The 56,957-nt window shown below is 53.9% G+C and carries 54 protein-coding genes and 1 pseudogene (2 of these 55 only partly in view); 33 read left to right on the forward strand and 22 right to left on the reverse strand.

Features of this window, described 5'->3' with window-relative positions:
* On the forward strand, positions 1 to 557 hold the 3' portion of the coding sequence (gene ppk2, locus ACMZ66_RS06215) for a polyphosphate kinase 2 (protein WP_416935474.1). The gene continues 460 nt to the left of window position 1, outside the view; 557 of the gene's 1,017 nt are visible here — the last part of the coding sequence; its start codon lies off the left edge, out of view; the stop codon is at positions 555 to 557.
* Positions 558 to 679: 122 nt separating this feature from the next.
* A complete protein-coding gene (locus tag ACMZ66_RS06220; protein ID WP_416935476.1) occupies positions 680 to 1,549 on the forward strand; it encodes an NAD(P)-dependent oxidoreductase in 870 nt (289 codons plus the stop codon).
* 85 nt (positions 1,550 to 1,634) lie between these two features.
* Here the strand turns inward: ACMZ66_RS06220 and ACMZ66_RS06225 are convergent, their stop codons facing one another.
* On the reverse strand, positions 1,635 to 3,131 hold the full coding sequence (locus tag ACMZ66_RS06225) for a S41 family peptidase (protein ID WP_416935478.1): 1,497 nt from the start codon (positions 3,129 to 3,131) through the stop codon (positions 1,635 to 1,637).
* A 359-nt stretch (positions 3,132 to 3,490) separates the two neighbouring features.
* Between ACMZ66_RS06225 and ACMZ66_RS06230 the strand changes: the two genes are divergently transcribed.
* The 7 genes from ACMZ66_RS06230 (at position 3,491) to rsmA (ending at position 13,078) form a co-directional block, all read left to right on the forward strand.
* Entirely contained in the window at positions 3,491 to 5,251 is a 1,761-nt protein-coding gene (locus ACMZ66_RS06230; protein WP_416935480.1) for an acyl-CoA dehydrogenase, read from the forward strand.
* Between the two features lie 230 nt (positions 5,252 to 5,481).
* Positions 5,482 to 6,579 carry an LPS export ABC transporter permease LptF gene (lptF, locus tag ACMZ66_RS06235; protein WP_416935634.1) on the forward strand — a complete coding sequence of 366 codons (1,098 nt, stop codon included), beginning with the start codon at positions 5,482 to 5,484 and terminating at the stop codon, positions 6,577 to 6,579.
* Positions 6,576 to 7,679 (forward strand): LPS export ABC transporter permease LptG, encoded by a 1,104-nt coding sequence (gene lptG, locus ACMZ66_RS06240; RefSeq protein WP_416935482.1) that lies wholly within the window; start codon positions 6,576 to 6,578, stop codon positions 7,677 to 7,679. The genes lptF and lptG overlap by 4 nt, the downstream gene beginning before the upstream one ends.
* 3 nt (positions 7,680 to 7,682) lie before the next feature.
* Complete coding sequence (locus ACMZ66_RS06245) at positions 7,683 to 9,875, forward strand: LPS-assembly protein LptD (protein WP_416935484.1); 2,193 nt, start codon at positions 7,683 to 7,685, stop codon at positions 9,873 to 9,875.
* 6 nt (positions 9,876 to 9,881) lie between these two features.
* Positions 9,882 to 11,162, forward strand: coding sequence for a peptidylprolyl isomerase (locus ACMZ66_RS06250; protein ID WP_416935486.1), 1,281 nt, complete (start codon positions 9,882 to 9,884; stop codon positions 11,160 to 11,162).
* A 24-nt stretch (positions 11,163 to 11,186) separates the two neighbouring features.
* A complete protein-coding gene (pdxA, locus tag ACMZ66_RS06255; RefSeq protein ID WP_416935488.1) occupies positions 11,187 to 12,203 on the forward strand; it encodes a 4-hydroxythreonine-4-phosphate dehydrogenase PdxA in 1,017 nt (338 codons plus the stop codon).
* A 5-nt stretch (positions 12,204 to 12,208) separates the two neighbouring features.
* Positions 12,209 to 13,078: a 16S rRNA (adenine(1518)-N(6)/adenine(1519)-N(6))-dimethyltransferase RsmA gene (gene rsmA, locus ACMZ66_RS06260; RefSeq protein ID WP_416935490.1), complete on the forward strand. Its 870-nt coding sequence runs from the start codon at positions 12,209 to 12,211 to the stop codon at positions 13,076 to 13,078.
* Positions 13,079 to 13,102: 24 nt separating this feature from the next.
* On the opposite strand, the gene gmk is transcribed toward rsmA, so the two are convergent.
* Complete coding sequence (gene gmk, locus ACMZ66_RS06265; RefSeq protein WP_416935492.1) at positions 13,103 to 13,735, reverse strand: guanylate kinase; 633 nt, start codon at positions 13,733 to 13,735, stop codon at positions 13,103 to 13,105.
* Positions 13,736 to 13,758: 23 nt separating this feature from the next.
* Positions 13,759 to 14,643, reverse strand: a complete 885-nt coding sequence (locus ACMZ66_RS06270) for a YicC/YloC family endoribonuclease (RefSeq protein WP_416935494.1) — start codon at positions 14,641 to 14,643, stop codon at positions 13,759 to 13,761.
* Between the two features lie 194 nt (positions 14,644 to 14,837).
* On the opposite strand from ACMZ66_RS06270, the gene ACMZ66_RS06275 reads away from it, so the two are divergent.
* Positions 14,838 to 15,626: an SDR family NAD(P)-dependent oxidoreductase gene (locus ACMZ66_RS06275; protein WP_416935496.1), complete on the forward strand. Its 789-nt coding sequence runs from the start codon at positions 14,838 to 14,840 to the stop codon at positions 15,624 to 15,626.
* Between the two features lie 95 nt (positions 15,627 to 15,721).
* Here ACMZ66_RS06275 and mltG read toward each other — a convergent pair whose 3' ends face one another.
* The 5 genes from mltG to fabD all read right to left on the reverse strand — a co-directional run bounded on the left by mltG (position 15,722) and on the right by fabD (position 20,208).
* A complete protein-coding gene (gene mltG / locus ACMZ66_RS06280) occupies positions 15,722 to 16,696 on the reverse strand; it encodes an endolytic transglycosylase MltG (RefSeq protein ID WP_416935498.1) in 975 nt (324 codons plus the stop codon).
* A 33-nt stretch (positions 16,697 to 16,729) separates the two neighbouring features.
* Entirely contained in the window at positions 16,730 to 17,989 is a 1,260-nt protein-coding gene (gene fabF, locus ACMZ66_RS06285) for a beta-ketoacyl-ACP synthase II (RefSeq protein ID WP_416935500.1), read from the reverse strand.
* A gap of 87 nt (positions 17,990 to 18,076) precedes the next feature.
* Positions 18,077 to 18,313 (reverse strand): acyl carrier protein, encoded by a 237-nt coding sequence (locus ACMZ66_RS06290; protein ID WP_007090351.1) that lies wholly within the window; start codon positions 18,311 to 18,313, stop codon positions 18,077 to 18,079.
* Between the two features lie 169 nt (positions 18,314 to 18,482).
* The gene (gene fabG / locus ACMZ66_RS06295; RefSeq protein ID WP_416935503.1) at positions 18,483 to 19,223 is read right to left on the reverse strand and encodes a 3-oxoacyl-[acyl-carrier-protein] reductase; all 741 of its coding nucleotides are present in this window, start codon (positions 19,221 to 19,223) and stop codon (positions 18,483 to 18,485) included.
* A gap of 43 nt (positions 19,224 to 19,266) precedes the next feature.
* The gene (fabD, locus tag ACMZ66_RS06300) at positions 19,267 to 20,208 is read right to left on the reverse strand and encodes an ACP S-malonyltransferase (RefSeq protein WP_416935505.1); all 942 of its coding nucleotides are present in this window, start codon (positions 20,206 to 20,208) and stop codon (positions 19,267 to 19,269) included.
* A gap of 707 nt (positions 20,209 to 20,915) precedes the next feature.
* Here fabD and rpsF point away from each other — a divergent pair.
* From rpsF to ACMZ66_RS06365, 13 genes and pseudogenes are all read left to right on the forward strand, one after another.
* Entirely contained in the window at positions 20,916 to 21,293 is a 378-nt protein-coding gene (rpsF, locus tag ACMZ66_RS06305; protein WP_416935507.1) for a 30S ribosomal protein S6, read from the forward strand.
* Between the two features lie 22 nt (positions 21,294 to 21,315).
* Positions 21,316 to 21,549, forward strand: coding sequence for a 30S ribosomal protein S18 (rpsR, locus tag ACMZ66_RS06310; protein WP_008890543.1), 234 nt, complete (start codon positions 21,316 to 21,318; stop codon positions 21,547 to 21,549).
* Between the two features lie 44 nt (positions 21,550 to 21,593).
* A complete protein-coding gene (locus ACMZ66_RS06315) occupies positions 21,594 to 22,535 on the forward strand; it encodes a DUF2232 domain-containing protein (RefSeq protein WP_416935509.1) in 942 nt (313 codons plus the stop codon).
* The gene (gene rplI / locus ACMZ66_RS06320; protein WP_416935511.1) at positions 22,535 to 23,137 is read left to right on the forward strand and encodes a 50S ribosomal protein L9; all 603 of its coding nucleotides are present in this window, start codon (positions 22,535 to 22,537) and stop codon (positions 23,135 to 23,137) included. Before ACMZ66_RS06315 ends, rplI begins: the two co-directional genes overlap by 1 nt.
* A gap of 208 nt (positions 23,138 to 23,345) precedes the next feature.
* A complete protein-coding gene (locus ACMZ66_RS06325; protein WP_416935513.1) occupies positions 23,346 to 24,884 on the forward strand; it encodes a replicative DNA helicase in 1,539 nt (512 codons plus the stop codon).
* 49 nt (positions 24,885 to 24,933) lie between these two features.
* Positions 24,934 to 26,055 carry an alanine racemase gene (alr, locus tag ACMZ66_RS06330; RefSeq protein ID WP_416935515.1) on the forward strand — a complete coding sequence of 374 codons (1,122 nt, stop codon included), beginning with the start codon at positions 24,934 to 24,936 and terminating at the stop codon, positions 26,053 to 26,055.
* A 57-nt stretch (positions 26,056 to 26,112) separates the two neighbouring features.
* Positions 26,113 to 26,886, forward strand: a complete 774-nt coding sequence (locus ACMZ66_RS06335; protein ID WP_416935517.1) for an MlaE family ABC transporter permease — start codon at positions 26,113 to 26,115, stop codon at positions 26,884 to 26,886.
* Between the two features lie 17 nt (positions 26,887 to 26,903).
* The gene (locus ACMZ66_RS06340) at positions 26,904 to 27,680 is read left to right on the forward strand and encodes an ABC transporter ATP-binding protein (RefSeq protein ID WP_416935519.1); all 777 of its coding nucleotides are present in this window, start codon (positions 26,904 to 26,906) and stop codon (positions 27,678 to 27,680) included.
* Positions 27,681 to 27,737: 57 nt separating this feature from the next.
* Positions 27,738 to 29,150, forward strand: a pseudogene (gene radA, locus ACMZ66_RS06345) (DNA repair protein RadA).
* 59 nt (positions 29,151 to 29,209) lie between these two features.
* Complete coding sequence (locus ACMZ66_RS06350) at positions 29,210 to 29,896, forward strand: CvpA family protein (protein WP_416935521.1); 687 nt, start codon at positions 29,210 to 29,212, stop codon at positions 29,894 to 29,896.
* 64 nt (positions 29,897 to 29,960) lie between these two features.
* A complete protein-coding gene (purF, locus tag ACMZ66_RS06355; protein ID WP_416935523.1) occupies positions 29,961 to 31,421 on the forward strand; it encodes an amidophosphoribosyltransferase in 1,461 nt (486 codons plus the stop codon).
* The gene (locus ACMZ66_RS06360) at positions 31,418 to 32,131 is read left to right on the forward strand and encodes an SDR family NAD(P)-dependent oxidoreductase (RefSeq protein WP_416935525.1); all 714 of its coding nucleotides are present in this window, start codon (positions 31,418 to 31,420) and stop codon (positions 32,129 to 32,131) included. Before purF ends, ACMZ66_RS06360 begins: the two co-directional genes overlap by 4 nt.
* 201 nt (positions 32,132 to 32,332) lie before the next feature.
* Positions 32,333 to 32,806 carry a c-type cytochrome gene (locus ACMZ66_RS06365; RefSeq protein ID WP_416935527.1) on the forward strand — a complete coding sequence of 158 codons (474 nt, stop codon included), beginning with the start codon at positions 32,333 to 32,335 and terminating at the stop codon, positions 32,804 to 32,806.
* A gap of 3 nt (positions 32,807 to 32,809) precedes the next feature.
* Here the strand turns inward: ACMZ66_RS06365 and ACMZ66_RS06370 are convergent, their stop codons facing one another.
* The 4 genes from ACMZ66_RS06370 to ACMZ66_RS06385 form a co-directional block, all read right to left on the reverse strand.
* The gene (locus ACMZ66_RS06370) at positions 32,810 to 34,486 is read right to left on the reverse strand and encodes a diguanylate cyclase (RefSeq protein ID WP_416935529.1); all 1,677 of its coding nucleotides are present in this window, start codon (positions 34,484 to 34,486) and stop codon (positions 32,810 to 32,812) included.
* A 202-nt stretch (positions 34,487 to 34,688) separates the two neighbouring features.
* Entirely contained in the window at positions 34,689 to 36,212 is a 1,524-nt protein-coding gene (gene der / locus ACMZ66_RS06375; protein WP_416935531.1) for a ribosome biogenesis GTPase Der, read from the reverse strand.
* A gap of 111 nt (positions 36,213 to 36,323) precedes the next feature.
* On the reverse strand, positions 36,324 to 37,658 hold the full coding sequence (locus ACMZ66_RS06380; RefSeq protein WP_416935533.1) for a PQQ-binding-like beta-propeller repeat protein: 1,335 nt from the start codon (positions 37,656 to 37,658) through the stop codon (positions 36,324 to 36,326).
* Positions 37,659 to 37,726: 68 nt separating this feature from the next.
* On the reverse strand, positions 37,727 to 38,377 hold the full coding sequence (locus ACMZ66_RS06385; RefSeq protein WP_416935535.1) for a tetratricopeptide repeat protein: 651 nt from the start codon (positions 38,375 to 38,377) through the stop codon (positions 37,727 to 37,729).
* Between the two features lie 529 nt (positions 38,378 to 38,906).
* On the opposite strand from ACMZ66_RS06385, the gene ACMZ66_RS06390 reads away from it, so the two are divergent.
* The 3 genes from ACMZ66_RS06390 to ACMZ66_RS06400 all read left to right on the forward strand — a co-directional run bounded on the left by ACMZ66_RS06390 (position 38,907) and on the right by ACMZ66_RS06400 (position 40,595).
* Positions 38,907 to 39,332 carry a hypothetical protein gene (locus ACMZ66_RS06390; RefSeq protein WP_416935537.1) on the forward strand — a complete coding sequence of 142 codons (426 nt, stop codon included), beginning with the start codon at positions 38,907 to 38,909 and terminating at the stop codon, positions 39,330 to 39,332.
* A gap of 145 nt (positions 39,333 to 39,477) precedes the next feature.
* Entirely contained in the window at positions 39,478 to 39,834 is a 357-nt protein-coding gene (locus ACMZ66_RS06395) for a DUF2794 domain-containing protein (protein ID WP_416935539.1), read from the forward strand.
* An 11-nt stretch (positions 39,835 to 39,845) separates the two neighbouring features.
* A complete protein-coding gene (locus ACMZ66_RS06400) occupies positions 39,846 to 40,595 on the forward strand; it encodes a tetratricopeptide repeat protein (RefSeq protein WP_416935541.1) in 750 nt (249 codons plus the stop codon).
* 88 nt (positions 40,596 to 40,683) lie between these two features.
* On the opposite strand, the gene ACMZ66_RS06405 is transcribed toward ACMZ66_RS06400, so the two are convergent.
* Positions 40,684 to 41,469, reverse strand: a complete 786-nt coding sequence (locus tag ACMZ66_RS06405) for an alpha/beta fold hydrolase (RefSeq protein ID WP_416935543.1) — start codon at positions 41,467 to 41,469, stop codon at positions 40,684 to 40,686.
* 204 nt (positions 41,470 to 41,673) lie between these two features.
* Between ACMZ66_RS06405 and ACMZ66_RS06410 the strand changes: the two genes are divergently transcribed.
* Positions 41,674 to 42,129 carry a MarR family winged helix-turn-helix transcriptional regulator gene (locus ACMZ66_RS06410; RefSeq protein ID WP_416935545.1) on the forward strand — a complete coding sequence of 152 codons (456 nt, stop codon included), beginning with the start codon at positions 41,674 to 41,676 and terminating at the stop codon, positions 42,127 to 42,129.
* Between the two features lie 26 nt (positions 42,130 to 42,155).
* Here ACMZ66_RS06410 and ACMZ66_RS06415 read toward each other — a convergent pair whose 3' ends face one another.
* Both ACMZ66_RS06415 and ACMZ66_RS06420 read right to left on the reverse strand, forming a co-directional pair.
* Positions 42,156 to 42,935 (reverse strand): SDR family oxidoreductase, encoded by a 780-nt coding sequence (locus ACMZ66_RS06415; RefSeq protein ID WP_416935547.1) that lies wholly within the window; start codon positions 42,933 to 42,935, stop codon positions 42,156 to 42,158.
* Complete coding sequence (locus ACMZ66_RS06420; RefSeq protein ID WP_416935549.1) at positions 42,935 to 43,255, reverse strand: nuclear transport factor 2 family protein; 321 nt, start codon at positions 43,253 to 43,255, stop codon at positions 42,935 to 42,937. The genes ACMZ66_RS06415 and ACMZ66_RS06420 overlap by 1 nt, the downstream gene beginning before the upstream one ends.
* Before the next feature lie 102 nt (positions 43,256 to 43,357).
* On the opposite strand from ACMZ66_RS06420, the gene ACMZ66_RS06425 reads away from it, so the two are divergent.
* Entirely contained in the window at positions 43,358 to 44,293 is a 936-nt protein-coding gene (locus tag ACMZ66_RS06425) for a LysR family transcriptional regulator (protein ID WP_416935551.1), read from the forward strand.
* Between the two features lie 15 nt (positions 44,294 to 44,308).
* Here the strand turns inward: ACMZ66_RS06425 and fliN are convergent, their stop codons facing one another.
* A complete protein-coding gene (gene fliN, locus ACMZ66_RS06430; RefSeq protein ID WP_416935553.1) occupies positions 44,309 to 44,611 on the reverse strand; it encodes a flagellar motor switch protein FliN in 303 nt (100 codons plus the stop codon).
* A 239-nt stretch (positions 44,612 to 44,850) separates the two neighbouring features.
* Here fliN and ACMZ66_RS06435 point away from each other — a divergent pair, with 239 nt between their 5' ends.
* Positions 44,851 to 45,963, forward strand: a complete 1,113-nt coding sequence (locus ACMZ66_RS06435; protein ID WP_416935555.1) for a PLP-dependent cysteine synthase family protein — start codon at positions 44,851 to 44,853, stop codon at positions 45,961 to 45,963.
* Positions 45,964 to 46,072: 109 nt separating this feature from the next.
* Here the strand turns inward: ACMZ66_RS06435 and ACMZ66_RS06440 are convergent, their stop codons facing one another.
* Positions 46,073 to 46,576, reverse strand: coding sequence for an Hsp20/alpha crystallin family protein (locus ACMZ66_RS06440; protein WP_416935557.1), 504 nt, complete (start codon positions 46,574 to 46,576; stop codon positions 46,073 to 46,075).
* A 312-nt stretch (positions 46,577 to 46,888) separates the two neighbouring features.
* Between ACMZ66_RS06440 and ACMZ66_RS06445 the strand changes: the two genes are divergently transcribed.
* The 3 genes from ACMZ66_RS06445 to ACMZ66_RS06455 all read left to right on the forward strand — a co-directional run bounded on the left by ACMZ66_RS06445 (position 46,889) and on the right by ACMZ66_RS06455 (position 51,111).
* Entirely contained in the window at positions 46,889 to 47,983 is a 1,095-nt protein-coding gene (locus ACMZ66_RS06445) for an NADH:flavin oxidoreductase/NADH oxidase (RefSeq protein ID WP_416935559.1), read from the forward strand.
* 170 nt (positions 47,984 to 48,153) lie between these two features.
* Positions 48,154 to 49,149 (forward strand): TRAP transporter substrate-binding protein DctP, encoded by a 996-nt coding sequence (gene dctP, locus ACMZ66_RS06450; RefSeq protein WP_416935561.1) that lies wholly within the window; start codon positions 48,154 to 48,156, stop codon positions 49,147 to 49,149.
* A 3-nt stretch (positions 49,150 to 49,152) separates the two neighbouring features.
* Positions 49,153 to 51,111 carry a GGDEF domain-containing protein gene (locus ACMZ66_RS06455; RefSeq protein ID WP_416935563.1) on the forward strand — a complete coding sequence of 653 codons (1,959 nt, stop codon included), beginning with the start codon at positions 49,153 to 49,155 and terminating at the stop codon, positions 51,109 to 51,111.
* A 119-nt stretch (positions 51,112 to 51,230) separates the two neighbouring features.
* Here ACMZ66_RS06455 and groL read toward each other — a convergent pair whose 3' ends face one another.
* The 3 genes from groL to ACMZ66_RS06470 form a co-directional block, all read right to left on the reverse strand.
* On the reverse strand, positions 51,231 to 52,886 hold the full coding sequence (gene groL, locus ACMZ66_RS06460; protein ID WP_416935565.1) for a chaperonin GroEL: 1,656 nt from the start codon (positions 52,884 to 52,886) through the stop codon (positions 51,231 to 51,233).
* Between the two features lie 61 nt (positions 52,887 to 52,947).
* A complete protein-coding gene (groES, locus tag ACMZ66_RS06465) occupies positions 52,948 to 53,235 on the reverse strand; it encodes a co-chaperone GroES (protein ID WP_181846458.1) in 288 nt (95 codons plus the stop codon).
* Positions 53,236 to 53,535: 300 nt separating this feature from the next.
* On the reverse strand, positions 53,536 to 55,008 hold the full coding sequence (locus ACMZ66_RS06470) for a hypothetical protein (RefSeq protein WP_416935568.1): 1,473 nt from the start codon (positions 55,006 to 55,008) through the stop codon (positions 53,536 to 53,538).
* Between the two features lie 129 nt (positions 55,009 to 55,137).
* On the opposite strand from ACMZ66_RS06470, the gene rfbC reads away from it, so the two are divergent.
* On the forward strand, positions 55,138 to 55,695 hold the full coding sequence (gene rfbC / locus ACMZ66_RS06475; protein WP_416935636.1) for a dTDP-4-dehydrorhamnose 3,5-epimerase: 558 nt from the start codon (positions 55,138 to 55,140) through the stop codon (positions 55,693 to 55,695).
* Positions 55,696 to 55,700: 5 nt separating this feature from the next.
* Here the strand turns inward: rfbC and rfbA are convergent, their stop codons facing one another.
* Together rfbA and rfbD are read right to left on the reverse strand one after the other, a co-directional pair.
* Positions 55,701 to 56,582 (reverse strand): glucose-1-phosphate thymidylyltransferase RfbA, encoded by an 882-nt coding sequence (gene rfbA / locus ACMZ66_RS06480; protein ID WP_416935570.1) that lies wholly within the window; start codon positions 56,580 to 56,582, stop codon positions 55,701 to 55,703.
* Positions 56,575 to 56,957 carry the end of a dTDP-4-dehydrorhamnose reductase gene (rfbD, locus tag ACMZ66_RS06485; RefSeq protein ID WP_416935572.1) on the reverse strand. Its footprint extends 529 nt past the window's final position, so the window shows 383 of its 912 coding nt (coding positions 530-912); its start codon lies off the right edge, out of view; the stop codon is at positions 56,575 to 56,577. The genes rfbA and rfbD overlap by 8 nt, the downstream gene beginning before the upstream one ends.

Here is a 56,957-nt window from a genome sequence, read left to right on the forward strand (position 1 = left end):
CCCTTGGCAAACCCAATGACCGCGAACTCACACAATGGTATTTCCAACGTTATGTCGAACATCTGCCAAGTGGCGGCGAAATCGCCCTGTTTGACCGATCCTGGTACAACCGGGCGATGGTCGAACGGGTGATGGGATTTTGCAGCATGTTTGACGTCAGCGAATTCCTGCAATCGGTCCCGGAACTCGAACGCATGTTGATCCGATCCGGCATTCACATGACCAAGTTCTATTTCTCGGTCAGCAAAAAGGAACAGGCGCGCCGCTTCAAGCAACGCCAGTCAGACCCGCTCAAACAATGGAAACTGAGCCCGGTTGATCTGGCATCCCAGAACCTTTGGGACTCCTATACCGAAGCCAAACGCGACATGTTCTTCCACACATCAACGACTGACAGCCCATGGGTGATCGTAAAATCCGATGACAAGAAGCGGGCGCGCATCAATGCGATGCGGTTCTATCTGTCACAGTTTGATTATCCCGGGAAACGTCCGGAAATTCTGATCTATGACCGGCGGATTATTCACAGTGTGGCCGAGGAACTCGACGAAGATTAAACCATCCAAAATCCTGTGGTCTTCCAGATCGTGAAAACATTGTCGCGGTAACATTTGCGTTCATTGACATTGGTGCGCTTGCCACCTTTACTGGCAAACATCAGTATTTGGGAGGCAATCCAATGGCAAAATGTGCATTTATCGGTCTTGGCGTAATGGGCTATCCGATGGCGGGGCACCTGCAAAAGGCAGGGCATGACGTCACGGTCTATAACCGTACCAGCGCCAAGGCAGACAAATGGGTTTCCGAATTCGGCGGATCATCCGCACCGACCCCGGCAGAAGCAGCCAAGGGTGCAGAATTCGTCTTTTCCTGTGTCGGCAATGACGACGACCTTCGCAGCGTAATGCTGGGCGATGGCGGCATGTTTGCCGGCATGGACAAGGGTGCGGTCCTGATCGACAACACCACCGCTTCCGCAGACGTTGCGCGCGAACTTTACGCCGCCGCCAAGGATCAGGGCGTTCATTTCATCGACGCACCGGTTTCCGGTGGTCAGGCGGGTGCTGAAAACGGCGTTCTGACCGTCATGTGTGGTGGCGATCAGGATGCATTTGATCGCGCGGCACCGGTTATTGATGCCTTTGCCCGTTCCTGCAAATTGATGGGCGAAAGTGGTGCCGGTCAGTTGACCAAGATGGTCAACCAGATTTGCATCGCCGGTCTGGTTCAGGGCCTTTCCGAAGGTGTCAATTTCGGCGTGAAGGCCGGCCTTGATATGGAAAAGGTTCTTGATGTGATATCCAAGGGTGCTGCTGGTAGCTGGCAGATGGAAAACCGCGGCAGCACCATGGTCCAGAACAAGTTCGACTTTGGCTTTGCTGTTGACTGGATGCGCAAGGACTTGGGCATTTGCCTTGAAGAATCCAAACGTAATGGCGCGCGTCTGCCGGTCACCTCGCTTGTCGATCAGTTCTATGCCCAGGTGCAGGAACGTGGCGGTAAACGCTGGGATACGTCTAGCCTGATTGATCTGCTTGCCCGCCCGTAACAGGCCAAAGCAAGACCAACACAAAAGCAAAGCGCGGCCCGATTTGGGCCGCGCTTTATTTGTTCATATCGGATCTTTGGTGGTCTTACAGACCCGCACGCAGAAGCGGCTCCACCTGATTGCGATAGGTTGCCAACGGTCCTTTGTCAAAATATCCAACGGCACATTCCAGAACCGAATCACGGAACGCTTCGCCACCTTCCTCGACATTCTCTTCAAAATTATCGCGGTTGGATTTTCCAAGGCGTTCGATCGCGATATCCTGCTCGCAACTCGTCGCATCGATCTTTGCCAGTGACTGGCGCGGATCACGACGACGCGATGGCAAGGCGTGCTCAAGATCAATTTCGCGCTCGAACTCTTCAGCATCAGCACGGGTAACTTCGATATCGGGGATCACGCCATGACCCTGAACGATATGATTTTCCGGGGTGGTGTAATACCCCGTGGTGATCTTCAAACCACCGCCCGATGTCAGCGGCATAATGCGCTGCATCGATCCTTTGCCAAACGAACGCTCGCCAATGATGACGCCACGACCATTTTCACGAAGGGCCGCCGCCATCAGCTCCGCCCCAGATGCCGACCCGCGATCCAGAAGGATTGCCATCGGCACCTGATCAAAGAAGTCAGAACGATCGGCTTCATAGCTGCGCAATTTCCGCTCGCCACGCCCTTCGGTGGCAACGATCAATCCGTCACTCAGGAACTGATCGGCAATGTCCGCCGCACTATCAAGCAACCCGCCCGGATTACGGCGCAGATCGACAATGATGCCCCGCGGGCTTGCGATTTTTTCTTCAAGCTCGGCCAGATATTCCTGCGCCTGATCAAGTGTCGTCGCGTCAAAGCGCGACACACGGATATAACCGATATCCTGATCAATGATGCTTGCGGTGACAGACGGGACCTCGATCCGTGCACGTTTGACCGTGACGTCAAAGCTGTCCTGAATACGCTGAATGGTCAGCGTCACCGGATCACCGACACGTCCGCGCATGCGACGCACGGCCTCTGATATCGGTTCCCCCTCCATCTGATAGCCATCGATATGGGTGATGCGATCATCGGGCCTAAGCCCCGCGCGTGCAGCCGGCGTATCATCAATTGGCGAAACAATTCGAATGCGTTTGTCATCATCAAGGGCGATGACGATCCCGACCCCGGCGAAGCTGCCTTCAGTGCTTTCCTGCAACCGACGGAACATATCATCGGTCATATAGGCGCTATGCGGGTCAAGATTATGCAGACTGTCATCCAAAGCAGCACCGACGATGCCAACAGGTGACGTATCATCGGTTTCAAGCTCACCCAAAGCAGCAATGCTGCTATCGATGAAGGTCATCCGATCGATTTTTTCAACATAGGTTTCTGAAAGAACCTGAAGCGCCTCGACATATAATTTGTCGGCATGAGCAAATTGCTCATCGCTCGCGCCAGCGCTAACACTGTCGCGGTAGGCTTCCAGAAATCTGCGTTCCTCATCGCTTGGCCAGGCGGGCCCGGCACAGGCGACCAGCCTTGTTCCGGCAAACGAAATCAGCACCGCAAACAAAACCGGCAATATTCCCTTACGCAGCAATAGCCTACTCCCGTCCTTTTACTTCACTTCACCGACTGACAATCGGGTTACGCATCTGCCAAGTCTAGCCTGCCTTTTTGCGATTGGCGACCCCCGGACTGGGACTACGCACCAAATCGTGATGGCGCCCGTCCCGTTCTGGCATAGCTTCACATATCGGAAGCTTTTTGCCGTTTTGCCAGTGGCACGCCAGATCTGCACCGTTACAACCAATGTCCAATCGTCAAAATGGCGCTGCAATGCGAAACAGACTCGATATTGATGCAATGCACCGTTATGCTGGGGCTTAACAATCAAAGTTGGCAAAAAGCCGACTAATCCGAGCGGGCGGCTCACAATTCAGGGAGACGTCTTTTTTCATGAGCGATTTTACGCCACCCATTTCCGATTTCCGGTTCCTGATCCACAATGTGATCGGGCTTGATACCGTTGCAAACCTTCCGGCGTTTTCCGAAACCACCGAAGACCTCGTTGACGCGATCCTTGAAGAAGCTGGCAAACTGGCAAGCTCAGTTCTCGCACCGCTTAATCGCATTGGTGATCAGGAAGGATCAAAGCTTCTCGATGACGGAACGGTTCGCACGCCAACCGGCTGGAAAGAAGCCTATGCGCAGTTCTGCGAAGGTGGCTGGCAGGGGATTTCAGCGCCTGAAAGCGAAGGCGGCATGGGATTGCCGATCCTTCTCGGTGCTGCTGTTGCCGAGATGTGGCATTCATCCAACATGGCCTTTGCGCTCTGCCCCATGCTAACTGCAGGCGCGATTGAGGCTTTGGTGGCGCATGGTTCAGACGAACAGCGTGCTCTTTATCTGTCGCGCATGGTTACCGGCGAATGGACCGGCACCATGAACCTGACCGAACCGCAAGCAGGGTCCGATCTTTCAAAGGTGCGCTCGCAAGCCATTCCGCAAGATGATTGCACCTACAAGATTTCAGGCCAGAAGATTTTCATCACCTATGGCGATCATGAGATGACGGAAAATATTGTCCATCTCGTTTTGGCGCGCACACCAGACGCCCCTGCCGGGGTCAAAGGCATTTCGCTATTTATCGTTCCGAAATATTTGGTTTCAGAAGCTGGCGAAATTGGTGCACGCAATGACGTGACGTGTGTCTCGCTTGAACACAAACTTGGCATTCATGCCAGCCCGACCGCTGTTTTGTCCTTTGGCGATAAGGGTGGCGCGACCGGCTATCTGGTTGGCGAAGAAGGCAAAGGTTTGGCCTATATGTTCACCATGATGAACAATGCCCGCCTTGCCGTTGGTCAACAGGGTGTTGCAATTTCTGAACGCGCCTATCAGCAGGCAATTGATTATGCCCAAACCCGCAAACAGGGTCGCGATCCCAAGACCGGCGAAGATGCCCCGATCATCATGCATGGTGATGTGCAGCGCATGTTGATGCGGATCCGCTCCACGACCGAGGCGGCGCGTGCGCTGTCGCTTTACGCGGCGGTCCAACTCGATCTTGCCCATCACCTTGAAGATGACGCAGCACGCGCAGCCGCACAGGCCCGTGCTGACCTTCTGATCCCGTTGGTAAAAGGCTGGTCGACCGACCTTGGCGTTGAAAACGCATCACTTGGCGTTCAGGTGCATGGCGGCATGGGCTTCATCGAGGAAACCGGTGCGACCCAGCACCTCCGCGACGCCCGGATCGCACCGATTTACGAAGGCACAAACGGCATTCAGGCGCTTGATTTCATAGGCCGCAAGGTTCTTCGCGATCAGGCAGAATCACTTACCGCGCTTTTAGGTGACATCAAAGAGACGATCGAGCTTGCACAAAGCAGCCCTGTGCAAGCAGCCGCCAATCACTTGCAAACCGCCGTCACAGAACTCGAAAGTAGTACACAAATCGTACTTGAACGCTGCGCCGCCAATGCGGACATGGCTCAGGTTTTGGCCACGCCGTATCTGCGCCAGGCAGCCTTGTGCATTTCGGGCTGGCTAATGCTGCGTTCAATGCTGGCAGCCGCTGATGGGGCCGTTGCAAATGACCTGCGGGATGCAAAGACCCAAAGCTGTGGCTTCTTCTTTGCACAGGTGCTACCGGAATCAGGTTTTATGGCCGCACAAATCAGAAACTGCGACAGTGTCGAGCTCCACGCCATTTAGCCACTATTTTGACAAACTCTTTGCCGAGTTTGGGGTCGCGCCATCGTTATCACAGGATGACGATGGCGTTGACCGTTCTACCCCACCTGTGCAAAGCCCCCAAACGACCCTGCCCGCATGCGCCAACATTCGGAAATTCCCTGCGGTTTCACGGAATGGTGCGATAATTTCCTGTTTCGGTTTTTGATTGCTTCTCTATAATCCGCCCGATGAATCGCTTAACCCGATATATGCTAAAACAGCAGCTGATTATGATGGTCTTCGTGACGCTGGGGCTTCTCTGCGTCATCTGGCTATCGCAAAGCTTGCGTTTTGTGGAAATGATCGTGAACCGGGGTCTTTCGATCTCGGTGTTTTTGCAGCTGACATCGCTTCTGCTGCCCAGTTTCCTGACGATCATTATCCCGATTTCATTATTTTTTGTTATTGTCTTTACCTACAACAAACTCATCCAGGATCGCGAATTGATCGTGATGCGGTCGGCGGGCCTCAGCCAATGGGCGCTAGCAAAACCGGCATTAATGGTTGCTTTGCTATCGACCGCTGCCTGCTATTTTTTGACCCTATTTTACCTGCCTTACAGCTACGAACAGTTCAAAGAACTGCAATTCTCCATCCGCAATGATTTCTCTTCCGTGCTTTTGCAGGAAGGAAGTTTCACCGATCTTGACGGATTGACCGTGTATGTCCGCGAAGTCGGGCGGGATAATGAGCTGCTTGGTATCCTCGTTCATGATTCACGTAATCCCGATGCCCAAACAACCATGATGGCAAAGCACGGTGCGTTGCTTCGTACTGATGAAGGCCCTCGCATTGTATTGCTTGATGGCAACAGGCAGGAAGTGAACGCAGAAGACGGTACGATGTCGATCCTGTATTTTGATCGATATGCGGTTGATATTGCTCACAGCTCCGAAGAATCCGGCCTTCGCTATCAGGAGGCGCGTGAGCGCAGCGTATATAACCTGCTCACCGGAACGCCGCCAGATATTGCCCAGCACGATATGGGTGCTTTCCGCGCAGAGGGACATGATCGACTGATATCCCCTCTAAATGCCATCGCCTTTGCAAGTATTGCTCTGGCAGTGCTTGTCTCCAGCAGCTTCTCACGTCGTGGTCAAAATGGACGCCTTCTGCTGGCGATTGGCGCCATGGTTCTATGTCAAGCGACCAGTATCGCAATGAAGAACCTGGCAGCAAAGAACCCTGCCCTTGTTCCTCTGATGTATGCCAATGCCTTCATCCCAATCTTACTCGGGTTGTATTGGACGTTCAAAGGACCGCAGATCAAGGCCAAACGTGCGACGGCTGAAGAGGCAGAGGCATGAGAATTTCACCGCTTCTGACATGGTATTTCGGCAAGCACGTTTTGCTCTCGATATTGGCAATCCTGGCCCTTCTAATTGGACTAATCATGATCGGCGATACGATCGAACTTCTGCGTCGTGCGGGCGGAAAGCCCGATGCGACCGTCAGCATCGTAGTTCAAATGGCTATGAGCCGTATTCCTTTTATGACAGAAAAGGTACTGCCGTTTGCCGTCCTGTTTGGTTCGATGTTCTCTTTCTGGAAACTCACCGGCAATCAGGAACTGGTTGTGACACGCGCGGCAGGCGTTTCAGCTTGGCAATTCCTTCTTCCACCAATCCTGTGCGCCTTGATCCTGGGCAGCATACAGGTCGCGGCACTTAATCCACTTTCGTCTATTCTACTGCAACGCTACGAAATGCTCGAAGCACGCTATTTGCAAAACAATGTCAGCGTGATGAACCTTTCATCCAGCGGACTTTGGCTGCGTCAGGGAACTCAAGATGGACAGGCTGTGATCTACGCACGTGCAGTGCGCAGCCAGCAAGGCGATCAAATAGATCTGCGCAACGTCACAATCTTTCGGTTTGAAGATGCCGACGACTTCGCAACACGTATCGACGCAGCACGTGCCGTTTTGGAGCCGGGAACCTGGCGTTTCTATAACGCCTGGACTTTCACGCCCGGCCAAGCCAGTAAGTTTTCAGACGAACTGATGCTGCCGACCAACCTTACGGCGCGTAAAATTCAAGACAGCTTTGCCTCGCCCGAAACCATGTCATTCTGGGATCTAAAGCCGTTTATCAACCTTCTAGAGCGGGCTGGGTTTAACGCAACGCGACACAAAATACACTTCCACAGCTTGCTTTCCAGACCTTTACTGTTGTGCGCGATGGTTCTGATTGCTGCCGCCTTCTGTCTTAAATTCTCTCGACGCAGGCGGGCATCCCTTGTTATCGGTGGTGGTGTTGCGACCGGGTTTATTCTGTATTTCTGCACCGATGTGATTTCAGCACTTGGTGTTTCCGGCGGGATACCGCCCGTTTTATCGGCATGGGCGCCGGCTGGTATCTCATTGTTGTTGGGGATTTCAACTTTGCTACATCTTGAGGATGGCTAGTCTATGACCAAGGCGGGGGGAATGATAAAAAGACTGGCGACTAGCACGATCCTGAGCTGCGGTATGCTTCTGACAGCAGCCGGATGGGACAGTTCATCGGCGCTTTCTCAATCAGCAACCGACCAGCAGCAGAAAGAAGAAGCGCCTGCAATCCTGTTTAGCGCTGATGAGGTTGATTACAACCGCGAACTTGAAACTGTTACAGCACGCGGCAATGTCGAGATTTCACGCGAAGGCCGCATTCTCCTTGCTGACACTGTAAGCTACGACCGCACCCAAGATGTTCTGACAGCTTCGGGAAATGTGAGCATAACTGAACCGACTGGCGAAGTGACCTTTGCGAGTTATGTGGAGCTCACGGGTGACTTCAAAAACGGCATCGTCAAAGACATCTACGTATTACTTGACGAGAATACCCGAATTGCCGGTACTGGTGCCCGCCGCAGTGCAGGTAACTTTACCGAGATCGCGAAAGCTGTCTATTCCCCGTGCAAAGTCTGTGAAGAGGATGATGGCGAAGCGGGTACGCCGCTTTGGCGTATTCGCGCAGCACGCGTTCTCCACGACGCAAGCAACAAGACCGTTGAATACGAAGATGCGCGGCTAGAAGTCGCTGGTGTGCCAATCCTGTACACGCCTTATTTCCAGCACCCCGACCCCACTGTTAAGCGTCAGTCTGGATTACTGGCACCGTCATTTGGCAGCACAAGCTATGTCGGCTCCTACTTCAGTCAGCCTTATTATTGGGCAATCGACAAAAGTAAGGATATGACTTTCACGCCGACCTACACACTTGATGAAGGCCCGGTGCTATCCACCGAGTATCGCCAAAGATTTGATCCGGGCGAGATGGAAGTCTTCGGCAGTGTCACGCAGGACAGCAATGACGATTGGCAGGGTCACATCGACGCCGAAGGACGGTTCGATATCAACAAAACGTGGCGTTGGGGTTTTGATGCTGAGCAAGCAAGTGAAAAGACCTATCTTTCTCGGTATGGCTTTGAATCTCCTTCAGAATTAACCTCTAACCTGTTCACTGAGGGTTTCCGCGGGGCAAGCTATACAAGAGTAGATGGCTATTATTTCCAAGGCCTGAAGTCTGATGATGATAGAGATACAACGCCGATAGTATTGCCTCATATGCAGTTCCATGGTCAGTCAGCTCCCGGAAAACATGGTGCTTATACCACTTTGGATTTGGATGGTCTTTCACTGACGCGAGATGAAGGTACAAATTCCCACCGATTATCTGCGAAGGCAGGCTGGGAACTTCCCCATGTTGGTACATTGGGGGATGTAACCAAACTGAGCCTCTCCATCCGCAGCGACAATTACATGGTATCTGACGTCGAGCGCGAGGGTAAAAGTAACTATAGCGGCTATACTGGCCGTCTATTGCCACTCGCAGCAATCGACTGGCAGATGCCTTTTGTCAACAATCAGGGCACCTACCAGCAAGTGATTACGCCAATTGCAATGGCCGCATGGTCACCCAACGGCGGCAATCCTGACGAAATCTCGAACGAAGATTCCCAATCCTTTGAGTTTGATGACATCAACCTATTCTCGCATGACCGATTTGGTGGACTGGACCGTGCAGAAGATGGGTTCCGTGCAAGCTATGGCCTTGAGTGGGGCATTTATGGTCCGCAAGGCGGCTATACAAGCGCGATGTTTGGTCAGAGCTATCGAGCCAATGAAAACGATACTTTTTCCTCCGGTTCGGGCTTGGATGAACATATGTCTGACTATGTCGGCCGCGTTACCGTTTCTCCTAATCAGTTCGTCGACTTGACTTATCGATATCGTCTCGACAACGAAGATTTGTCCGCACGACGCAACCAAGTGACACTTACCGCTGGTTCGATGGATACGTTGCGTATCAACACGACATATGTTCACTTCACCGATGACGCTGGTAGCGAAGAGTTCAACGAGCGTGAAGAGTTCTATTTCAGAGCTGAACGTCAATTCAGCCAGTATTGGTCCGGCATGGGTTATGGCCGCTACGATGTAGATGCCTCAGACCCCTTGGAATATGGCATTGGTTTTGTGTATGAAGATGAGTGCTTTATTTTTGATGGGCGCGTGCGCCGTACGTTCTATCAGGATCAGGACCTGGGTGAATCTGACGAGTTCCTGTTCCGCCTGGTCTTCAAGACCTTGGGCGAGTTTGCTTCTGCAGCCGGATTGTAAGAAAAGATGATTTCAAAACTTTCGATTTCCAAATTCGCCAACACCTTTGCTGTTATCGGTGCAGCTGCATTAATTGCGTTCTCATCTCCGGTGCGGGCACAGTCCCCGGTGGGTGTTGCAGCTGTCGTCAATGATGATCCGATTTCGATCATTGATCTGGTTGAGCGCATCAAGCTGGTTGCCGTGTCATCGAACATCCGTATGACACCGGAAAAAAGTAACGAGATGGCGCCACAGATCCTGCAACAGCTGATCAATGAGAAGCTGCAGATGCAGGAGGCCGAGCGTCGTGGCGTTGAAGTCACCGACGAAGATATTGCACGCGGCAAGTCGATGATCGAGCAAGGTGCAGGTCTGCCAGATGGAGCGCTTGACCCGTTCCTGGCCCAGCGCCAGATCGCGGCAGGCACCATCGAAAATCAGATCCGTCCGCAGGTCGCTTGGCAGAAGCTTCTGGGCACCATGCGCCGAGAGGTTCAGATTTCTGAAACCGAAATCGATGAGAACCTTGAACGTATCGTCAACAACCAGGGTAAACCGCGTAACCGTGTTCAGGAAATCTTCCTTCCGGTCGATAACCCGCAAGACAGCACACGCGTCTATCAGAACTCGCTGGAAATCCTTAATGCCTTAAACCAGGGCGCAGAGTTTGGCGGTCTTGCACAGCAATTCTCGGCCAGTGCGAGTGCGGCGAACGGTGGCGATCTTGGTTGGCTTTATGCCGGTGAGCTTGCTGGCGAATTGCAACAAGCCGTTAATCAGCTCGAACCGGGCCAAACAAGCCAACCGATCCAGACCATTCGGGGCTATCACATCCTGAAACTGCTTGATCGCCGGGTTGGTGATGCGGGTGCGATCACCGATGTCCGTCTGGATCTGTATCAACTGTTCGTGCCGATTACGCCTGATATGCCGAAGGATCTCGTGGATTCCAAAGTCGCCGTCCTGCAAAACACCCAGCAAAACGCCAATAGCTGTGATGCTATGGCAGCTGTCGCCGTTGATCTTGGATCGGATATGAGCGGTGAGATGAAAGGCATTTCGCCAAGCGAGCTTTCCGGCCCGATCAGTCAGGCGGTGAACAACCTTCCGGCTGGCAAACCCTCAAACATCATCCGAGTTGATGGCGGTGCGCTGATGGTCATGATCTGCAACAAGACGGAAGAAAGCAACTTGCCAAGCCGTCAGGACATCGAAAACCGTCTTCTGATGGAACGCCTTGATATTCTTGCGCGCCGTAAGCTGCGCGAACTTCGTCGTCAGGCCTTTATCGATATCCGCATCTAATCCGGACAAATGGACGGACAAAACATGACCAAGATCGCGCCCCTTGCGCTAACCATAGGCGAGCCCGGCGGCATTGGCCCGGAGCTGACGCTTAAGGCTTGGTTACGCCGTCACGAGGACGGTCTTGCACCATTTTGCGTGATCGCCCCGCTTGGCATTGTCGAGCAAGCCATCAAGCGTTCTGATGCACAGGTACCGTTCAAGGTCATTTCCGACATCTCTGAAACAGCAACGGTGTTTGATACCGCCCTGCCCGTTTTGGTGATTGATGAACCAACTGCGGATGCTGTTCCCGGCTTTGCATCGGCCGACACGGCCAATGTCGTTCTTGAAAGCATCACGCGCGCAGTTGAACTATCGAAGTCAGGTGCGGCAAGTGCTGTCGTCACCAACCCGATCCAGAAAAGTGCACTTTATGATGCCGGGTTCAAACATCCCGGCCATACAGAGTTTCTGGCCGAGCTTGCCGGTCCCGATACCGTCCCCGTAATGATGCTGGCCAATGCCAAGCTGCGCGTTGTGCCGCTGACCATTCATATCGCACTAAGCGACGTGCCCAAGCAATTGACCGCAGACTTGATCATCAAACGATGCCGGATTACAGCTGCGTCCTTGCAGAAGGATTTCGGAATTTCCAATCCGCGTCTGGCGATTGCTGGCCTGAACCCGCATGCGGGTGAAGACGGTGCGATGGGGTCCGAGGAACAAACCATCATGGCCCCGGCAATTGAAGCACTGCGTGCAGAGGGTTTGAATGTCATCGGCCCACTTCCGGCAGACACCATGTTCCACGAAGAAGCACGTGCCAATTACGATGTTGCCCTTTGTCCCTACCATGATCAGGCCCTGATCCCGGTTAAGACGCTGGACTTCCATGGTGGTGTAAATGTCACCCTTGGATTGCCATTTATCAGAACGTCACCGGATCACGGAACTGCCCTTAATATCGCTGGCAAAGGCATCGCACGTCCCGATAGCCTCATCGCCGCCCTTAAGATGGCAGCAGAAATGGCCACCAAACGCCTTGCGACAGGAGCCTGATCCACGTGTCAGAAGACAACGCCAATACCGGCAAACTTGCCAACGATGGCCTTCCGCCCCTGCGTGAAGTCATCGCCACTCATGGCCTGTCTGCGCAAAAGAAATTCGGTCAGAACTTCCTGTTTGATCTGAACCTGACGGGCCGTATTGCCCGCGCTGCTGCCCCACTTGAAGATGCCACCGTGATCGAAATCGGTCCGGGTCCTGGTGGTTTGACCCGTGCGTTGCTGTTTCATGGTGCAAAGAACCTGACGGTGATAGAGCGTGATCCGCGCTGCCAACCGGTGTTGGAGCAGATCAGCAACCATTATCCAGATGCATTGCACGTGATTGATGGCGACGCGCTGGATGTCGATGTCACAACCCTTGGCCCTGCCCCGCGCAAGATTGTCGCCAACCTGCCCTATAACGTTGGGACACAACTGTTGCTGGGCTGGTTGATGCAGATCGATCAATTCGCCAGCCTGACCCTGATGTTCCAAAAAGAAGTGGCCGAGCGCGTTGTCGCAGGGCCCAAAAGCAAGGCCTATGGCCGCTTATCCGTCCTGTGCCAGTATCTGTGTGATTGCGACATCCTGTTTGATGTCCATCGCAGCGCCTTTACCCCACCGCCCAAGGTAACTTCGGCAGTGGTTCAATTGCGGCCAAAGGCAGATCGCGGAACCGACATCAATCTGACGAGCCTTGCCAAAATCACCCAGGCCGCCTTTGGCCAGCGCCGCAAGATGCTGCGCGCGAGCCTTAAGACATTGAACATCAATGTTGGGGAACTGCTTGAAAAGGCCGGGATCACGGAAACGGCCCGGGCCGAAGAACTCAGCGTGGCGGATTTTGTCCGCCTGACACAGGTTCATGATGAAATGGCCGCTTCGTAAAGCGGCCATTTTCTTGATCGGAGATCAATCTGTCAGAAGCTTTTTGACAAAGCTTGGCAAACCGGTTTGACGACCACGCTTGATCCGCTCGGCACCAATAATGTGCTGAACATCGGCGATGCAACGATCCAGATCATCATTGATCAGAACGTAATCAAACTCTTCCCAATGGCTGATTTCTGCACCGGCCTTTGCCATGCGTTTCATAATCACATCATCGGCATCCTGACCACGGTCTCGCAGACGGCGTTCCAGTTCACCCGATGATGGCGGCAGGATAAAGACTGACACAACATCGGCCCCGCCCTTGTCACGCAGCTGACGCGCACCTTGCCAATCAATATCAAACAGAACGTCATGCCCGTCCGAAAGCGCCTTTTCGACTGGCGCAATCGGGGTTCCGTAGTAATTGCCAAACACTTCTGCCCATTCGAGAAGCTCGTCATCGGCGATCATATGTTTGAAATCATCGACCGACTTGAAGAAGTAATGCTTGCCCTCTTCCTCGCCCGGTCGGGCTGAGCGCGTAGTTGCCGATACGGATAACGAGATTTTGTCATCGTTTTCAAGCAACTGGCGGGTAATGGTTGTTTTACCGGCACCAGAAGGCGCACAGAAAACCAGCATCACACCACGGCGGTTATGTGGATCAGTCATGGTCACGTTCCTTCCCTGCCCGCTTATTCGACGTTCTGGACCTGCTCACGGAGCTGATCAATGATCACTTTAAGCTCCATGCCGCAATTGGTCAGCTCGATGTCATTGGCTTTTGAGCACAGCGTATTGGCTTCGCGATTAAATTCCTGACACAGGAAATCAAGCTTACGGCCGATCGAGCCACCCTTGGTCAGCATATCGCGCGCTGCTGTGATATGGGCTTTCAGGCGATCGATTTCTTCACGGATATCTGCCTTGGTCGCCAAAAGGGCTGCTTCCTGATGCAAACGTTCTGGTTCGAACTTGCCCGCATCCATCAACTCTTCGATCTGGCGTTTCAGGCGTTCCTTGATCGCATCGCCACGCGCTGATGCGCAGTTTTCAGCACGCTTCACGGTCGCTTCGATATTATCGACGTGGCCGCGCAGCATCGCGTCAAGCTTTTCGCCTTCTTCAGCACGGTGTGCGGCCATCTGATCAATCGCTTCGTTCAGGCTGGCAAGAACGGCTGCATCGCGTGCTTCGCGGGTGTCTTCATCTTCTTGCGGCTCATGGGTTTCAAGAACACCACGTACATTCATCAGATCGGCAATTGTACCGGCCGACAGGCTACTCGTGTTATCAAACTCTTCGGCCAAGGCAACAAGTTCAGCCAGCAATTCGCGGTTCACCGTGTAGGAGCCGGTTTCAGCAGAACGGGCGATGTTAAGCGTCACGCCCATATTACCGCGCTTGAAACGTTTGGAGACCGCATCACGCACCTTGGCTTCAAGGCGTTCGAACCCGCCATTCAGGCGCACACGCACATCAAGGCCCTTGCCATTGACGCTGCGCAGCTCCCAGGTCCAGCCAAAGCCATCGGCTGCACCATCGGTGCGTGCAAAGCCGGTCATGCTTGAAACGGTCATATCTTTATCCAGTCTGATTTCATGTTTCGGCGTTTATAACGGTTGGCCCCTTTCACGCCAAGGGCCAACACTGATAGCTTATTGCATATCAACAATATGGTATCTGTCAGCTTTGTTTCATAATGCTGCCCTATTGCTGCAGCATGGTCCGCCAAAATCCGACAACCCGACTTCAGAACCGCATAAGAGCAACAATGTCCTTTCAGTATCACGCCATCCTGATCACCGGTGCCAGTTCCGGCATTGGCGCCGCTTTGGCCCGCCATTTCGCGCGGACCGGCGTTACCCTGTTTATCAGTGGCCGGGATGAAACCCGCCTGCGTCTGGTGGAAAATGACTGCCGCGCTGCGGGTGCCAATGTTTATGCCGATGTGCTCGATGTGAATTCGCGTGATACCATGTCGGCCTATGTCACCCATTGCGATGAAATCTCCCCACTTAGCCTTGTGGTCGCCAATGCCGGTATTTCGGCTGGAACAGGTGGCCGGGGTGAAAGCCCCGAACAGGTTCGCGATATCTTTGCCACCAATGTTGCAGGCGTTTTAAACACCATTGATCCGGCAATTGATGCCATGCGGGTGCGCGGGCGCGGTCAGGTCGCCCTGGTGGCCTCACAGGCGTCCTGGCGCGGTTTACCCTCTGCCCCGGCCTATTGCGCCAGCAAGGCCGCTGTGCGCGTCTATGGCGAAGGCCTGCGTGGTGCCTTGGCCCCGGATGGCATCAAGGTCAATGTCATCTGCCCGGGCTTTGTCAAAAGCCGCATCACCGATGCCAATGACTTTCCTATGCCGTTCTTCATGCAGGCCGACAAAGCCGCACGTAAAATCGTCAAGGGACTTGAACGCAACAAGGGCATGATCGCCTTCCCATGGCAGATGAACATCCTGATTGGCCTGCTAAAGATAACACCGCAATGGATCATGGATCTTGCGGCCTCGCGCATCCCGAAAAAGTCATCAGCCATGGCAGACGACAACGCGTAAAGAGCGTTACCAAAGACCAATGACAAAGGCGGCATCCTGTTCCGGATTGCCGCCTTTTTTATTTCTGTAGTGATCGATCAATAAATGATCAGATCCTATTGACCGTCGCGAATACGCCGCCATTTGGCAACATTGCGGTTATGTTCTTTCAGCGTCTGGGCAAAGGCATGACCACCCGTGCCATCAGCAACAAAGTACAAATCCTTGGTCGCGGCTGGATGAAGTACGGCATGGAATGCCTCACGACCTGGATTGGTAATCGGTCCGGGCGGCAGGCCCGCATTCACATAGGTATTATACGGGCTTTCAAACTTCCAGTCCTGACGCGTCAAGGCACGTTCAAGACGCTTGTCCGGGCTGATCGCATAGGCAACGGTCGGATCGGACTGCAAACGCATGTTGATTCTCAGGCGATTGACAAATACCCCGGCCACCCGTGAACGTTCGCCCGCAACACCGGTTTCACGTTCAACGATGGAAGCTAGAATAACGGCTTCATCAATCGTATCAAATGGCAACCCCTGCTGCCGCCCCGGCCAAAGCTGTTCGACCATCTCATCATGGGCGGCACGCATGCGATCAACGATGCTTTGCTTCGTGTCCCCGAACGAGAATTGATAGGTTTCGGGCAGCAACGTGCCGTCCTTGGGGATTTCCGTGATCTCGCCAACCAATCCGTCGACCAGTTTGATGCGGTCAATGATCTCCCCTGACCGCAGGCCTTCTGGGATGGTGACAAACCGTTTGACCGTATCGCCGGTCGCCAAAATCTCGGCGGCCTGTTTCGGGCTGACACGGGCCGGGAAATGGTATTCCCCCGCGCGCAGCGACCGATCAAGCTGACTGACCCGCACACCGGCAAGGAAGATCAGCGGTTCATCAATGATGTTTTCGCGTCGGAAAATCTCGGCAATACCGCGCACACCAGTCCCCTGCGGGATGATGATGTCGCGTTCCTGCGCCAACTTGCTGGGCGAGGTATATTGCACATAAACATACACCGCCGCCCCACCAATGGTGAGAGCGGCGGTGATGATCAGAAAGCCAAGAACAAGCAGAAAACGCTTCAAGGGGATAGCTCCCGTTAAGGTTGGCTCTGCTGTTTAGACGGCCTTGAAGACCAGCGATGCGTTGGTGCCACCAAAGCCGAACGAGTTCGACAGGGCAACATTGACTTTACGCTGTTTTGCTTCAAGCGGAACCAGATCGATGCCTTTGCAAGCGTCAGACGGATTGCGCAGGTTCAGGGTCGGCGGAACGACACCTTCGTGGATCGCAAGGATCGAGAACACTGCTTCAATCGCACCAGCTGCACCCAGAAGGTGGCCGGTTGACGACTTTGTCGAAGACATCGACATGTTCTGTGCGTGGTCACCAAACAGGCGCTTGACCGCACCCAGTTCGATTTCATCACCCAGCGGAGTCGAGGTACCATGTGCGTTCACATAGTCGACATCTTCCGGGTTCAGGCCCGCGTTGCGAAGCGCGTTGCGCATCGAGCGGAAACCACCATTGCCATCTTCGGCCGGTGCGGTGATGTGATAGGCATCACCAGACATGCCGTAGCCAGCGACTTCAGCATAGATCTTTGCACCACGTGCCTTGGCATGTTCGTATTCTTCGAGAACGACACAACCTGCACCTTCGCCCATGACGAAGCCGTCACGGCCCTCGTCCCACGGACGGGATGCTTCGGTCGGCGTGTCGTTGTAACCGGTAGAAAGTGCGCGTGCTGCAGCAAAGCCAGCCATGCCAAGACGGCAAACAGCAGCTTCTGCACCACCAGCAACCATGACGTCCGCGTCACCAAGCATGATCATGCGCGACGCATCGCCAACGGCGTGTGCACCGGTCGAGCACGCGGTAACAACCGCATGGTTCGGACCTTTAAGACCGTGTTTGATCGAAACCTGACCAGAAACCAGGTTGATCAGGCAGGACGGAATGAAGAATGGGCTAACGCGACGGGTTTTTCCGTTATTCACCAGTTCGGTTGATTCGGAAATCTTCGGCAGGCCACCAATACCCGAACCAATCAGAACGCCAGTAGCTTCCTGATCTTCGTCGGTTTCAGGTTTCCAACCGGAGTCAGCAAGTGCCTGATCAGCAGCTGCCACCCCATAGACGATGAAATCGTCCATCTTTTTCATGTCTTTGATCGAGACATGATCTTCCGCGTTGAAAAGTCCTTCACCCACACCGCGCGGCACGAGGCCTGCGATCTTGGCAGGGATATCCGACACGTCAAACGTGTCGATGGCTTTGATCCCGGATTGGCTATTGAGCAGTTTCTGCCAAGTGTTCTGAGCGCCGCTAGCAAGCGGAGTAACAGCACCAATACCGGTAACAACTACGCGTCTCATCCCGCATTACGCCTTTATTTTATAAATCCAGCAAAGACGAAAAGGGCGCCTGAGGATGCCCTCTGGCGCCCATGTCTCACGGCAAAATTAGCCGTTCGCCTTTTCGATGAAGTCGATCGCGTCTTTGACGGTCAGAATTTTTTCAGCCGCGTCATCCGGAATTTCGCAACCGAATTCTTCTTCAAACGCCATAACCAGCTCAACGGTATCCAGGCTGTCTGCACCCAGATCGTCGATGAAGCTTGCGTTTTCAGTGACCTTGTCTTCTTCAACACCGAGGTGCTCGACAACGATCTTCTTCACGCGATCTGCGACATCACTCATAGCTCAAATCCTTCAATAGGTTTTCTGTCAGTAGTGTTTACGTGGTGCCCGTTCATTCCCCCTATTGAAGGACCTCCCGGAAACCGGAAACCGACGACAAACAATTGCCGGTTTCAATATTTGGTATAGCGGCCTCTTTTAAACAGAAAAGAAGGCAACCCGCAACGGGTTAAATCATCGCCATTCCGCCGTTCACATGCAAGGTCTGTCCCGTGACATAAGCAGCTTCGTCACTTGCGAGATACAGAACCGCTGCTGCGATCTCTTTGCTATCGCCCATACGACCTGCCGGAATACCGCCCAAAAGCTTCTCTTTCTGGGCATCTCCAAGCTCTTCGGTCATGGCCGTCGTAATAAAGCCCGGTGCAACACAGTTAACCGTAATACCGCGTGCAGCAACTTCCTGTGCCAGCGATTTCGACCAGCCGATCATGCCTGCCTTCGCAGCGGCATAGTTCGTCTGACCCGGGTTACCGGTAACACCGACAATCGAGGTGATGTTGATGATACGGCCATGACGGCGCTTCATCATGCCGCGCAGCGAATTGCGCGCAAGCTTGAAAGCAGACGTCAGGTTAACATCAAGAACCGCCTGCCAGTCTTCGTCTTTCAGACGCATGGCAAGCTGATCGCGCGTGATGCCCGCATTGTTGACCAGAATGTCCAGCTGACCGCCAAGGGCCTCTTCTGCATTCTTGATCAGACCATCAACAGATGAAGAATCCGAAAGGTTGGCCGGAACCACAACAGCGTTCCCACCGATCTCGGCAGCAACGGCTTCAAGACGTTCCTGACGGGTACCCGACAGAGCAACCTTCGCACCGGCTTGCGCCAAAACTTTGGCGATCTCGCCACCGATACCGCCGGTAGCGCCCGTTACGAGTGCTGTTTTCCCTGCAAGATCAAACATAAAACTTTCTTCCCCTTTGGGTTCGTCGTTTCCTTGCGCGCTCTTAGAGCGAGCCAAGGAATGCTTCGATATCTGCCGGACCATTAACGGCAATGCCGCTCAGATCACGATCAATGCGTCGTACCATACCGGTCAGAACCTTGCCTGCGCCGATCTCGACCAGTTCGGTGATGCCCTGTTCTTTCATGTAAAGAACAAACTCACGCCAACGCACCGTGCCGCAAACCTGCTCCACAAGGAGTTTACGAATGGTTTCCGGATCGTCGGTTTTTTCTGCGGTGACGTTTGCAACAACCGGTTTGCCCGGTGCATTCATCGCAACAGTACCAAGTGCTTCGGCCATACGATCAGCAGCCGGCTGCATCAAAGCGCAATGGAACGGTGCAGATACCGGCAGAAGAACAGCGCGCTTGGCACCCTTTTCCTTGGCAATTTCAATCGCGCGCTCAACAGCAGCTTTATGACCGGAAACAACGACCTGGCCACTGGCATTGTCGTTTGCCGCAGTGCAAACATCACCCTGCGCTGCTTCCTCAGCAACCGCAACGGCGTCTGCATAATCAAGACCCAACAGGGCAGCCATCGCGCCAACGCCAACCGGAACAGCAGCCTGCATGGCCTGACCACGGATTTTCAAAAGGCGTGCCGTATCGGAAATGGCAAAGGTGCCGGCCGCCGCAAGAGCGGAATATTCACCCAGCGAGTGACCAGCAACAAGGTCGCACTTATCGGTCAGGGTGAAGCCACCTTCTTTTTCAAGAACACGGGTAACAGCAAGACTGACAGCCATAAGTGCTGGCTGTGCGTTTTCAGTCAGGGTCAGTTCGTTTTCCGGTCCTTCGAACATCAATGCGCTGAGCTTTTGCGAAAGCGCGTCATCAACTTCCTGGAAAACTTCGCGGGCAACCGGGAATGCATCTGCCAGTTCTTTGCCCATTCCTACCGCTTGCGACCCCTGACCGGGGAAAACCAGTGCGCGTGTCATTATATATAATATACCTTTGTCAGCTTCTACGAAGGCTGTGCCGAATATCGGCCCTGAAATTTGAGCCACCCTTGATAACGTGCGCGACCGCACTGTCAAGGACAGATACCTTTAATCCACTCGCATTCACGGTTTCATAGTCCCAGAACTTGGCAGCGCCGACTGGAATTGCAAGTCACTGTCTGTAAAACCGTGTCGCGCGTTTATGGCATATTTTCCGTCATTTACGAAGGATTGGCTGTTGCGCAGCGCACAAAACAAGCTGTCTCCGCTGCCTTGCTAAAGCCAACCACCGCCCTGCCCGATGCACATCATCATTTGAATGTGAAGGTGACGAGTGTCGTCGTGCTGTGACCCACCATCGACAATGCCGGGAAATCTGCCGATTTCAGGCCCTTAATCGACAATCATGCCCCCACATACAAGATTAAAAATGGCTTTGCTTGGCCACGCATGGCGGTTATCACAAAACCGCAACGCTGAACCACCAACGGGCTTACCGTAAAAAGAACCGGGTTCCTGCGGCTTTGCGCCGTGTGATCACGATCCCGCGCAAATAGCAAAAAGCTGCATTTGGCGTTGCACTCATGGTCGAAAAGTGTATATTCCGCCGTCTCACGGCTCCTTGCCGGGATTGCCCGGCTATGCCTGCATGACATGAGGTCATGTACGGAAGAGATAAGCCACAAGGAGTGATTAGGAGTATTATGAGCAAGTACGAAAGCGTGTTTATCGCACGTCAGGACTTCTCGACCGCACAGGTTGAAAGTCTGAACGAGAAGCTGACCCAGACCGTCGAAGGTCTCGGTGGCAAGATCGCTAAAACCGAATATTGGGGTCTGCGTTCCCTGGCATACCGTGTCAAAAAGAACCGCAAAGGCCACTATACCCTCTTCCAGATCGAAGCTGAAAAAGACGTGATCGCGGAATACGAGCGTCAGATGCGCCTGAACGAAGACGTTCTGCGTCAGATGACTGTCAAGGTTGAAGAGTTCGAAGAAGAACAGTCAGCCATCCTGCGTAACCGCGACGAGCGCGGCGGCCGTGGCGGTAATCGCCGTGGTGGTCCCCGTCAGAACGGCTAACCGATAGCGAGGAGATAATATCATGGCTGGACGTCGTCTGTTTTTCCGTCGTCGCAAGACCTGCCCGTTCTCGGGTGATGATGCGCCGAAGATCGACTACAAAGATGTCAAACTGCTGCAGCGTTTCGTTTCCGAACGCGGCAAAATCGTTCCGAGCCGTATCACTGCGGTTTCGGCCAAGAAGCAGCGCGAGCTGGCAAAAGCCATCAAACGTGCACGCTTCCTGGCGCTGCTGCCTTACGCAGACCAGGTCTGAGGCAGTCGGCAAGAGACCCTTTTGTGGTCTCGGGCCGGGAGTAAATGATGCAACGTGACACCCTCATAGCGATTGGTTCAGGACTAGGCAGTGCCGTTCTGTTTCTACTCGTCCTATCAGGAAATCCGATTGCGCTTTTGCTCTCATACTTCGGGCATCTGCCGCTTTTCCTTACCGGATTGTGGCAAGGTCCCAAACGCCTGCTGGTTGCGGCAGTAGCCGCATGTAGTGCCCTTGTTCTTTTGGGGGGATTACTGCCTTTCACGGTCTTTATGGTCGTGTTTGCCGGACCGGCGATGTTGTTGACCCGCATGGCGCTGGTCATTCGGAAGGATGAACAAGGCAATATTGCCTTTCTACCGTCCGGAATTGTCGTAAGCGCCATGGCCGTTATGGTCGCAACGGTGATGATCTTCATTACCGTTACCCTGACGGCGGAAGGTTTGGACATTCAGGAATTCATTTCGCAATTCCTGAGCCAGATGTACTCGGAAATGGGTGTCCCTATGACATCCGATGTTCAGGGTCTGATTGGCATGTTCCAGACATACTTCCCGGCGATTGCTGCGGTGAGCTGGCTTCTTATGCTGTTCGCCAATGCTGCAATCGCACAGGCAATCTTGGTGCGTGCAGGCAAAAACCTGCGTCCGACACCAAGTATGGCAGCTTTTGCTTTGCCTGGTTGGTCACTGTTTGCGTTCGCCCTGGCCGGGTTTACGGTCGGCTTTGCCGATGGTTCCCTGGCCTATGTGGCGCGAAACGTCGCGGTGGTACTGGCAGTGCCGTTCCTGTTTCAGGGATTGGCACTGGTGCATGGGCAGGCAGCCCGATGGCCGCAAAAACGTATGATACTGACGGTGTTTTACATCGTCGCGGTTCTGTCCAGTTGGTCCTTTATTGCGATCACGGGACTTGGAATTGTTGAGCATTTAATCAGGCTGCGGGGGAAAGAACCGATGACCCGTAGCAATGAGGAGGATCGGTGATGGAAGTTATTCTGCTCCAGCGGGTAGAAAAACTCGGTCAGATGGGTGACGTAGTCTCCGTCAAGCCGGGCCACGCCCGCAACCGCTTGCTGCCGCAGGGCATGGCCCTTCGTGCAACCAAAGCAAACCTTGCTGTGTTCGAAGCACAGAAAGCACAGCTCGAAGCTGACAACCTTGACCGTCGTAAAGACGCCGAAGCAGTTGCTTCGAACATGGGTGAACTTGCTGTTACCCTCGTTCGTCAGGCATCTGACGTTGGCCAGCTTTACGGTTCGGTAACTGCACGCGACATCGCAGCTGCAGTAACCGACGCTGGTTACACTGTTGCTCGTACCCAGGTTGTTCTTGATCAGCCGATCAAGACCCTTGGTCTGCACCAGGTTAAAATCAATCTGCACCCGGAAGTTGCTATCGAAGTAACTGCCAACGTTGCACGTTCCGAAGAAGATGCCGCTGAGCAGCTCCGTAAGGGTTCTGCTGTTCTTGGCACCATCGACGAAATGGAAGCTGAAGAAGCTCTTGAAGCTGCTGAAGAACTCTTCGAAGAAGATGCAGCAGAAGAATTTGCTGACGAAGCAGGCGAAGAAGAAACCAACGCTTAATTGCGGGTTCTTCATCACGCTATCTGGAAACGGCATATCCGCAAGGATGTGCCGTTTTCTTTTGCCCGGCCCTTATGCCCAGGCAACAAATTGCAAAAGATTTCAAAAACCTGTCTGAATGGCGACCTCTGCGCTTGCGGAATACCGGCTATGAGTTATACCGATTAACTCTATGCGGCCCACCGGATGACTGATACCTTTTCTGCCCATGACAGATCCCAATCTAGACGCCCTTTTTGCCCCTCTTGATATGGACCACGGTGACGACGCCGGAATGGTGCTCGAACGCATGGCTCCCCATAACTTTGAGGCCGAAGCAGCCCTTCTGGGCGCGATTCTCAACAACAACGCGGCTTATGAGCGCGTCTCGGACATTCTGCGTCCCGAACATTTCGCAGATGCCCGCCATGGACGCATCTTTGAAGCCTGCGGCAAGTTGATTGAACGCGGCCAATTGGCAAACCCGGTGACGCTCAAAGCCTATTTCAAGCAGGATGAACATCTTGCCGAGATCGGCGGCGCGCAATATCTGGCCGAGCTGTCGAACAACCTCGTCTCCGTCATCAATGCCGGTGACTATGGCAAGCTGGTCTATGACCTGTATCTGCGCCGCGAGCTGATCGAGCTTGGCGAAGATGTGGTCAATGACGCTTATCAGTACGAACTTGATACCGATGCCACCAAGCAGATCGAAAAAGCCGAACAGAAATTGTTCTCGCTTGCGACTGCCGGTGCGGCAGAATCCGGTTTCGTCGCCTTTGGCCCAGCCCTTGCCAAGGCCTATGAGAATATCGATCACGCTTATAAGAACGCCGGGCGTGTTGTTGGTGTGACCACCGGTCTTCGTGACATTGACCGCAAGCTTGGCGGTTTGCACCCGTCTGACTTGCTGATCCTTGCAGGTCGTCCGTCGATGGGTAAAACCGCCCTTGCGATGAACGTCGCCTTTAACGCCGCCATCGCATCGCACCAGAACCGCGCAGCCGGCGAAGATACCCGCGACGAGGTCCGCACCGGTGCCGTTGCCGTCTTCTCGCTTGAGATGGCCGCAGAACAGCTTGCCGGTCGTCTGCTATCGCAGGCAGCCGAGGTATCAGGCGATAACATGCGCCGTGGTGATCTGAACGAGCAGGACTTTGAGCGGCTCCTTTTGGCGACCCAGGAACTCAATACCGTTCCGCTTTACATCGATGATACGCCGGCCCTTCCGGTATCGACCCTGCGAACGCGTTGCCGCCGTTTGAAGCGTCAGCACGGTCTTGCAATGATCGTCGTCGATTACCTGCAGCTTCTGGCACCGCCGACCAACTTCCGTGGCGATGGCCGTGTGCAGGAAGTTTCCGAGATTACCCGTATGCTCAAGGCGATCGCCAAAGAGCTTGAAGTCCCTGTATTGGCCCTGTCCCAGCTTTCACGTGCGGTCGAGCAGCGCGAAGATAAACGCCCGCAGCTTTCTGACCTTCGTGAATCCGGCTCGATCGAGCAGGACGCCGACGTTGTTATGTTCATTTACCGTGAACAATATTATCTCGAACGTGCCGAACCGGCCCAGCGTCCGGAAGAAGCAACCGACAAGTTCGGGGAACGTTATGCGCAGTGGCAGGAACGTCTGAACCACGTTTACAACACCGCAGAAGTTATCGTTGCCAAGCAGCGTCACGGTCCGGTTGGTAACGTGCGCCTGTTCTTTGACGGGAACTACACCAAGTTTGGCGATCTTGATCACATCGAAGAAGAATATGAATAGAGGATAGGGCTTCCACCCATCCATCATCGGATTCCACGGGGTATTACGAATGACCGTTCTTCCCGCCGTCGGCCGTGCTGCCGAGTGCGCGGAACTGCAGATCAATTTGAAAGCAGTTGCCGACAACTATAAACGCCTGACCAAACGTTATACCGGCCGCACCTGTGGTGCTGTGGTAAAGGCTGATGCCTATGGTCTGGGTGCCAATACGATTGTGCCTGTGCTGAAAAAGCAGGGCTGCCGTCTGTTTTTCGTGGCCCAAGCCAACGAAGCAGCTGAGCTGTTCCCGGTTCTGCGCGGCGGCGGACGGATTGCTGTGCTGAATGGCGTTTTGCCCGGTGATGAAGAATTCTTCATCGAGAATGACGTGATCCCGGTTCTCAATGACATTGAACAGATCGAACGCTGGTCGAACCTGTGCCGTGAATATGAACGTCCTGCCCCGGCCTTTATCCATCTCGATACCGGTATGAGCCGCCTTGGCCTCACCCCGCTTGATGTCAGCAATCTGGTGGATCGTTATTCGTCGCTTCTCTACGGGTTTGAAAAAGCCGGTTACATGACCCATCCGGTCGCAGCCGACGAAGCCGATAATCCGGTGACCAAGGAACAGTATGACCTGTTCATGAAATGGTATCGCCGTTTGCCACCCGCACCACGCGGGTTCTGTAACTCGTCGGCGATCTTCCGCAATGATGACTATCACCTTGAATTCTGCCGTCCGGGCATCGCCCTATGGGGTGGCAACCCGACACCAGAAACCACCAACCCGATGCGTTCGGTCGTGAACCTGCAGGTCAAAGTCCTTCAGGTGCGCGAGATCGACGAACATCAGGCGGTTGGCTATGGCGGCACCTGGCAGGCAAAACGCAAATCGAAAATTGCCACCATTGCCCTTGGCTATGCTGATGGCTGGCTGCGTTCGCTTTCAAACGCGGGCAAGCTTCTGATCAAGGGTCACGAAGTCCCCTATGTCGGGCGTGTATCGATGGATGCGATCACGGTCGATATCACTGATCTTCCGGGCAAGCCGCTTAAGGCGGGTGACATGGTTCCGCTTCTTGATGACAAGATGACGGTTGACGATGTCGCATCTGCTGCTGGTACAATCGGTTACGAGATACTAACTTCTCTTGGACATCGCTACCGGCGGGTCTATACAGAAAGCTGAAAACGATAACCGGCCCGATAAAACCGACCGGCCGCTAACAGGGGACTTACAGTACCGATGCCGATCTTTGCGCCGGTTGGCCATATGTTTCTGACCTTTTTGGCCCTTGTCGGTCGCGTCACGGTATTTGCCGGCCGCACGATTGGCCATATGGTCGCCCCGCCGATCTATTTCCGGCTGATTTTCAAACAGATGCGCGAGATTGGTTATTTCTCGCTGCCGGTGGTCGCCATGACCACCCTGTTTGCCGGTATGGTTCTGGCCCTTCAGTCCTATTCCGGGTTCTCGCGTTTCTCGGCCGAAAGTGCGGTTGCGACCGTGGTTGTCATTTCCATGACCCGTGAATTGGGTCCGGTTTTGGCAGGCCTTATGGTTGCCGGTCGTGTCGGTGCGGCGATTGCTGCTGAAATCGGCACCATGCGCGTGACCGAACAGATCGATGCGCTTGTGACCCTTTCGACCAATCCGTTCAAATATCTGGTCGTGCCACGCGTATTGGCGGGCATGATCACCCTGCCCGTTCTGGTTCTGATCGGTGATGTTATCGGCGTTCTAGGCGGCTACCTTGTTGGCGTCAACAAGCTTGGCTTTAACGAAGGGTCCTATATCCGCAACACGTTCCAGTATCTTGAACAGCTTGATGTGGTTTCGGGTCTGGTGAAAGCGGCTGTGTTTGGTTTCATCATCACGCTGATGGGTTGCTATCACGGTTATCATTCGCGTGGCGGCGCACAGGGCGTGGGTCAGGCAACCACCAATGCGGTTGTATCAAGCTCGATCCTGATCCTGATTTCGAACTATATCGTCACTGAACTGTTCTTCACGCGATAAGGGCCGTTGATACCGCAATGAGCACACAGCCCAAGATATCGCTGCGCAACGTCCATAAGGGATTTGGCCCGAAAAAGGTGCTTCAGGGTGTTGACCTTGATGTGGCGCCGGGTAAATCCGTTGCCATCATTGGCGGATCAGGTACGGGCAAGTCCGTGACATTGAAATGCGTTCTGGGTCTTCTGACACCTGATGAAGGATCGATCACGGTCGACGGCGTTGAGATGACCAACGCATCACGTTCTGATCGCGAAGCCATGCTGGCCAAAACCGGCATGTTGTTTCAGGGGGCAGCCCTTTTTGACTCACTTAGTGTCTGGGAAAACGTTGCCTTTGGCCTGATCGAAGGACAGGGCATGAAACCGTCCAAGGCACGTGATCTTGCCATCGCACGTTTATCGGATGTCGGCCTTGGTTCCGAGATCGCCGATATGTCACCGGCATCCCTTTCAGGTGGCATGCAGAAACGTGTCGGTCTGGCGCGCGCGATTGCGACCGAACCGGAAATCCTGTTCTTTGACGAACCGACCACCGGGATCGATCCGATCATGGGCGATGTGATCAATGATCTGATCGTCAAATGCACGCGCGAACTTGGTGCCAGTGCCATGACGATCACCCATGACATGGCCAGCGCACGCAAGATCGCTGATCGTGTTGCCATGCTGTATCAGGGCAAGATCATTTGGCAGGGTCCGGTGTCGGAAATCGACAATGCCGATAACCCCTATTTGCAACAATTCGTTGCCGGTGATATCGAAGGTCCGCTTGAACTTGATCTCAAGCATCTCTGATTTGTGTCTGACCGACACATGCCTTTACTAACACTTCTTTGATCTGCGGAGCATTCTGTGGCCAAAACCCAAAGCCGTTTCATCTGCCAGAATTGTGGTGCGGAATACCGCAAATGGACCGGGCGTTGCGATGGCTGCGGCGAATGGAACAGCATCGAAGAAGAACGGGTTGAAAGCGGCCCGAAGGCAACCGGCGGCATTGCCGGGGGTGCCAAAGGCAAAACCATCGAATTCGTCGCCCTTGAAGGCGAAAGTGCCCGCCCGCCGCGCATCATTAGCGGCATTACCGAGCTTGATCGTGCCTGTGGTGGTGGCCTTGTACCGGGCTCTGCCCTTTTGGTGGGCGGTGATCCGGGCATTGGTAAATCGACCATCCTGCTTCAGGCGGTTGGTGCCATCGCGGCCAAACATAAATGCGCCTATATCTCGGGCGAGGAAGCGGTTGATCAGGTGCGCATGCGCGCAGCCCGCCTTGGACTTGAAAAATCAAAGGTCGATTTTGCCGCCGCCACCAGCCTGCGCGACATCATCACCACCCTTGAAGCCAGCGCGCATGAAGTCGTGGTGATTGACTCGATCCAGACCATGTATGCCGACACCCTTGATAGTGCGCCCGGCACCGTGTCACAGGTCCGTGCCTGTGCCTTGGAGCTGATCCGTCTGGCAAAGCGCAAGGGCTTTGCGATCCTTCTGGTCGGTCACGTCACCAAGGAAGGCCAGATTGCCGGTCCGCGCGTGTTGGAACACATGGTCGATACCGTCCTTTATTTCGAAGGCGAACGCGGCCATCAGTTCCGCATCCTGCGTGCGGTGAAAAACCGTTTCGGTGCAACCGATGAAATCGGTGTATTTGAAATGGGTGATGCCGGTCTGGTCGAAGTGCCCAACCCGTCTGCCCTGTTCCTGGCTGACCGCGATGCACCAGTCAGCGGCACGGCGGTCTTTGCCGGCCTTGAAGGTACGCGCCCGATGCTGGTCGAGATCCAGGCACTGGTCGCGCAATCCGCCCTGGCCACCCCGCGCCGTGCGGTTGTTGGTTGGGATCAGCACGCATGAACATGATCCTGGCCGTGCTTGATGCACGCTGTGGCCTGCCGCTCAGCCAGTTTGATGTGTATCTCAACGTTGCGGGTGGTTTGCGCGTGGGTGAACCGGCCGCGGATATGGCGGTTGCAGCAGCCCTGATATCGGCGGTGGCCGATGCGCCAGTACCGACCGAGACCGTGATTGTAGGTGAAATCGGCCTTTCGGGGGAAGTCCGCCCGGTCGGACAACTCGAAATCGCGATTGAAAGAAGCCACCAAACTTGGCTTTGGCAATGCCTATACGCCGAAAAACGGCACGCAGGGCAAGAAGAAGATGTCGATCAAGGGCCTCAATCAGACCGAAATCGGCCATCTTCAGGATTTGGTAAATCTCTTCGGCGACGATGTGCGCGACAAGGTGCGTCCGCGTGAAGGCATGTATTAAGCCACATTTGCCTGATATCGCACGTTGGATGCTGACTGACTGACAAGGTTTACGAACAAATGGATTTCTCCAGCCTGCCCGATCTTGGCGCACGTGATATTTTTGACCTGATTGTTGTCGGCATTTTGCTGATATCGGGTGTGTTTGCCTTTTTCCGCGGTTTTATCCACGAAACCCTGTCGATGATGGGTTGGGTCGGGGCTGGTGTCTGTGCGCTTTATGGCTATCCGGTTGCGCGCCCCTATGTGCGCGAACTGATCCCCTCAGAACTGATTGCCGATCTGGCAACAGGTGTTGGCCTGTTTCTGATCACGTTCCTGATTTTCTCGTTCATCAGCGGACGTATTGGCCGTGCGGTGCAAAATTCCGGACTTGATAGCCTTGATAGCACCCTTGGTTTTGTCTTTGGCCTTTTGCGCGGTGCGCTGATCGTTTGTATCGGCTTCCTGGCACTTTCATGGCTTCTGCCAGCAGATTCGCAACCCGATTGGGTGCGTGATGCCCGCACAAGACCGGTTCTTGAGGAAGGCGCGTTCCTCATTATGCGCATGGCTCCTGACGAAATTTTCGATACCACAGCCGAAGAACTTGCGCGTGCTCAACGGAATGCTGACGCAAATGAACAAACCTACCGTCAACTTATTGGCCCGGAACCAAAAGGGACTGGACCCGCGCCCCTAAACGGGTATACAAGGCCCTCGCGCGATGATTTGGATCGTCTGATCGAGGCGACCACTAACGAGTGAGGCGTGTGGGTATCGCACCAAGAGCGACATCCGTGCGCCACCGGCGAGAGAGCGGAACCCACTCATGCTGACCACCAATCCATTTGATGACGACAAGCTACGTGAAGAATGTGGCGTCTTTGGCGTTTTTGGCTCCCCCGATGCTGCGGCACTGACGGCCCTTGGCCTGCATGCCTTGCAACACCGTGGACAGGAAGCCGCAGGCATTGTGTCCTATGACGGCGAAGATTTTCCCGCCCACCGGGCTTCTGGCCAGGTTGGTGACATCTTCGGATCAGAGGATGTAATCAAAAGCCTGCAGGGCGAACGTGCTGTTGGGCATGTCCGTTATTCCACTGCCGGCGGCAAAGGCCTTCGTAACGTTCAGCCACTTTTTGCCGATTTCGAATTTGGCGGTCTGGCGATTGCCCATAACGGTAACCTGACCAACTCGCTCGCGGTGCGCGAACGTCTGGTCAAACGCGGTTCGATCTTCCAGTCGACTTCGGATACCGAAACCTTCATTCATCTGATCGCAACCAGCCTTTATGAAAAGATCGTCGATCGTCTGATCGATGCGGTGCGTCAGGTCGAAGGGGCCTATTCCCTTGTCGTGATGACCCAGAAGAAACTAATCGGTGTGCGTGACCCGCTTGGCGTCCGTCCGCTGGTTCTGGGCAAGCTTAACGACGCCTATATCCTGTCATCGGAAACGGTTGGCCTTGATATCGTTGGCGCGGAATTCATCCGCGACGTCGAACCGGGCGAGATTGTTGAGATCACCGATGATGGTCTGCGCTCGATCAAGCCGTTCAAACCGGTCAAATCACGCTTTTGCATTTTCGAACATGTCTATTTCGCCCGCCCCGACAGCATCGTCGAAGGCACAAGCGTTTATGATGTGCGTAAAAACATTGGCCGCGAACTGGCCCGTGAGTCTGCTGTTGAAGCCGACGTTGTCGTGCCGATCCCCGATTCCGGTGTTCCGTCCGCGCTTGGTTACGCCGAAGAAAGCGGTATCCCGTTTGAGCTTGGCATCATTCGTAACCACTATGTTGGCCGTACCTTTATCGAGCCGACCGATCAGATCCGCCACCTTGGCGTGAAGCTGAAACATAACGCCAACCCGGGCAAGCTTAAGGGCAAGCGCGTTATTCTGGTTGATGACTCGATCGTGCGTGGCACCACCTCGACCAAGATCGTTGATCTGGTCCGTCAGGCCGGTGCAGCTGAAGTGCATATGCGCATCACAAGCCCGCCGACCATGAACCCGTGCTTCTATGGCGTTGATACCCCGTCCAAAGACAAACTGATGGCGGCAAATCACGACATCGAAAGCATGGCAAAGATCATTGGCGTGGACAGCCTTGCGTTCGTCACCATCGATGGCCTTTATCGTGCGACCGGTCTTGAAGGCCGTGACAACGACAATCCGGCCTTCTGTGATGCCTGCTTCACCGGTGACTATCCGATCAAGCTGACCGATCACAATGCCGAAAACAAAGACCGCAAGCTCAGCCAGCTGGTTGAAAGGCAGTCTGCATGACCGACACCAAACGTCTTGAAGGTCGCGTCGCACTGATCACCGGAGCTTCGCACGGGATCGGTTGCGCTGTTGCCAAGCGTTTTGCGGCCGAAGGCGCGCATGTAATCGCCCTTGGCCGTAATGTTGGCGCGCTTGAGGAACTTAGCGACGAGGTTACGGCTGCGGGTGGCAACATCACGCTGCTTCCGATTGATCTGACCATGTTTGACAAGGTCGATGCCATCGGCCCGTCGATCTATGAGCGGTTCGGTAAGCTCGATATCGTTGTTGGCAATGCCGCCCTTCTGGGTGAAATCGCCCCGGTTGGTCATATTGATGCGCAGGTGTTTACCAACACCTATGCCACCAACGTTACCGCGAACTTCCACCTGATCCGCACCACGGACAAGCTTTTGCAGCTGTCTGATGCTGGTCGCGCCATCTTTGTGACGTCTAATGCATCGGCAAAGGGTCGCGCCTTCTGGGGGCTTTATGCATCCTCCAAGGCAGCCCTTGAAAGCCTGGTTCTGTCTTATGCGCAGGAAGTCGAAGAAATGTCTGTGCGCGTTAACCTGGTCAATCCGGGTCGTATCCGCACGAAAATGCGCGCCGAAGCCTATCCGGGCGAAGACCCGCAGACGCTTCCGACCGCTGAAAGCATCACCGATGTGTTTGTCGATCTGGCCGAAGCCAGTTGCACCAAACACGGTGAAGTGGTTGACGCGTACTAAGACCTTCCGCAGTTTTGCGATTTTAAAGGGCCCTTACGGGGCCCTTTTTTTATTGTTCTGATTTCAACTCGCAACGCCCAAAACAAAAACTTTCGCCCGGCACATCAATACGTTGCAAACCATCCCCGATGCCCGATAGCATGGCCAGATAATCAATGACCCATTCGCATCAAAGCAGGGCCTGAAATGAGATCGGCTGTTATGTCCCGCACAAACCTTCTTAAGACCACGCGCAATGTCACCTTTGCATTGGGAGCACTCAGCACGCTTGCGCTGCTTTCAGGCGCACCACAGGCCCATGCTGCCGATAACACGCCAACCCTGCCCCAAATGGATGCAGAACGCGGCAAGGCCCTGTTTGCGGAGCGTGGCTGCGTTGTTTGTCATTCGGTGAACAATGTGGGCGGTGATATCGGGCCCAGCCTTGATGCATCAAACATGAATATCGCGCGTGAGCCGTTTGAGTTTTTCGCCCGCATGTGGCGCGGGGCGGAGCAGATGCTTCATCTGCAACAGGCTGATCTTGGCTATCAGATTGATTTTTCCGGGCAGGACATGGCCGATATCTTTGCTTTCGTGCAAAGTGGCGAAGTTCAGGAACGCTTTACCGAGGCAGATCTGCCAACCCATATCCGCGAAATCATCGATAATGGGCCATCCATCCCCGGCCAATAGGGACTAAAGCGGCGGATTGATACTGCGGGCTTCATCGGAACTCATGTCCGAATAGACAATGAGCCGGTTCCGACCGGTGTGCTTGGCGTGATAGAGCGCCTTGTCAGCACATTCGATCATTTGCAATGCGCTGATGATGGTGTCATCGAGAAACGCAACACCGATGCTGCACGTGACCTGCACTTTCTTGCCATCGAAGGTAAATACCAGTGCTTCGATTTCCTGCCGGATACGGTCAAGCAGGCGTCGAATACCCTGCTCGTCCGCTTCGGGGATGACGATGCAGAATTCCTCGCCGCCGACACGGCCAAACTGATCGGTGGTGCGCAGGTTGTGCTGAACGCAAAAAGCCATCCCGATCAGGACTTCATCCCCGGCCCCATGGCCATGGGTGTCATTGATCGATTTGAAGTGATCAATATCAAGAACCGCGACCGCCAGATTGTTGTTATAGCGTTGCGACCTTGAAAATTCTTCGTCCAGCCGTTCGGTGATGTGGCGACGGTTATGCACACCGGTAAGCGGATCACGAACGGTGATTTCCGTCAGTTGACGGTTGGCTTCGTCAAGTTCACGTGTGCGTTCATCAACCCGGTCCTGCAGGTTCGCGCGCAGGTCCTGAAGCGAAATCGCCATATCGCCAAATGACTCGGCCAGATCTTTTGCTTCGCGCCAACTGGCTTCGATCGGTTCAACATCGAAGTCACCATCAATCACTTTCAAGGTTGATCGGCGCAGTTGTTCAACCGGTCGGGCGATCAAAACGGAAAGCCAGATCGCTGCCAAAACCGCAACGACAAGGACGCCAACACCAACGATTATCAAAAAACGGTTGGCGTCATTGATGATCCCCGTAATTTCCAACTCACTGATCTTGGCAACCAGCCCCCAATCCATGCTGGGCAGATATCGGGTTGCAGCCATCACCGGCTGCTCGCGATAATCGGGCGCATAATCCATCAGGATTTCTTGGCCAAGCATTGCCTGCGTGATCGGGACATCTGTTCGATCCGATGGAATGCGTCGGGTAAAGGCGGCATTTGGATCATATTTCGTTGGCACCGCAAACAGGGCATTGCCATCTTCGTCACGAACCGCAAACAACCATTCACCGGTCGCGCCTAATCCTGTGCGATCCTCGACCAGTTCGAGGATGAACTCACCGCTGAAATCCACCACCATAAAGCCAAGAACCACACCGGCATGCTGAATGCGCGATATGCTGCGAATGATCAATTCTTGTGAATGAACCAGGAAAATCTCGCGTTCCCGGTCGATGAAGCGTCTGGGGTCAAACGATGTGGCCCGCTGATTAACAGATGCCAGGAACTGGCCATTTGGCGCAAACAAAGTGACGTCAAGAATGCTGTCCACATCGCGATGGGTTGCGCGCAGGCTGCTTTCCATCTCGCCATAAAGCTCGTAGTTACGCGTGCGGGTGAACTCAACAAGGTGCTTACGGATGGCTTCCTGATTGGCAAGCAGTCTTGCCGTATCATCAATCCGGTCGATGGCAGCCAAAAGACGATGTTTTGCCAGCTCGGAGATGGCTTGAAGATCGGTGGCAATCAGTTTGCGATATTGCGTTGCGCTGTGATTGTTAAGCGTCCAGATGCTCAGCAACAAGGGCAATGCCGCAAGCAGGAGGAAGCTGATCATCAGAACATGTTTTAGTCGCATCCGCCCCGCCCGCTTGGGTCTTCATGACGCCATCACGCAAAACGCGCGTTGAAGCTTAGACCTGAATATATGGCTTCATCATAGATGGTTAAAACCATCAAAGTGATAAAACTATCCCCTCGTATAACACTTTGGGTTCAAAATAAAAACCGCCCTGCAATCACAGGGCGGCTTTAAAGTTCTGACAGCCAATCTTTTGAAACTATCGTTTCTTCTTCTTGTTGGCGTATGGGTTGTCACTGCTGCGCAGATAGATACGGATCGGAACGCCCGGCATATCGAAATCTTCGCGCAGACCATTGATCAGGTAACGCGTATAGCTTTCTGGCAGTTCAGCCGCCTTGGAGCAGTTGATAAAGAAGCTTGGCGGACGCGATTTCGCCTGGGTCATGTAGCGCAGGCGAATACGACGCCCGGAAATGACCGGCGGCAAATGGCGTTCGGTGGTGGCTTCAAGCCAACGGTTAAGCTGCGATGTCGGGATGCGGCGGCTCCAGATATCGTGGATATCAAGAACCGTCGGCATCAGGCTATCGGTACCACGCCCGGTCAGCGCCGAGAATGTCAGAACCGGAATGCCACGTGCCTGGGCAAAGGACACTTCAAGCTTGTCACGCAGTTCCTGCATGACGCCTGCCTTGTCCTTGATCGCATCCCACTTGTTGACCGCGATGATCAGCGCACGGCCTTCTTCAAGCACCATACGTGCAATCGTCAGATCCTGCTTATCAAGCGTGTTGGTCGCATCGATCATCAAAACAACGACCTGCGCATAACGGATCACGCGCAGCGTATCGGCAACCGAAAGCTTCTCGACACGGTCATCGATCTTCTTCTTGCGACGCATACCAGCGGTATCGACCAGACGGATCGGACGACCTTCATAGGACCAGTCAACCGCGATGGAATCACGGGTCAGGCCAGCCTGCGGGCCGGTCATGACGCGTTCTTCACCCAGAAGCTGGTTGAGAAGGGTCGATTTACCGGCATTCGGACGACCAACAATCGCCAGCTGGATTTTTGAATTGTCGCGCGGACCTTCAACAATCAGCTCGCCATCTTCGTCTTCATCATCTTCGCTGAATTCGATTTCATATGACGGGAAAACTTCACCCTCGTCATCGGCAAAACCGTCTTCTTCAATCAGATCGTCGGCATCGTCATCAACGTTACCGGCAGCAATGGCAGCTTCGCGGGCGTGCTGTTTGGCAACGCGTTCGCGATCTTTCCATTCTTTCCAGTGCGGCTGAAGCATGTCGTAAAGAAGCTCGATCCCCAGACCATGCTCGGCTGAAATCGGTGCAACATCACCAAGACCAAGGCCATAAGCCTCATACAGGCCCGGGTCCTGATCCTTGCCTTCATGCTTGTTGGCAATCACATAGACCGGCTTGTGACGCTTGCGCAGCCAATCGGCAAAGTGGTTATCAAGCGGGGTCAAACCCGCACGCGCGTCAATCAGGAACAGCGCAACGTCGCATTCCTCGAACGCCTTTTCACTTTGCTGACGCATCATGCCTTCGACGAAATCATCAAACGCTTCTTCAAGACCGGCGGTATCGATGATGTCAAAGGACAAGTCACCCAGGCGCGCCTTGCCATAACGGCGGTCGCGGGTAACACCGGGCTGATCGTCAACCAGGGCCAGCTTTTTGCCGACCAGACGGTTAAACAGGGTCGACTTCCCGACATTGGGGCGACCGATAATGGCAACTTTAAGCGACATCTGACTTTCAGACTCTCGTTATAAAAGGCGTTATGCGCCGGTGGCTTTCATGCCCCCCGGCGCATCGCAAATCCTGCAAGGTAACCTTGCCTAAAATTCTGTTCTAACTGATCAGCGATATGCGATTAGATCGGCATCCGCAGTCAGGAAGTAAAGGCTGTCACCGGCAACAGATGGCGGCAGCGTAATCGGCCCGGATACTTCATCCTTGCCAAGAATGTCACCGCTATAAGGGGAAACAGTCATCACTTCGCCCTGCTCGTTACCTACGATCAACCTGTCACCGACCAGTACCGGACCTGTCCAGACAATCGGTTCTTCATGGTCTTCGGGATCGACAAAACGTGGCAGAACCGTCACCCATTTAACCTGTCCTGTCTGCCGACGCAAGGCAATCAGGTCATTTGTATTGCTTAGCAGGTATACGTAATCGCCGGCCACCCATGGGGATTGGATGCCACCCGCCTCAAGTTCCCAGACGCGGAACCCGGTGCGAAGGTCAATTGCCACGGTCAAACCGGAGTTGCTCGTCGCAATCACCAGATCATTATCAATGACCGGAAGACCACGGATATCGGCAATCGCCGACACCGCATCGGTACGGCCAGCAGACGCCAGTGCATCGGACCAGATCATCTGACCGTTCTCAACACGAAGGGCATAAAGCTCGCCGGTCGAATAGGCCGAAATCACAACACCCTGATCAACCGCCGGGCTGGCACCCCCGATAAAGGATGCACCTTCGGATGCGCCACGATGGCTCCAAAGGCTTTCACCGGTAAGGGCATTAAGCGCAATCGTCTGGTTATCGATGGTGATGGCAAAGACACGGCCACCACGAACGGTCGGTGCGGACCGCATCGGTGCGCTGACCTGTTCGCGCCACATCACCGTGGCACTGGCGGCATCAATTGCAATGATCTCGGCAAAGCCGGTGGTCGCATAAATGATCCCGCCTTCATAGGCCAGACCACCGCCCAAAAGCGTGCTGTCTTCTTCATCTTCCGGTGCCAGTTCAAGCGACCAGATTTCCTTGCCGGTATTTGCGGCAAAGGCGCGGACTTCGGCCGCGGCATCGATGGTAAAGATCACCCCACGGGCAACAATCGCCTGGTTAAGCAGAAGATTGTCATCCATCGACCCTTCGCCGATATCAATCGACCAGTCCTGTTCAAGAACATCATTGGCAAGGGCAACGTGATGCAAGGCGTGGCTTGGGAAACCGCCATTTTGCGGCCAGTCCGCCATGACTTCAGGTTCCGGCAGGATCACGCGCTGATCGCTCAGATCAACATCTGCCTGAACCGTGCTTTTAAGGGCCAGAACCGAAATACGCTCGCCCGGAAGCGGCGGGTCTTCTGGTGCACCGAACCAACCCGTGCATCCCGCAAGAAGGCTTGTTAGGCCCACAGCGTACAGAACTGACTTAATACCGCGTTTGGTCAAAACCGTTTCCCCTGCTTCAAGATCACGCTTTGTTGGTCGTTTACCGACCAATCCATTCCCGTGTTTGATTAGGCACCAACGGCCTTGAGAATTTCACTTGCACGTGCACGCATGCCAGACGGTGCTTCGCTGTCATCCGCAATTTCGGTCAGAAGCGGTTTGGCCGCATCAATTTCACCGGCAGCAACATGAAGCAGTGCGATCATTTCACGTGCCGAGTAATACCAGGCATTTTCCGGAACCGCGATCGGCTCCAGACGCGTGATCAGGTCTTTGGCATTGCTTTCAGTCGCGCTGTTCATCGCGATTTCGACAACGGCCAGATCACGATAAACCTGATCGATGTCTGCATTGCCAACAACAGCTTCAAGCTCGGCGATTGCCGACGGGTTTGCCCCCGAACGCAGATAAACCGCAGCTTTCTGGAAATGGCCAAGGGCGACAAAACCGGCATTGCCTTCTGCGATGATCGCATCAAGCGCCTCAAGGGCTGCGTCCTGTTTATCTTCACCAGCCTGTGCCAGCTCAACAGCATTGGCAAGACGGGTTCCGTTTTCGATGCTGGTGCTGGTTTCATAGGTTTTCCAGCCTTCACGACCTGCCACACCCAACACGATCGCAGCAGCAACGCCGATCACGTATTTCCCGTATTTGCGCCACAGTTCTTCACTGCGTTCACGCTTCAGGTCTTCTTCGACTTCCTGGAAAATATCAACCACGAAAACGGCTCCAATCCGGTCACAATAAAGCGGGCAACCTGCCCGCTTATCTGAATTAATTCTGGCAAGGATTTAACGCGCCAGCGGGCATAGGGTCAAGTCTGCTCGACACCAATCGCACCTTTCACCGCAATATTTTGCCTCGCCCCCGATTTCTGCGCCAAAACGCGGGTGCAAACATCGCACTATTCCCGTCAATATCGCCAACTTGTGGCCCAATTCAGGCAAGGCCATTAATCCCCGGCCCCGATGGGGAAAGAATTGCCTGCCAAACGGGGCCAATCCGCCGTTTAAACCGGTTTGAAAGGTTTAAAGCCCATTCTGACCCAGGCAGGTTTGATAAACCCGGTGGTTCGAATACGGGACTTCAAACGCAAAACAGGCTGAAAATAACGACAACAAGGTCCATATCGCAACAAGGCACACATCACCGTTCAATCCGGCACAGGCCTTGCTTTGATAGGGACCAAGGGAACAGATTTCACAATGTCATCGGTCAAAATTGCCCGGTGGCTGGACGGAGACCACCATGAAACGTCGTCAAATTGTACATAGCCGCCATGACGCCAAACGCGTTATCCGACAGCCCATCCTTGCCGGATTGTTTGCGGCCCTGCTGGGAACCGGCGTTTCCGGGTGCAGTACAACCATGTCCGACATTGCAGGCACCAACCTGTTCACGGGTGGTGAGTGGTATCTGGCCTTTGACGTGATCAGCATCATCAATACGGACAAAACCCTGATTGACCATGCCGTATCGCTTTCGACCGGGCAGGATTGTTCGACCATTCGCAAGATTGATGGCAAATCATACTGCAAAAAGGATCCGGTGCCCGAAACCCCGCTTTATTGCTATCGCACGCTTGCCGCCGTCAGCTGCTATCGCACGCCCGATCCGTATAACACCGGCTCGCAAACCGTCGACTGGCCGCCGACCCGCTCACGCAGCCTTTAAGACGCATTCATTGCTTTGGGATTTCGATCCCGTTTTTGCCCATTGAAACTTGAGGCCAGCGTCAATCCACGGTACCGTGTCATATGGTTGTCATTTTCCCTTCATCGGGGAACCCGCAACCCGCCGTCACACTGCCGGAGGTCCTATGGGAACACTGTTCGATTTGGCGAAATACCGCAAAGCCAAAAGCTTTGTTCATTTTGACCGGACTGAACTGATGCGGCTCATGAATATCTATTCCCAACAAGTCGCAAGTGGTGCCTGGCGTGATTACGCCATTGATCACCTTGATGGCATGGCGATGTTTTCCATCTTTCGATCGACCCACGAAACACCGGTTTTCACGGTCATAAAACTCGGCCCCGAACATAAAAATGCCGGGCTGTTTTTGGCCCTGCATAGTGGGGAACGCATCAAGCAAAGCTCGGAACTTTCCAAGGTGCTTGAAGCGATTGAAAAACGCGCACGCAAGGTCGTCCCGCTGTTTAAAACAAAATCCTGATGGGTCGTGCCGTGAAGTCCTGCCTTCTTGCCCTTTGCCTTGCCTGCACCCTTTCCATTGCCAGCATCCAGTCCACCAACGCCGCCCGCATGAGCGAGGATTACCAGGCTGGCTATCGCGCCTATCAGTCGGGCCAATACAAAACCGCCCTGTCACATTGGCAAACAGCTGCGCTCAATGACGACCCGCATGCGCAATATGCGCTGGGACTTTTATATTATCGGGGAAATGTCGGATCGCCTGATTACCGCGAAGCCGCCAAATGGTTTGGACAGGCCGCGCGCGCCAATCATGGCAATGCCACCTATTATCTTGGCCTGATGTATTTCAACGGCCGGGGCCTTGCCAATGATCAGTTTCGCGCGACCGACTATTTCAAACGTGCACTTAGGATCAATCCAAACAACAGCAACGCGGCCTATCTGATCGGTGCGCAATATTTTCATGGACGTGGTGCGCGCCAGAACTTCATCGAAGCCGCGCACTATTTCGAAATCGCTGCCAAGGCCAACATGCATGCCGCCCAATTCATGTATGGCGCCATGATCGAACGGGGCTGGGGTGTACAGCAAAGCTTTGAAGATGCCTATTACTGGCTCCGTCGCGCGGCCCTTGGCCCGATCACCCTGCCTGATGGCGCCGAAGAAGCCGAACCAATGGATGCGGCAAAGGCCGTACTCACCCTTGAAAAGCGCCTGAGTGCCGATGAGGTCAAACGCGTCGATAAGCGTTTTGCCAGCGAAGGTCATATGATCGAATAAATTCTGACCCACACGGCAGATGATCCTTTGTGCCAAGAAGGGCAAGTCTATCGCTCAGCAACAAACCCGCCCTTCTTGGCGTCGGGGGTTATTTGGCCGCAGCGACAGCCGCTTGGTGAATGGTTTCGGCAACCGCAGCCGACTGGCTCATGAAGATGGCGTGACTGGCTGATACCTTGGTCACCTTTGCGTTAATGCGTTCAGCCATCCAGTCAAGCATGCTTTGCTCGAATGCCTTATCCTCTGTGCCATAGATTGCCCAGCTTGGCTTTGTCCGCCATGCTGCGTGTTGAAGTTTCGTGTCAAAGGCAGACATATTGATCGGTACCTGCGAGGCTGCCATGAATGCCGCGTCGGCATCGCTGACATCAGCAGCAAACCCTTCCTTAAATTTTGCCGGGGCGACAAAGCCGTAGCCATCAGCGCGAATATCAAGAACAAACTCAGCCGGGATTGAGTAGTTCGTATAAAGCTGACCGGTACTTTCCCCTGCATCCGGGGCAAGTGCTGCAACATAGACAAGCGCCTCTACTTTTGGATCGACACCTGCCTCGGTAATGACAGTGCCACCCCACGAGTGACCAACAAGCACGGTTGCGCCATCCTGAAGATCAAGCGCACGTTTTGTCGCAGCAACGTCGTCTTCCAAAGATGTCAGCGGGTTCTGCACGATGGTTACATTGTAACCGCGCGCAGTCAGGTCACTGTAAACATCTCGCCACCCGGTGCCATCCGCAAACGCGCCATGAACAAGTACAACGTTGCGAATTGCGCCACTGCTTGCTGCGGCATCATCTGCCTTTGCAAGGTTTGCAGTCAGAAACGACATGATCATTGATGTGGCGAGTGCAAATTTCTGTAAGCCGGTTTTCATTGTCCTAATCCTCTTTCGGTCTGTGGCATGGGTTGATCTGCTCAACGGAGACGATGCCTGATTTCGAAAAACTCATTTACTTATCGCGATAACATTTATTGCAATAACAAATATTCTCAACCAACCGGCTTGTCCAGAAATTATTTATCGCGATATATATTATCTCGAGAATATACAGTACCGCACACGAAGACGGAGCCCACAGTGTCCAGCGAACCCAACCCGCCAGTCCCCCTTGATGACCAGTTATGCTTTGCGATCTATACAGCTGGCATTGCGATCCAGCGGCTTTACAAACCGCTATTGTCAAAGCTTGGACTGACATATCCGCAATATCTGGTTCTTAATGTTCTGTGGCAGAAAGACACCCAAAGTGTTGGCCAACTGGCCGATCGACTGGCTTTGGAATCAAGTACACTGACACCACTCCTCAAACGGCTTGAGACTGCCGGTATGGTTCAGCGTGACCGGAACCCGGAAAATGAACGCCAGGTTCTTATTTCACTCACTGCCGAGGGGCTTGCGCTCCGAGATCAGGCGGGTTGCCTCGGAGCTGCCCTGTTGCAGGCATCAGGCCAACAACCAGAAGACCTTGCTGAATTGAACATGAAGACCAAGCAGCTTCGTGACGTGATTTATCAAAATGCGCTGAACTGGTAGTCCAGTGGCATCCGTTGAGTGCGCAGCTAAACGGTGGGAACAGTTCCACCGTCGATCACATATTCCGTACCCGTGATGGCGCTGGCGCGATCTGATGCCATAAAGGCGATCAGGTTTGCGACTTCTTCTGGCTTGGCTGGTCGTCCAAGCGGAATACCGCCAAGCGAGTCCATAACGATCTTCTTGCCGCCGTCATAGTCCGTTCCGGCATCTTCGGCCAAGCGCTTGGTAAAGCGAACAGCAGCTTCTGTTTCGATCCATCCCGGGGAAACGCGCATTACACGCACACCTTTTGGGGAGACTTCCTTGGACAAAGCTTTGCTGTATGTGGACAGTGCTGCTTTTGCTGCGGCATAGGCTGTTGTCAATTCAGGTAATGGGAGTTCCCTTTGGATCGACGTCACATGCACAACAACGCCCTGCCCCCGTTTGATCATCCCGGGGACAAGCAGCCGATCCAACCGCACCGCTGGAAACAGGTTCAGGTCAAGCTCGTTCTGCCAATCAGTGTCTGACAGGACAGAGAACCCGCCCGCAGGCGCCGATGAACCACCCAGCATGTGAATAATGACATCCAAGCCCCCAAGCTGTTCTTGTACTGCTTTGGCAACAGCTTCGCATCCTTCGACGGTCATAAGATCAGCCGCGACAAAGGCGCTTTCCGGAAATGCTTCGGGTCGGGTGCGAGCTGTTGTCAGAACCTCGGCACCCAACGCACGCAAAAGCTTGAATGTTGCGAAACCAGCACCCTTGGTACCGCCGGTTATGAGGATGCGCTTTCCATCCATGTTCAGGAAATCAGTCATCACTTCACCCCCATTTCGGCAACCTTGCCTTCTTTGATCACAAAGAAATAGCGAAGCTCGATCGGGCTGTTGGGGAACTGCCCACTGACCTTTGCCCGAACAACAGTTTCGTCGCCTGCTTGGTGCACATCAATCGGTTCGGCAACATGGTTGTATTTTGCTTTTGCCGCCAGCCACCAGTCGCGTATGGCGTCCGCGCCAACGTGATCTTGTCCCTCGTCATGGACTATGGCATCGCTTGCGAACACGTTGCTTAATACGCTTGGATCTTTTCCCTTATCGGCCGCGAAATAGGCGCTGAGAATTTCTGGCATATCCATCGTCAATCTCCTGTCGAGTAACTTGTATATCGACAGATAAGCCCGTTTTATTATACAAACAATTCGGATAGTTCTTCATGTGTTGATGAAAAAATCGGGACAATGGAACGCTTAGTACTAAATGATCTGGAAGCGGTCATTGCGATATCCAGACGCGGAACGTTTCGCGCGGCGGCGATTGACATGGGTGTTTCCACCACGGCCCTCAGCCACGCGATCAGCAAACTCGAAGCTGGTCTTGGTGTGCGCCTGTTTAACCGCACAACGCGCAGTGTTTCGCTCTCAGAAGCAGGTAAACTGTTTGTAGAACAAGTCGGTCCAGCCCTTAAGGACATCCACGGCGCCTTGGATGTTGTCCGTTCTCAACGTGAAACGCCGTCCGGGACCATTCGCATCAATGCCGCGCCGTTTGCTGCACGCGAAGTTATCTCGCCGCTGGTGTTTGAGTACCTTCGTCGATTTCCCGACATGCAGGTCGATCTTGTCACTGAGGGACGCTTGGTCGACATCGTTGCCGAGGGATTTGACTTTGGCGCGCGCGTCGCCCCCTTAATCCCCAGCGACATGATTGCCGTATCCCTGGGCAAGGCACAACGATATGCCATCGTCGCCGCGCCGAAATACTTTGCCCAGCACGCCAAACCCATCGTGCCACCTGACCTGTTAAATCATGATTGCATCAGGGTCCGGTTACCCGATGGTGCGATTTTCAGATGGCGCTTTGAAAAAGAAGGCGACACTGCACAGATTGATGTCACGGGTCCCATCACACTTGACGAGGCTAGTCTGGCGCGTGCCGCAGTTCTTGAAGGCATTGGGATTGGATGTTTCATGGAACGCGACGTCATTGCCGACATAAAATCAGGCAGGCTGATCCGGGTTCTTGAAGACTGGACCCAACCGCTGTCCGAGCTTTGCCTTTATTATCCCGGACGCCGAAATCAATCAGCAGGTCACAAGGCCTTTGTCGCCCTTGCCCGCGAAATCAGCAAGAAAGCCCGCGACCAAAACACAAATGTCAGTCCCGTCGAGCTGTAAACGACAGTAAATAGATTAGTGGTGGGTTTCGATGATCGTGCCGGTCTTAACGACTTCGGTGATCGTCACGCCAAGGTTCTCATCCACAACGACAAGTTCGCCACGCGCGACCAGGCGGTTATTGACGTAGATATCAACCGGCTCGCCCACGCGACGGTCAAGCTCAAGCACGGCACCACGGGTCAGGCGCATCAATTGCGCGACCTGGATCTGGCTTTTGCCAATCACCGTAGAGACACGCACAGGTACGTCATATGCCGCACCGATTTCCGATGCGCCCATGCGGACGGTGAAACCATCTTTGTCGTCGTTAGCCATGATCTTGGGCCATCCAGTAAGCTCAGAAGAATCGCGAAGCTTGTATCTTAAAGGTTAGCTTTGAAAAAAGTGTTAGCAAGCCCAATCTCTTAAAATTCAGTCGCGATGCGTGGTTGGGTGGCAAATGTATCGACACAATTTTACGATAGTTTTTTGTATTATATTCCCCTAAACAGGTGCCCATCACGGGATGACGCCCGGAATGCCAACGATAATTCAAACAGATGTCAGGACGTTTCATGACATATGACCGCCAATGGGTGGCTGATGCCATCAGCATCATCGAAGCCGATTTTAACCGTTCCGCAGATACCCATCTGATCCGGCTTGATTTGCCGAAGCTTGATGGAATTGGGCTGTATCTGAAAGATGAATCCACCCACCCGTCCGGGAGTCTCAAGCACCGGCTGGCGCGTTCCCTGTTCCTGTATGGTCTGTGCAATGGCTGGATCACCAGGGACACCCCGATTATCGAGGCATCAAGCGGCTCGACCGCAGTGTCCGAGGCCTATTTCGCCCGCCTGCTTGGCCTGCGCTTTATCGCCGTGATGCCAAAATCCACATCCCAGCAAAAGATTGATCAGATCGCCTTTTATGGCGGTGAAAGCCATCTGGTGGATCACAGCGGTCAGATTTACGATGAGTCCCAGCGTCTCGCACGTGAGCTGAACGGCCATTACATGGACCAATTCACCTATGCCGAACGCGCAACCGACTGGCGCGGCAATAACAACATCGCCGAAAGCATCTTTGATCAGCTCAAACGCGAAGCCCATCCGGTTCCGCGTTGGGTGGTTGTTGGTGCGGGCACCGGCGGCACATCATCGACCATTGGCCGTTACATCCGTTATGGCCGTATTCTGGGTCAGGGCTGCGAGCTGTGCGTGGCTGATCCGGAAAACTCGGTCTTCTATACCGGTTATGAAACTGGCGACTGTTCGGTTACCGGGGACAAGGGATCACGTGTTGAAGGCATTGGTCGCCCGCGTGTGGAGCCCAGCTTCAACCCGACCGTGGTTGACCGGATGTATCGCGTTCCCGACGCCGCAAGCTTTGCTGCCCTTCATTATCTGAACAAGCATCTTGGCCGCCGTTGTGGCGGCTCGACCGGCACCAACCTGATCGCGACCTTGTCGCTGATCACGGAAATGAAAAAGGCCGGGCAGACCGGATCGGTTGTCACGCTGCTTTGTGATGGCGGAGATCGTTACTGCGACACCTATTACAATCCAGACTGGATCAAGGCGCAGAATATCGATCTTGCGCCCTGGACCGAGGCACTGGCTCGGTTTGATGAAACCGGCCTGTTTGATGTGCCGATTGAACATTGCATCGGATATCAGGGCAAATAAGCCCCGGATTCCCGGCCAATAGATCACGCACAAAAAAAGACGGGCGGCATATACCGCCCGTCAGTCATATCAGGGGAAGCTTCACGAGGGAGGAGAGACAGAAAGAACGTTAGCCAGTCACTGCGATTTTGCGCGGCTCAGGCTTTTGTTCTGCCACCTTGGGGAGAGTAAGCAACAGAACACCGTTCTTGAACGATGCCGTAATATTGTCGGCATCAATAATGTCGTTGAGGCGGAATGACCGCTTAAAGCTGCCATAGCTGCGCTCGATCACGCGGGCACCTTCGTTGCTTTCTCGGGTGGATTTCTTTTCACCCGTAATGGTCAGAAGACCTTCAAGGACAGACACATCCACATCTTCCTGCTCGACACCGGGGAGTTCGGCAGACAGTTCGATGTGATCTTCGGTTTCATGAATGTCGATACGCGGGCTTAGCCAGTTTTTGGCAGCTTCGCCATTTTCAGCAAGCGCCTTTGCCGATGCGGTCCGGTCGCCAAAAAGCGAACCGATCATACGGTCGACATCACGGGAAATTTGAGTGAAAGGATCACCATAGGTCGGTGCAGATGCAAAGCGACGTGCGGATCCATTAAGAGTCTGAAGACCAGTCATTATAGTACCCTCCGTTACAGACGAGTAATCTTGCGCCATCAGTCCAGACCAGGCTGCAACCTTGACGCGTATCGGGACACCATGTCCCTTTCCGACCTTGAGATAGAGCAGGTGAAAATATCCGCAAGTGAGTCGATGCATTTTTTTTTGCGATTTTTTTGATTTTTTCTGCCCCTGCCCCGCATAAATGTCTGTTGGCATTCCATCTTTTGGAAAAGTCAAACACGGCACTGGCGCGCTGCCCCAGCTCGGACTAGCTTCATCCCATTGTCTGGCGCATCGCCGCCACCCTCCGAGTTTAAGGACACGCATATGAGCACCCTTTTCACCCCGCTTTCGCTGGGAAACCTTACCCTTGATAATCGCATCGTCATCGCACCGATGTGTCAGTATTCCGCAGATAATGGCAAGACCACCCATTGGCATGACATGCATCTGGGCAACCTTGCCCAATCGGGTTCCGGTCTTTTGATTATCGAAGCCACGGCTGTTGAGCCCGAAGGCCGCATTACATATGGCGATGTCGGGCTTTGGGATGATGAAACCGAAGCTGCCCTTGCCAAAACCCTGACCGCCGTGCGCAGCCATTCCGACATGCCAATTGCCATTCAACTGGCCCATGCCGGGCGTAAGGCATCTTGTGAAAAGCCCTGGCTGGGTGGTCATGCCCTGGTCCCGGAACATGAAAATGGCTGGCAGGTTGTAAGTCCGTCCGCCGTTCCATTCCGCGACGGTGATCCGATCCCCGAAGCCCTTTCAAAATCCCGCATTGCTGAAATCATTCAGGCTTTTGCCGATAGTGCTGTGCGCTCAGTGCGCTTGGGCTTTGATGCCATCGAAATCCATTCGGCACATGGTTATTTGCTGCATCAGTTCCTGTCGCCACATGCCAACAAACGTGACGACGAATATGGCGGGTCGTTTGAAAACCGCACCCGTATCGTGCTTGAGATTTATGACGCCGTCCGTTCCGCGGTTGGTACCGATTATCCGGTCGGCATCCGCATTTCGGCAACCGATTGGGTCGATGATGGCTGGGACATTGATCAAAGTGTCGAACTTGCCAAACTTCTGAATGCCAAAGGCTGCGACTTTATCGATGTGTCATCGGGTGGTTTGCATATTGATCAGCAAATCCCGCTGGGCCCGAACTATCAGGTGCCGTTTGCTGCTCGCATCAAGGCTGAAACAGGCATGACCACCATTGCCGTTGGCCTGATCACCGAGGCCGAACAGGCAGAAGCCATCACCTTTACCGGTCAGGCGGATGCGATCGCCCTTGCGCGCGGCATTCTTTATGATCCGCGTTGGCCGTGGCATGCTGCGGCAACCCTTGGTGCCGAGGTCAAGGCAGCCCCGCAATATCTGCGCTGTCAGCCAAGAACGCTTAAAAAGCTCTTTGGATAAGCTTAAAACACGCAGACTACACTTTTGATGCGAAATACTATCCGATGGCATAGGTATTTTTGACTCATGTCAAGGTGCCTATGCCAGCGCCACTGTAATTTCGAACCGTTGCAGAATGATTCTAAACTGGCGCCTGCCCGCAGATGCGCCCGTCACAACGGGTTATCGAAATGAAAGTTGGAAAGATCCTTGCTGTTTTAACGGCTGCGCTGATGACGGTTCCGTCATTGGGCATCGCGGCCGACATTCAGATTTCCACAGAAAACACCGCAAGCCACTTTCAAACTGTCGTTCTGCAAAATTATGCAGAGGCGCTAAATAGCCACATCCCCGAACATAATTTCGAAGTCATCCATTCTGCCCGCGCCTTTAGCGACCGCGATGTCGCCGAAGCTGTCTCAAGCGGCCGCGTTGCCATTGCAGCACCTGGCATCTGGCATTTGGGCCGCTATAGCAGTGATTTAAATGCCCTGTTGCTGCCGCGCTTCATGGGGTTGGGGGCGGCTGATGTACGCAAGGTTGTTGATGGCCCCGTCGGTCGTACCTTGCAAAGCGCGCTTGAAAAGCAACTGAACGTCAAAGTCATCGGCCGCTGGCTGGATTTGGGCCCGGCACACATTTTTACACGCAAAAAGAAAGTCAAAAGCTTTGACGACCTCAAGGGTTTACGCATTCGTTATCCCGGCGGCGAAGCCAATGCTTTGCGTTTGTCTGCCTTGGGTGCGATCCCGGTTCTGATCCCATGGCCCAATGTGCCAGAGGCCCTTGATCGCGAAGAAATTGACGGGCTTCTCACCACCACCAGCACCGTTGTCAGTGCATCGCTTTGGGATCATGGCATCAATTACGCCTTTCTCAGCCATTCCTATTATCCGTTTTACTTGCCGCTAATATCAGGCGACATCTGGAACCGACTGCCTGAACAACATCGCACACAGATCGAAGAAGACTGGGAAGCCATGATCGAAGACGGGCGTGCGTTGGCCGTCCGCCATCAGGACCAATCCCTTTTCACCCTGCGCGAACGCGGTATCGAGATTTCCGCCCCCACCAGCGAGGAGCGCGAACGTCAACGTTCCGAACTGCTAATCCAGCAGCACTCAATGGCCCATGTCATCGGTATTTCCGAAGAAACCCAAGCCGTCATCGAAGCGATCAGGAAATAGACCATGACCACCCAATCAACCATCCTTGATCGTTCACGCCGTCTGCTTGGAGAAGAATTCCTCAGTATCTTTTTATCGCTTGGGCTGCTGTTTGGCGTTCTGTCGATGCTGGTGTATCAAACCATGTCCGAGTTCCACTCCGCACAGGACAAGGCGATTGATACAACAAGCTTCGCGGTTTCGACCTATGCCGACAATCTGTCGGCCATTCTGATCAAGGCCGACAGCATTGCGCTTCTCGCAGCACGCCGCATGGCAACAAGCGAAGAACTGCCTGAACATCTTGAAGACCAACTGACCTCAATTGTTCAGGATGACAGTGATATCGCGGGCTATTTGCACATCAATGCCAATGGCGAGATCGCCAACAGCTTCATTTTTCAAAACACCACCGAGCAAGTTCTGCAAATTGAAGCCATTCTTGCCCGTCATCGCGATGCATGGATTGAACCGGCCCTTTTGCCATCCGAGGGGCTTGGTCTGAAACCATCGGACATTGCAACAGAACGTGGTATCTGGCGTGAAGATGGCAGCTTTGCCGGCGTGATCATCATTCTGGTCGCGGTTGGCAGCCCCTATGAGGACAGCCCGCTTGAGAAATTCCTGACCGGCGCCAAAGTCCGCATTGCCGGCATTCAAAGCCAAAACATCCATACCGACCAATATGTGCAAAATTTGCGGGATGCAAATTGGCTCGGCATCGCTGAAGAAACAACGCTTTGGGAAAACTATCACGCGGCCAAATCGATGAGTGCCAATTCAGTTCTGATTTACGATGATCTGGTGCTGGCCCGTGAAAACCTGCCGGGCCTGCCGGTCACGGTTTTCATGCAGATTGCAAGCGAGCGGTTCTTTGAAAACTACAAATCGACCCTTCACAATGCCCTGATCGCGTCAATCACGATCATTGCCATCGCTGTTTTCTTGCTGCTGCAGATCCGCCTTGATCGCAGGATGAAACAGGCGGCAGAACGCAAACGTCAGTCACTTGATAACCGCCTGCAATTTGCGCTCGATACCGCGGGCCAAGGCCTTTGGGACTGGAACGTTGCCGAAGACCGTGGCTATTTTTCCCATAACTTCTATGAACTGCTTGAAATCAGTCGGGATGCCAGTCCGATCAGCTATGACGCCATTCGCGAACGCATTCATTCCGATGATCGTCATGCCTTTACCCATGCCCTTAAGGCCCATATTGCTGGCGAAACCCCGGCGTTTGAGGTCGAAGCACGTATGCAGATCGGCGATGATGAAAATCGCTGGGAATGGTTCCTTCATACCGGCTCTGCGACCGAGCGTGATGAAACTGGCCATCCGACCCACATCATTGGGCTGCTTAAAAACATTCATCAGCAAAAGCTGCGCAGCATGAACCTTGAGTTCGAGGCCTTCCACGATCCGCTGACGGGCCTTTTGAACCGGACCGCATTTGATGACCGTGCTGCACGTCTGCATGCCCGTGCGCAGCGCATAAATGCGTCCTATTCAATGATCATGCTTGATGTCGATCACTTCAAACGGGTCAATGACACCTTTGGCCATGATAGCGGCGATGTGGTTCTTCAACACATCACAAGCACGGCGATGGCCGCCCTGCGCTACGAGGAAGAAAAGCTGTTCTTCCGTCTGGGCGGTGAAGAATTCGTCATTCTGTTGCCCGATACCGATGACGAAGCCGCCCTGTTCCTGGCCGAACGCATTCGTGTGCGCATCGAAACGGCCCCGGCATGGGTTGATAATGAACAGATCAGCGTCACTATCAGCCTTGGGATTGCGGCCAATATCGGTAATGAGCAGCCACGTGATGTGCTTAAACGTGCTGACAATGCGCTTTATCGCGCCAAGCAGAATGGACGCAACCAGACATGTCTGGCGGAAACCATCGTCCCTGACGCCCTGGCCGATGAGCCCATCACTGATGGCAAAGAGGATAAGCACGCATACCTCAAACTGGTGCGATAATCCGCGACGACTTGCACCAGCATCATTGGCCGTCACTGCGCCACATACCGATACAAACAAAAAGGGCTCCGCGATTGCGGAGCCCTTCTCGTAGTGCTTGGTCGGTTGGTTGGTAAGGCTTAGAAGCCCATGCCACCCATGCCGCCCATGCCACCCATGCCACCCATGTCAGGTGCGCCGCCAGCCGATTTTTCGTCGGCTTTTTCAGCGATCATGCATTCGGTGGTGATCAGCAGACCTGCGACCGATGCTGCGTCCTGCAGGGCAGTACGAACAACTTTGGCCGGGTCGATGATGCCAGCTTTGACGAGGTTGGTGTATTCGCCCTTCTGAGCGTCGTAACCGAACTCGGTGTCATCCTGCTCGAGCAGTTTGCCAGCAACAACAGCGCCGTCGACGCCTGCGTTCTGTGCAATCTGACGAACCGGTGCCTGCAGAGCGCGGCGAACGATGTCAACACCGATGGTCTGGTCGTGGTTTTCACCTTCGAGACCTTCGAGTGCTTTGACAGAGTACAGCAGAGCCGTACCACCACCAGCAACGATGCCTTCTTCAACAGCAGCGCGGGTCGCGTGCAGAGCATCGTCAACGCGGTCTTTGCGTTCTTTAACTTCGATTTCAGAAGCGCCACCGATTTTGATCACTGCAACGCCGCCAGCGAGTTTCGCGAGACGTTCCTGCAGTTTTTCACGATCGTAATCAGAGGTGGTTTCTTCGATCTGAGCGCGGATCTGGCCAACACGTGCTTCGATCTGTGCTTTCTCACCAGCACCATCAACGATGGTGGTTTCTTCTTTGGTGATGGTGACAGATTTCGCGGTGCCGAGCATGTCAAGCGTAACGCTTTCCAGCTTGATGCCGAGATCTTCGGAGACAACCTGACCACCGGTAAGGATGGCGATGTCTTCGAGCATTGCTTTACGACGGTCGCCGAAGCCCGGTGCTTTAACAGCAGCGATTTTCAGACCACCGCGCAGCTTGTTGACAACCAGGGTTGCCAGAGCTTCGCCTTCGATGTCTTCAGCGATGATCAGAAGCGGCTTGCCGGTCTGAACAACAGCTTCGAGCAGCGGAAGAACCGGCTGCAGCGAGGAGATTTTCTTGTCGAAGAGCAGGATGTACGGAGCATCCATTTCTGCGACCATTTTCTCCGGGTTGGTTACGAAGTACGGAGACAGGTAACCACGGTCGAACTGCATGCCCTCAACAACGTCGAGTTCGGTGTGCAGGCCTTTGGCTTCCTCAACGGTGATAACGCCTTCGTTGCCAACTTTTTCCATGGCTTCAGCGATCATGTCGCCAACTTCACGGTCACCGTTTGCAGAGATGTTACCAACCTGTGCGATCTCATCGCGACCAGCAACTTTACGTGCACGGCTCTGGATGGATTCGATCACTTTGGTGGTCGCAAGGTCGATACCGCGCTTCAGGTCCATCGGGTTCATGCCAGCAGCAACAGACTTGTTGCCTTCACGAACGATAGCCTGTGCCAGAACGGTTGCGGTCGTGGTGCCGTCACCAGCCAGATCGGCGGTTTTCGACGCGACTTCGCGAACCATCTGTGCGCCCATGTTTTCGAACTTGTCAGAAAGTTCGATTTCTTTGGCGACCGAAACACCGTCCTTGGTTACGCGCGGAGCGCCGAAGGACTTCTCGATAACAACGTTACGACCTTTCGGGCCAAGCGTCACCTTGACAGCATCTGCCAGGATGTCGACACCGCGCAGCATTTTAGCGCGTGCGTCGGTGGAGAATTTTACTTCTTTAGCAGCCATAATATTCTTTCCTCTCTATGAGACGGATGAACGTGGACTTAAATCACCCAGACGGGCTGACTTATTCCATGATGCCCATGATGTCGGATTCTTTCATGATCAACAGCTCTTCGCCGTCGACCTTGACTTCGGTGCCCGACCATTTGCCAAACAGGACTTTGTCACCTGCTTTGACGTCGAGGGCTACGACCGAGCCATCTTCTTTGCGAACGCCAGAACCAACAGCGACGATTTCGCCTTCCTGCGGTTTCTCTTTGGCGGTATCCGGAATAATGATGCCACCGGCAGTCTTGGTGTCGGACTCGACACGACGTACCAGTACTCGATCATGCAGCGGACGGAACTTCATTTTAGACAACTCCGTGTTAAAGCTAAGGCTCGTTAATAACTAAGACTAACCGGGATGAGCCCGTATTAGCACTCACCCCCGGCGAGTGCTAACAGCATTTATTGGAGTGCCCATCCAAAGTCAATAGGGAGATGAAAAAAGACGCAGAAATGTCACGATTTCTGCCAATTTTATGCGCGTCCCGCGCCGGGTAAAATCGCCGTCTCTAAGGCGTGCGCATCACACCACTTTCCAGTGCGCCACACAAGCCCTTCACAGAAAAATAATGGGAACCGCTGGTATTCGCGTTATCACCTGATTTCAGCGAATCTTGAAATAGCGATCCAGCATCAGGGGATCATCAAAATGCCTACGTCCGACAAAGGCCGTGGCATGATGGCCCCATTGGCGCATGGCACCCGGACGCTCGATCCCCATCGGCCACAGGATAAACCGCTCCAGCCGATCCGTACCGGGCACAAAACCATCTTCATCATAAAGGCTGGCATAGCCCGAACCATCCCCAAGCGCGATGCTATAAAGCGTCTGATCCTGCAGAAGATCGAGAGCAATGTTTGCTTCCTCATGCCCGACTTCATCTTGGGCTGAGACCTTCAACAAATGATGGCTTATCGCATCCACCCACAAGATGGGTTTGGCCAGAGTCTCGCGCGGAACCAACCCGGCTGGCATTTCCGCTGTTTCACGGATATCGCCATCCTCCGGCGCGGCAATACGCTCCATCCCCTCGCCCGGGAAAAACATGTGATAGCAGCCACAGCCATGAATGCTGTCGGCCAAAATCGCCGAACCATCCCGATCGAGCGTCACCCGCCACACCAGCGCATCGAAATGCCCGGCCAGAATATCAAACATTCGTTGTTTCGGACGCTCCGGGAACCAAACGCTATAGGTAATCTGCGGCAACCATGCGCCATCAAGATAGGTATGGCCCAACCGATAGAACATCGTGGGTGCAGTTACATCGACCTTGGATATCGCATTACGTGCCGCCAAAACCGGACGCCCGATCCGATCACTCGCACTTTCCGTGCGCACGCGGATTTCAGGCGCATAAGAACGCACCAACGCCAAAAGCTCGGCATCGCTTGGCATCAACCGGCCAAAACTATTACGCGCAATCGCCCGAAACTCAGCAACATTCAGCGCATCACGCGACAAATCATAAACCTGCCAATCCCCCATCGCCTCAAGATCAGAAATGGACAGATCAAAACTCTGCAAGTTATCGCGCTTCCACCCCTCATAGCCGAAATGGGCAGCAAAGGCCGTCAGTGGGTAAAATCCGGCTATGCGTTGGAAATCAAGATAGTCATCGGGCACGAAAACAGCAGTCGAGAGATCGTCATAATCCTCAATACTCAAGCCATCCGCCAACTGCTCCGCACAAGCTTCCTGTGCTGCAAGCGTCACGGAAGGTGCCAAAGGCAAGTTTCGCATCTCGGCAAACCGAGCTTCGCGATCCAGCCCCCGCATCTGCGCCACCCAATCGGCAAACAGCTTTTCGCCCGAACCATCCCCAGCCTTTAACGCCTCACCAACCTGCGCGCTCATCAAAACCGAATTTCGATTGGCCCGCAAAAACGGATAGCCCGGCACCCTCGATGCTACAGCGTTTTGAACATCGGCTTCCGAAACACGCAAAGCAGCATAATCAAGCTTCTCTGCACACGTCGCCGTCTCAATATCTGCTATCTTCGGTTGCTGCCCGGCACAGGCGGACAACACAGCCAATCCAAGCATCAAACTGCCAAGGCGCAACACAGACTTCATCGGGCGGCATTTCCTTTCGGCTTCGCATTCATTGCGTCAAAATATCCTGCCACAGATGTCATGCTAATGCCCAAGTTTGATGTGATCACGAAACTCGATCGACTTAGAACAATACAACAGGGCCTGCTTATGCAGCTTGAAGCACTCGAAATTCCCGATGTGAAACTTCTCGTTCCCAAGAAGTTTGGCGATGATCGTGGTTTCTTCTCGGAAACCTATAATCAGGCGACACTTTCTGCACTGGGCATTGATCACGATTTTGTTCAGGACAATCATTCTCTGTCACGTGATACCGGTGTTGTGCGCGGGCTGCATTTTCAGTGCGAACCACATGCACAAGCCAAACTGGTCCGGGTTGTTCGCGGCCGTATCCTTGACGTTGCCCTAGACATCCGAAAAGCATCGCCAACATTCGGACGCTGGGTTACAGCAGAAATCAGCGCTACCGAATGGAACCAGATCTACATCCCAAAGGGCTTTGCGCATGGCTTTATGACCCTCGAACCAGATACCGAGGTCATCTACAAAGTATCGTCCACTTACGCACCGGATGCCGAGCGCACCATCATCTGGAATGATCCCGACCTTGGCATTGATTGGCCTCTGAGTTCTGATAACGCTACGCTATCAGCCAAGGACGCAGATGGAATGCGTTTTGCAGATTACCGCGCCAATCCCGCATTCTAAAAGCGTCAGAGCTGATCATAAGTTCGCAGCACCGTTCTTAGATAATTGCTGTAGGAACTCTTACCGAAACTTGCGATCAATGCCTCGAACTGATCAATCGTGATTTTGCCGGTTCGAAGCGCTATTTCCTCCGGGCAGGCGATCTTAAGGCTTTGGCGGCTTTCGACTGTGCGGACAAAATTGGCCGCATCGAGCATCGCGCCATGTGTTCCGGTATCAAGCCAAGCATAGCCACGCCCCATCTTCTCGACGCGAAGCTGGCCGAGCTCAAGGTAAGCCTTGTTAACATCGGTGATTTCAAGCTCGCCCCGTGCAGATGGCCTGATTGATTTCGCAACATCCACCACACCCGCATCATAGAAATAAAGCCCTGTGACGACGTAGTTGGATTTTGGCACCGCAGGTTTTTCTTCGATATCCAGCGCAATGCCTTCGCGATCAAATTCGACCACACCATATCTTTCCGGGTCCTGCACATAGTAGGCAAAAACGGTTGCCCCTGATGGCTGTTCCATCGCGCGGCCCAACAACTCCGTCAGACCATGCCCGAAGTAGATGTTATCGCCCAAGATAAGGCATACCGGATCGTCACCGATAAACTCAGCGCCAACAATGAAGGCATCTGCTAACCCGCGCGGTTCTGGCTGCACCGCATATTGAAGGTTTAGTCCCCACTGCGATCCATCGCCCAAAAGGTCTTGGAACAGCGGAACATCGCGCGGCGTACTTATGATCAATATGTCGCTGATCCCGGCCAACATAAGGGTGGTTAGCGGGTAATAAATCATCGGCTTGTCGTAAACCGGCTGAAGCTGTTTTGAGACAACCAATGTTGACGGATAAAGTCTGGTTCCGGTCCCACCGGCAAGAATGATTCCCTTACGCATCGAAATCACTCCTGTTCATGCGCGCGATGACAGAACGCAACCCTTCATCGACGCTTGGCAATTCAAACCCGAATGTTTCGGAAAACAGTTTGGTGGAAAGTGCTGAATAACGTGGTCGTTCTGCAATCGTTGGAAATGCATCTGATCCAACCGGTGTGATCTTGCAATCCGCACCTGACCAATCCGTGCCCCATGCTTCGATCGCAGCCACCTGAATACGGCGTGCGAACGCGCACCAACTCATCGCATCAGGCGATGTCAGATGATAGGTCCCCGTAACGTTGCGATCCGATGCCGGTGAGTCTGGCAAAATGCGCAGTATTGCATCGGCGAGATGACCGGCACTTGTTGGACAACCGATCTGATCATCAACGA

Source organism: Thalassospira sp. (assembly GCF_048059015.1).
Taxonomy (GTDB): domain Bacteria; phylum Pseudomonadota; class Alphaproteobacteria; order Rhodospirillales; family Thalassospiraceae; genus Thalassospira.

What these genes read in the sequence shown, in the direction of transcription:
- ACMZ66_RS06230 (WP_416935480.1), top strand. Translation starts at nt 3,491, where the DNA reads ATGAGCGATTTTACGCCACCCATTTCCGATTTCCGGTTCCTGATCCAC.
- alr (WP_416935515.1), top strand. Translation starts at nt 24,934, where the DNA reads ATGACCGTTCTTCCCGCCGTCGGCCGTGCTGCCGAGTGCGCGGAACTG.
- ACMZ66_RS06420 (WP_416935549.1), bottom strand. Translation starts at nt 43,255, where the DNA reads ATGGATATGCCAGAAATTCTCAGCGCCTATTTCGCGGCCGATAAGGGA.
- lptF (WP_416935634.1), top strand. Translation starts at nt 5,482, where the DNA reads ATGCTAAAACAGCAGCTGATTATGATGGTCTTCGTGACGCTGGGGCTT.
- lptG (WP_416935482.1), top strand. Translation starts at nt 6,576, where the DNA reads ATGAGAATTTCACCGCTTCTGACATGGTATTTCGGCAAGCACGTTTTG.
- rpsR (WP_008890543.1), top strand. Translation starts at nt 21,316, where the DNA reads ATGGCTGGACGTCGTCTGTTTTTCCGTCGTCGCAAGACCTGCCCGTTC.
- fliN (WP_416935553.1), bottom strand. Translation starts at nt 44,611, where the DNA reads ATGGCTAACGACGACAAAGATGGTTTCACCGTCCGCATGGGCGCATCG.
- ACMZ66_RS06445 (WP_416935559.1), top strand. Translation starts at nt 46,889, where the DNA reads ATGAGCACCCTTTTCACCCCGCTTTCGCTGGGAAACCTTACCCTTGAT.
- rplI (WP_416935511.1), top strand. Translation starts at nt 22,535, where the DNA reads ATGGAAGTTATTCTGCTCCAGCGGGTAGAAAAACTCGGTCAGATGGGT.
- ACMZ66_RS06440 (WP_416935557.1), bottom strand. Translation starts at nt 46,576, where the DNA reads ATGACTGGTCTTCAGACTCTTAATGGATCCGCACGTCGCTTTGCATCT.
- gmk (WP_416935492.1), bottom strand. Translation starts at nt 13,735, where the DNA reads ATGACTGATCCACATAACCGCCGTGGTGTGATGCTGGTTTTCTGTGCG.
- ACMZ66_RS06340 (WP_416935519.1), top strand. Translation starts at nt 26,904, where the DNA reads ATGAGCACACAGCCCAAGATATCGCTGCGCAACGTCCATAAGGGATTT.
- rfbA (WP_416935570.1), bottom strand. Translation starts at nt 56,582, where the DNA reads ATGCGTAAGGGAATCATTCTTGCCGGTGGGACCGGAACCAGACTTTAT.
- ACMZ66_RS06470 (WP_416935568.1), bottom strand. Translation starts at nt 55,008, where the DNA reads ATGAAGTCTGTGTTGCGCCTTGGCAGTTTGATGCTTGGATTGGCTGTG.
- pdxA (WP_416935488.1), top strand. Translation starts at nt 11,187, where the DNA reads ATGACCAAGATCGCGCCCCTTGCGCTAACCATAGGCGAGCCCGGCGGC.
- groES (WP_181846458.1), bottom strand. Translation starts at nt 53,235, where the DNA reads ATGAAGTTCCGTCCGCTGCATGATCGAGTACTGGTACGTCGTGTCGAG.
- fabD (WP_416935505.1), bottom strand. Translation starts at nt 20,208, where the DNA reads ATGACACGCGCACTGGTTTTCCCCGGTCAGGGGTCGCAAGCGGTAGGA.
- fabG (WP_416935503.1), bottom strand. Translation starts at nt 19,223, where the DNA reads ATGTTTGATCTTGCAGGGAAAACAGCACTCGTAACGGGCGCTACCGGC.
- ACMZ66_RS06275 (WP_416935496.1), top strand. Translation starts at nt 14,838, where the DNA reads ATGTCCTTTCAGTATCACGCCATCCTGATCACCGGTGCCAGTTCCGGC.
- ACMZ66_RS06245 (WP_416935484.1), top strand. Translation starts at nt 7,683, where the DNA reads ATGACCAAGGCGGGGGGAATGATAAAAAGACTGGCGACTAGCACGATC.
- ACMZ66_RS06370 (WP_416935529.1), bottom strand. Translation starts at nt 34,486, where the DNA reads ATGCGACTAAAACATGTTCTGATGATCAGCTTCCTCCTGCTTGCGGCA.
- dctP (WP_416935561.1), top strand. Translation starts at nt 48,154, where the DNA reads ATGAAAGTTGGAAAGATCCTTGCTGTTTTAACGGCTGCGCTGATGACG.
- purF (WP_416935523.1), top strand. Translation starts at nt 29,961, where the DNA reads ATGCTGACCACCAATCCATTTGATGACGACAAGCTACGTGAAGAATGT.
- ACMZ66_RS06455 (WP_416935563.1), top strand. Translation starts at nt 49,153, where the DNA reads ATGACCACCCAATCAACCATCCTTGATCGTTCACGCCGTCTGCTTGGA.
- ACMZ66_RS06390 (WP_416935537.1), top strand. Translation starts at nt 38,907, where the DNA reads ATGAAACGTCGTCAAATTGTACATAGCCGCCATGACGCCAAACGCGTT.
- ACMZ66_RS06315 (WP_416935509.1), top strand. Translation starts at nt 21,594, where the DNA reads ATGATGCAACGTGACACCCTCATAGCGATTGGTTCAGGACTAGGCAGT.
- ACMZ66_RS06425 (WP_416935551.1), top strand. Translation starts at nt 43,358, where the DNA reads ATGGAACGCTTAGTACTAAATGATCTGGAAGCGGTCATTGCGATATCC.
- ACMZ66_RS06325 (WP_416935513.1), top strand. Translation starts at nt 23,346, where the DNA reads ATGACAGATCCCAATCTAGACGCCCTTTTTGCCCCTCTTGATATGGAC.
- ACMZ66_RS06270 (WP_416935494.1), bottom strand. Translation starts at nt 14,643, where the DNA reads ATGACCGTTTCAAGCATGACCGGCTTTGCACGCACCGATGGTGCAGCC.
- ACMZ66_RS06335 (WP_416935517.1), top strand. Translation starts at nt 26,113, where the DNA reads ATGCCGATCTTTGCGCCGGTTGGCCATATGTTTCTGACCTTTTTGGCC.
- fabF (WP_416935500.1), bottom strand. Translation starts at nt 17,989, where the DNA reads ATGAGACGCGTAGTTGTTACCGGTATTGGTGCTGTTACTCCGCTTGCT.
- groL (WP_416935565.1), bottom strand. Translation starts at nt 52,886, where the DNA reads ATGGCTGCTAAAGAAGTAAAATTCTCCACCGACGCACGCGCTAAAATG.
- ACMZ66_RS06365 (WP_416935527.1), top strand. Translation starts at nt 32,333, where the DNA reads ATGTCCCGCACAAACCTTCTTAAGACCACGCGCAATGTCACCTTTGCA.
- der (WP_416935531.1), bottom strand. Translation starts at nt 36,212, where the DNA reads ATGTCGCTTAAAGTTGCCATTATCGGTCGCCCCAATGTCGGGAAGTCG.
- ACMZ66_RS06360 (WP_416935525.1), top strand. Translation starts at nt 31,418, where the DNA reads ATGACCGACACCAAACGTCTTGAAGGTCGCGTCGCACTGATCACCGGA.
- rfbC (WP_416935636.1), top strand. Translation starts at nt 55,138, where the DNA reads ATGCAGCTTGAAGCACTCGAAATTCCCGATGTGAAACTTCTCGTTCCC.
- ACMZ66_RS06395 (WP_416935539.1), top strand. Translation starts at nt 39,478, where the DNA reads ATGGGAACACTGTTCGATTTGGCGAAATACCGCAAAGCCAAAAGCTTT.
- ACMZ66_RS06250 (WP_416935486.1), top strand. Translation starts at nt 9,882, where the DNA reads ATGATTTCAAAACTTTCGATTTCCAAATTCGCCAACACCTTTGCTGTT.
- ACMZ66_RS06290 (WP_007090351.1), bottom strand. Translation starts at nt 18,313, where the DNA reads ATGAGTGATGTCGCAGATCGCGTGAAGAAGATCGTTGTCGAGCACCTC.
- ACMZ66_RS06435 (WP_416935555.1), top strand. Translation starts at nt 44,851, where the DNA reads ATGACATATGACCGCCAATGGGTGGCTGATGCCATCAGCATCATCGAA.
- ACMZ66_RS06405 (WP_416935543.1), bottom strand. Translation starts at nt 41,469, where the DNA reads ATGAAAACCGGCTTACAGAAATTTGCACTCGCCACATCAATGATCATG.
- rpsF (WP_416935507.1), top strand. Translation starts at nt 20,916, where the DNA reads ATGAGCAAGTACGAAAGCGTGTTTATCGCACGTCAGGACTTCTCGACC.
- ACMZ66_RS06220 (WP_416935476.1), top strand. Translation starts at nt 680, where the DNA reads ATGGCAAAATGTGCATTTATCGGTCTTGGCGTAATGGGCTATCCGATG.
- ACMZ66_RS06415 (WP_416935547.1), bottom strand. Translation starts at nt 42,935, where the DNA reads ATGACTGATTTCCTGAACATGGATGGAAAGCGCATCCTCATAACCGGC.
- ACMZ66_RS06350 (WP_416935521.1), top strand. Translation starts at nt 29,210, where the DNA reads ATGGATTTCTCCAGCCTGCCCGATCTTGGCGCACGTGATATTTTTGAC.